The following is a 57671-nucleotide window of genomic DNA, read 5'->3' on the forward strand; positions in this document are numbered from 1 at the left end:
CCCGCTCCCACAGTCGACTGCGTTCCCTCAAAGGTACTCGGTCAAATGGTGGGAGCTGAGCTTGCTCGCGATGGCGTAGTGTCAGTCGACATCAATGTTGAATGTATCGCCGTCTTCGCGAGCAAGCTCAGCTCCCACAGGGATTGCATTCATTCAGTGATGAACAAGGAGCTTTCATGCGAATCGGACTAGTCGGCTACGGCAAGGGTGGGCGGTTCTTTCATGCGCCGCTGATCAGCAGCCTGCCGGGGGCTACGTTCGTCGGCGTGGTGACCCGGTCCGCCGAGCGCCGCCAACAATTGGCCAGCGATCACCCGCAGGCCCAGGCCTTCGACACCCTCGAACAATTGGTAGCGGCCGGTGTCGATGCGGTGGTGGTGTCCACGCCTTTGGACGGTCGCCCGGCCATAGTGATGCAGGCCATCGAACTCGGCGTGGCGGTGGTCAGCGACAAACCGTTCGCCCCTGACGCCGCGCAGGCCGAGGCGATGGTGTTGGCCGCCGAACGTCGCAACGTGCCCTTGAGCGTGTACCAGAACCGTCGCTGGGATTCGGATTTCCTGACCCTGCGCAAACTATTGGCCTCCGGGGCGCTCGGGCAAGTCATTCGTTTCGAGTCGAGTGTCGAACGTTATTCGCCAACCTCGGTAGGCAAAGGCAGCGGTGGTGGGTTCCTGCGCGATTTGGGCAGCCACTTGGTGGACCAGGCACTGCAACTGTTCGGGCCGGTGGTGCGGGTCTACGCCGAGCTGGACTACCGACAGCCGGACCAGGTGTTCGACAACGGTTTCTTCATGTCCTTGACCCATGCCAGCGGCGTAATCTCCCACTTGAGCGGCAATTGCGTGCAAAACGCACCGCGCCCGCGCTTTCGGGTCAACGGCACCCAGGGCTGCTACACCGTCGACGGCTTGGACGGGCAGGAGGCTCAGGCATTGGCCGGGTTGAGCCCGGCAACCGAGGGCGAGCGCTGGGGGGCTGAAGAGCATCGGCGCTGGGGCTGGTTCGAACACGGCACCGAGCGCGAGCGAGTGACCTCGGAGCGTGGCTGCTGGCTGACGTTCTACCAACACTTGCAAACCGCGTTGCAGGGCACTGGCCCGCTGCCGGTGGAGGCCCGTGATGCGCTGGCGACCACCCGCATCCTCGACGCTGCCAGGCAGAGTGCCGGGCAGGGCGAAGTGGTGCGGTTGTCCACGCCGGTGGGTCATGGAATAAAAAACGAATAAAATTCTAAAATCAGTTGATATGGAAAATATTTTCCAATAAAGTCGATTCCAGGTTACCGACAACCCTGTTTGTCTTCCGCCAAGCCAGCCTTGAACGGATGACAGACGAAACAAAAACAAGAAACACAGCTAGGTACCGTCGATGAAAACCTTCAGCCGCTCTGCGTTTCACCTGCCACGTCTACTGCGCTTGTCCGCAGTCTTTCCCCTGTTCGAATTCCTGTGTATCCAGCGCAACGGCGCCGTGGTCTGTTGCATGCCCGGCGCGCCCATCGTGCGCTTGCCCCGTACCTGATCCGCTACGCCTTATCCATAAAACCAACAAAAAAGTGGAGAAAGACCGTTCATGAAGACCAAGACCCGTATCGCCTCGCTGGCTCTGTCGTTGATGCTCACCAGCGGCGCTGCCCTGGCGGACCTGAAGATCGGCGTCAGCATGTCCCAGTTCGATGACACCTGGTTGACCTACCTGCGCGAATCCATGGACAAGAAAGCCAAGTCCCTGCCGGACGGCGTCACCCTGCAGTTCGAGGACGCCCGCAGCGATGTGGTCAAGCAGTTGAGCCAGGTGGAAAGCTTCATCAGCCAGAAGGTCGATGCGCTCATCGTCAACCCGGTGGACACCGCCGCGACCCAGCGCATCACCAAGGCCGCCGTGGCGGCCGGCATCCCGCTGGTGTACGTCAACCGCCGCCCGGACGAACCGAAGTTACCGGAAGGCGTGGTCACCGTGGCCTCCGACGACCTGGAAGCCGGTCGCATGCAGATGCAATACCTGGCTGAAAAAATGGGCGGCAAGGGCGACATCGTGATCCTCTTGGGTGACTTGGCCAACAACTCCACCGCCAACCGCACCAAGGGCGTCAAGGAAGTGCTGGCCAAGTACCCGGGCATCAAGATCGAACAGGAACAGACCGGCACCTGGTTGCGCGACAAGGGCATGACCCTGGTCAACGACTGGCTGACCCAGGGACGCGAGTTCCAGGCGGTGGTGGCCAACAACGACGAGATGGCCATTGGCGCCGCCATGGCCCTCAAGCAAGCGGGCACCGAGAAGGGCAGCGTATTGATTGCCGGGGTCGATGGCACGCCGGATGGCTTGAACGCCATCAAGAAAGGCGAAATGGCGGTCTCGGTGTTCCAGGACGCCAAGGGCCAGGCCGATGGTTCGATCGACACGGCGGTGAAAATGGTCAAGAAGCAGCCGGTCGAGCAGGCTGTCTGGGTGCCGTACCGCCTGATCACGCCGGAAAACGTCGATCAGTTCAAGTGACGTTCAACCCGGTCCCACCACAACAATAAGCAGGCAAGGTTGCAACGCCGACCTTGCCGAGGGAGTACCTGATCATGTTCGCTTCAGCGACTGCTTCGAGCGCCCCGGCCATGACTTTCCAGCCGGATGTATCACTTGATGAGCCGTACCTGCTGGAAGTCGTCAATGTCAGCAAGGGCTTTCCCGGTGTGGTGGCCCTGTCCGATGTTCAATTGCGGGTACGCCCCGGTTCCGTGCTGGCCCTGATGGGCGAGAACGGTGCGGGCAAATCGACCTTGATGAAGATCATCGCCGGCATCTACCAGCCCGACGCCGGTGAACTGCGCCTGCGCGGCAAGCCGGTGACGTTCGACACGCCGCTGGCGGCGTTGCAGGCCGGCATCGCGATGATCCATCAGGAACTGAACCTGATGCCCCACATGAGCATCGCCGAAAACATCTGGATCGGCCGCGAGCAGCTCAACGGCCTGCACATGGTCGACCATGGCGAGATGCACCGTTGCACGGCCCGGCTGCTGGAACGCCTGCGCATCAAGCTCGATCCCGAGGAGCAGGTGGGCAACCTGAGCATCGCCGAGCGGCAGATGGTGGAGATTGCCAAGGCCGTTTCGTATGACTCCGACATCCTGATCATGGACGAGCCGACCTCGGCCATCACCGAGACCGAAGTCGCCCACCTGTTCTCGATCATTGCCGACCTCAAGTCCCAGGGTAAGGGCATCATCTACATCACCCACAAGATGAACGAAGTGTTCGCCATCGCCGATGAAGTGGCGGTGTTTCGCGACGGCGCCTACATCGGCCTGCAACGGGCCGACAGCATGGATGGCGACAGCCTGATTTCGATGATGGTCGGGCGCGAACTGAGCCAGTTGTTCCCGGTACGGGAGCAACCCATCGGTGAGTTGGTGCTGTCGGTGCGCGACCTGAGCCTGGACGGCATTTTCAAAGGCGTGTCCTTCGACCTGCATGCCGGGGAAATCCTGGGCATCGCCGGGTTGATGGGCTCGGGCCGGACCAACGTGGCCGAGGCGATTTTCGGCGTGACCCCGAGCACTGGCGGCGAGATCCGGCTGGACGGCCAACCCGTGCGCATCAGCGACCCACACATGGCCATCGAGAAGGGCTTCGCGCTGTTGACCGAGGACCGCAAGCTCAGCGGCCTGTTCCCGTGCTTGTCGGTGCTGGAGAACATGGAGATGGCGGTGCTGCCCCATTACGTCGGCAACGGTTTCATCCAGCAGAAAGCCCTGCGCGCCTTGTGTGAGGACATGTGCAAGAAGCTGCGGGTCAAGACCCCGTCGCTGGAACAGTGCATCGACACCTTGTCCGGCGGCAACCAGCAGAAAGCGCTGCTGGCGCGCTGGCTGATGACCAACCCGCGCATCCTGATTCTCGACGAGCCGACCCGCGGCATCGATGTGGGCGCCAAGGCCGAGATCTATCGGCTGATTTCCTACCTCGCCAGCGAAGGCATGGCGGTGATCATGATTTCCTCGGAACTGCCGGAAGTATTGGGCATGAGCGACCGGGTCATGGTGATGCACGAAGGTGACCTGATGGGCACCCTCGACCGCAGCGAAGCGACCCAGGAACGAGTGATGCAACTGGCTTCGGGCCTGTCCTGATTGCCTGCTGGTAGAGAAGTGACATCAAGCAATATTCCCGTGGCGAGGGAGCTTGCTCCCGCTGGGGCGCGAAGCGGCCCTGTTCAAGAGCAACGGCGGCGCCCAGCGGCGACGAGCACCCTGGACAAAGAATAAAAAGGTGAATGGCTATGAACGCAGTACTGGAAAACAAACCCGCGGCCGCACCGGCCAGGTCCCGGCGGCGCCTGCCGACGGAGCTGAGCATCTTCCTGGTGCTGATCGGCATCGGCCTGGTGTTCGAAATGTTCGGCTGGATCATGCGTGACCAGAGTTTCCTGATGAACTCCCAGCGCCTGGTGTTGATGATCCTGCAAGTGTCGATCATCGGCCTGCTGGCCATCGGCGTGACCCAGGTGATCATCACCACCGGTATCGACTTGTCGTCCGGCTCGGTGCTGGCGCTGTCGGCGATGATCGCCGCCAGCCTGGCCCAGACCTCGGACTTCGCCCGGGCGGTGTTTCCCTCGCTGACGGATTTGCCGGTGTGGATACCGGTGGTGGCGGGGCTCGGGGTGGGGCTGCTGGCCGGGGCGATCAACGGCAGCATCATTGCCATTACCGGCATCCCGCCATTCATCGCCACCCTCGGCATGATGGTCTCGGCCCGTGGCCTGGCGCGCTACTACACCGAAGGCCAGCCGGTGAGCATGTTGTCCGATTCCTACACCGCCATTGGCCATGGCGCCATGCCGGTGATCATTTTCCTGGTGGTGGCGGTGATCTTCCATATCGCCCTGCGCTACACCAAGTATGGCAAGTACACCTACGCCATTGGCGGCAACATGCAGGCGGCGCGGACCTCGGGCATCAACGTCAAGCGCCACCTGGTGATCGTGTACAGCATTGCCGGGTTGCTGGCGGGCTTGGCCGGCGTGGTGGCTTCGGCGCGAGCGGCGACCGGGCAGGCGGGCATGGGCATGTCCTACGAACTGGACGCGATTGCGGCGGCGGTGATCGGCGGCACCAGCCTGGCGGGCGGGGTGGGGCGCATCACCGGGACCGTGATCGGGGCGCTGATCCTGGGGGTGATGGCCAGCGGCTTTACCTTCGTCGGTGTCGATGCCTATATCCAGGACATCATCAAGGGCTTGATCATCGTCGTGGCAGTGGTCATCGACCAATACCGCAACAAGCGCAAACTCAAGCGTTGATCCCCTGAGGTTGCGACAAAGCGCCACGCCTGACCCGCGTGGCGTTGCCATTTGTCTTCTTAATACAGCTATTGCAGCGAATTTCTTGTTATAAACGCACTCCGATGACTGCCAAAAGCCTGTCAGAGAACATTTGAGGGGGTTGTCGGACATTTTCCCTATGTTTTCAGTTGCTGAGGCCTCGACTCGGCCTTAGACTGCCGCCCCTCGTAAATTGAGTGCCGGGTGGCGCTTGGAATAGACGGCGCCTTTCCCGATGAGCGTGGCAGCTGCGCTGCGGGACGCTCCATAATTCGCCTTAATGCACGTTTTTTTATAGAGAAATCAATGACAAAGGAAAAGTTGCTGGCCATGCCGGCGGATGACTACATGAATGCCGAGCAGCTGGCTTTCTTCACCAAGCTGTTGCAGAACATGAAGGTCGAAACCCACGAGCGCATCGAACAGAACCGAATCGCCATTGAAAGCCTGGACACCCCGGCCGACCCGGCGGACGCTGCTTCCGTAGAAGAAGAGCGTACCTGGCTGGTCAACGCCATCGATCGCGACCAGCGCATGCTGCCTCAACTGGAGCAGGCCCTGGACCGCATCAACGACGACAGCTTCGGCTGGTGCGACGACAGCGGCGAGCCGATCGGCCTCAAGCGCCTGCTGATCAGCCCGACCACCAAGTACTGCATCGAAGCCCAGGAACGTCACGAACAGATCGACAAGCACCAGCGTCAGGCCTGATTCGCGTTTTCCGAAAAAAGATCGCGACCTTTTGACGAAGGCCGCGATCTTTTGCTTTCGCCCGTGCCTGTTCGTCTACTTCCGTTGACCTGCTGCAAGAACACGACTAATGGACCATGGATAATGGCTCGGTAGTGGCGTTTAATGCGGTCATAACAACGAGAGTGTGGGTGACGAACATGGCGACAGACGGAACGCTGGCGGGTGCGGTGCCGGCCTCGGTACCTGCGACAAAAAGCGCGGCGCGCTGGCTGACGCCGACCTTGCAGAGCCTCGCCCTGGCCTTGCTGCTGTGCGGCATGGCCCTGGGCGGCTGGTCGCTGTACTTGGGCCTGCCGCTGGTCATGCTCATCGTCTGGTTGCCGCGCCTGCGTTCGCGCGTGGCCGCGGCGCCCGCAGCCACGACCGACGCATTGGCCGAGCTGACCCGCGACCTGTCCTACACCACCAGCCATAACGCCCTGTCGGCGGCCGGCGTCGCCTATTCGGTCAAGCAACTGGCCGGCAAGGTCCAGTCCCAACTCGATGCGGCGGCGCAGATCGTCAGCAATGCCGAATCGATGATCGCCACCGAACAGGCCACTTCGCAACTCAGCCAGCAGGCCTTGGGCGCTGCCAGCGAGGCCCATCGCAGCAGCGTGGCCGGGCGCAGCGAGCTGGTGGAGTCCATCAGCCGCATGCACCAGCTCAGCCAGCGCGCGAATGACAGCCGTGAGTTGATCGAAGCCTTGAGCGTACGCAGCGATGAAATCCAGCGAGTCAGCCTGGTGATCCAATCGATTGCCAGCCAGACCAACCTGCTGGCGCTGAACGCGGCCATCGAGGCCGCCCGGGCCGGTGAGCATGGCCGTGGGTTCGCGGTGGTGGCCGATGAGGTCCGTGGCCTGGCCGGGCGCACCGCCGCGGCGACCGGCGAAGTCGGGGTGATGGTGGCCGACATCCAGCAGCGCACGACCCAGGTGGTGGAGCAGATCCGTCAATTGGCCGCTGACCTGGACAGCGGCGTGCAGCAGGTGGAGCACACCGGCCAACACCTGGAAAACATTGCCAGGCTTGCAGAAGGGGTCGAAACCCAGGTCAGCGCCATCGCCCAAGGCACCGACACCAACCGCGAACAACTCGACAGCCTGTTCCACGCCATCGAGCAGATGCGCAGCGACCTGTCCATCAGCGACCAGCAGACCCAGCGCCTGGCCGAGGCGGCGGTGCAGATGGAAGGCCAGGCCGAAACCATCAGCGAACGCCTGGCCGAGGTGGGGCTCGACGATTATCACCAACGGGTCTACGACCTGGCGCGGGAAGGGGCGAGCCAGATCGCCACGCAGTTCGAGGCCGACATCGACCAGGGCCGTGTCAGCCTGGAGGACTTGTTCGACCGTAACTACCAGCCGATCCCCAATACCCAACCGGCCAAATTCCAGACCCGTTTCGACCGCTACACCGACCAGGTCCTGCCGGGGATCCAGGAACCGTTGCTGGCCCGCCACGAGGGGCTGGTGTTTGCGATTGCCTGCACCCAGCAGGGCTACGTGCCGACCCACAACAAGGTGTTCAGCCAGCCACTGACCGGCGATCCCCAGGTGGACACGCTGAATAATCGCACCAAGCGCAAATTCTCCGATCGCACCGGGATTCGTTGCGGCAGCCACCAGCAACCCGTATTGCTCCAGACTTACACCCGGGACACGGGGGAGTTGATGCACGATCTTTCCGTGCCGATCATGCTCAAGGGCCGTCATTGGGGAGGCTTGCGGTTGGGCTACAAACCCGAGAAGCCGCGTTAGGCCTCAGCGCAAGGCACCTGGCCTGCACTGCAACCCTGTGGCGAGAGAGCTTGCTCCCGCTGGGCTTGTGTAGGAGCTGCCGAAGGCTGCGATCTTTTGAGCTTTCGCTTGGGATTCAAGTGTCTGGGGAAAGATCGCAGCCTCGTTGCACTCGACAGCTCCTACGCAGCTCCTACGGGGCGCAGTCGAGCGGGAGCAAGCTCCCTCGCCACAAGAGCTGCCTTGCACGCAGTCAAAGGTCCTGGCTGCTATAGCTGTCTTGTCCCTGGCCAAAGGTCTGGCTGCTATTTACCGTCGTGCAGCCGCACATTCAGTTGATCCACCAGCACTGCCTCTTCGCCGTCGGCCAGCAGCCATTCGCGCAGCAGGTCTTTTTGCTGGTCCGACCAGAAGTCGGCCTCCACCAGCTTGATCTCCGGAGCCAATGGGTGTGCGACGATGAAATCGTCGATGGCGTTGCCGTCCGAGGGCAGGCCGAGTTGGTCGAACAGAGTGCTGAGTTCGTGGGAAGGTTGTTCCATGGAAGTCTCCTTTGGGTGGGGGCGCCGTCATGGCGCCTCGGGGCTTACCTTTATCTGAGGCAAGCGGTCATCAGGAGTTCGATTGGAATCAGGCTTTCAAGGCCCCTTCATCCACGGCGGCCTTCAACGCCCTGGCTGCTTCCCTGGCCGCCTCGGCCGCGAGCTGCGAAGTCTTGAACCAGCGATCCTTTTCCACCTGGTGGCAACTGACGGTGGTCAACGGTGGCTTGGCACGCATCACGATGACGGCCTGGAACTCGCCTTCGACTTCTCTGGCTTCGCCCCGGATAAAAAACTCGCCAATATCAAATTCCGTCACGTCGCGCCTTCTCCTCGAAACCATTATGGGTGCGCGATCCGCCGATTTGCGACGGTCTTCGCTGGGCGGGCAGTATGGCAGCAGTTGCCCGTCGGCGGCTGAGTTAAGTCATGGACGGGCACATATGCGTTTCAGGCGCTGTTTTCGAGGCGCCTGGCCAGGTAGCAGGCCTCGTTATGGTCGGTGCGGAATCCTCTTACACGTCCAGTCGATGTTTCTTCAATGTGAAAAAAACACTTGCCGGCCAAGACGACCCGATAACGCGGTTGAATCAACGAAATTGGCAGGCAATCGGCTCCGTCAGGGCTGTTGGCTGGTTCGACGATACATGGGGCGGCAGGGAGTGCTTGGGTGGTGAAAGTGGCCATTGTGAATTCCTTTTCATGGTTTACCGACGAATTGCCGGGTACTTCGAGTAGTCTCCACGCCTTCGGCTGCTCTAGAATCGGCAGCATCGTGTGGACGGTTGCGCCTATCTAAAGCAATTTTTTTTGGGCTCGATGTCAGAAAAATGCTTTTTTAAGTGAGAAATTTCCCTAAAGTTAGTAGTCCCATCTTTTCCGATGCTCAGAGTGGCGTTTTCCTTCAGCCTCTGGCGACCCCCCGGGAAAGACGGCGAGAGCGGCAACCTTTAGTCTGCTCTCGGCCCGGGACAGGGGCGCGCCGTTCATTTCGAATTTCAGTGACAGGTCCATTACGACACTACAGTCGGTACGGGTTCTCGTGGTCCGTCCTTTGCGCAGGGCGGGTCTTTTTCAAAAATGGGGATGTTTCCTTGGCAGTAAGTAATCTCGACATGCATGCGTTATTTGTACTTGGTGACCTGCGGGCAAAACTGGTCAAACAATTCCAGTCACGTTTCGTCTACATCACCGAGCAGACCGCCGAAGGTATTTATGTCGCCGAAATCGACACCGAGTCGGCCCTGGTGGTCGATGACAAGCCCAGGCTCGAGCTCAAGGTCGGCGATCATTTTCGTGCAGCGGTATTGCCCAGCCGCGAAGGTGGCAAGTTTGAAATCCGCTTTCGCGAAATCAAGCTGACGGTCTATGGCCTTGGCGATTACGCCTTCGTCACGACCCCTGGTGGTCATGCCATCCTGTTCAAGGAAGGCCACAGCGTGGTGACCGTGTTTGCGGCCAACGAGCAATTGCAGGAAGGCTTGACCAAGACCTTGAAGGCGGTGACCGCCAAGGCCGCCAAGTGGCGCAAGGGCGAGCTGGTGACTTTCAAGGCCAGTGAGTGACCGTTTCTGGGCCTGTGCGCCCAAACCGCTGACAGTTTCGCAAGAACTCGCTGGAACCTCGGCTACAGTCAATTGACTGAACTATTCAGGGGCTTGCGTTCGGTTACGCAGGGCCGTTCAGCTATTGCGGTATCTGGCGTGAGGTGCAAAGCATGAAACGAGTTCGACAGTGGCTGGCTGCCTGGGCCACCTTCGCTGTGTTGGTTTCACCCCTTTCGGTGTCAGCCGCCACAGCGCCCATCCACTTTGCTGACTTGAACTGGGAAAGTGGCAGCCTGATCACCGATATCCTGCGAGTCATCGTTGAGAAGGGCTATGGATTGCAGACCGATACATTGCCCGGCACCACCATTACCCTGGAAACCGCCCTGGCCAATAACGACATACAGGTGATCGGCGAAGAATGGGCCGGCCGCAGCCCCGTGTGGGTCAAGGCCGAGGCCGAAGGCAAGGTGGTCGCCTTGGGCGATACGGTCAAAGGCGCGACCGAAGGCTGGTGGGTGCCCGAGTACGTCATCAAGGGCGACCCGGCCAAGGGCATCAAGCCCCTGGCGCCGGACCTGCGCAGCGTCGAAGACCTGGCGCGCTACAAGCACGTGTTCAAGGACCCGGAGAGCCCCGACAAGGGCCGTTTCCTCAACAGCCCCATCGGCTGGACCTCCGAGGTGGTCAACAAACAGAAGCTCAAGGCGTATGGCTTGTCTGACAGCTACGTGAATTTTCGCAGCGGCTCGGGGGCGGCGCTGGATGCGGAAATCAGCTCGACGATCCGCCGGGGCAAACCGATCCTGTTCTACTACTGGTCGCCCACGCCGCTGCTCGGGCGCTTCAAGCTGGTGCAGCTGCAAGAACCGCCGTTCGATGCCGAGGCCTGGAAGACCCTGACCGACGCCGATAACCCCAACCCGAAACCGACCCGCTCCCTGGCCTCGAAGCTGTCGATCGGTGTCTCGGTGCCATTCCAGAAGCAATACCCGGAGATTGCCGAGTTCTTCAGCAAGGTCGACTTGCCCATCGAGCCGTTGAACAAGACCCTGGCCGACATGAGCGAGAAACGCACGCCACCCCGTGAAGCCGCCGAGGCGTTCCTCAAGGCCCACCCTGAGGTCTGGCAGGCCTGGTTGCCCAAGGAGGTCGCCGACAAGGTCTCCGCCGGTCTTTAGGGGGCGCGCGTGCCAGCGGGTTGAACGCTTGATCCTGGGCAATAAATCATTCACTGGAAACTGGCAACCTAGCGCCCGTCCAGCGAAATGCCAAATTCGAGCTAGGATGATTGTTCAACCTTTTTCAGGAGGCTGGCGAATGACGCTTTTATTGGCTCGGTCGCTGGTCGCAGTGTTTGCGACCATCAGCTTGATTCATTTGTATTGGGCCCTGGGTGGGCGGTGGGCGGCCCTGGCGGTGGTGCCCCAGGTGCCGGTGAGGCAGGGGGAGGCGCTGCGACCGGCGTTCGACCCTTCGGGCTGGCTGACGTTGCTGGTCGCCCTGGCGCTGCTGATGATTGCGCTGCTGGTGTGCCTGCGGGTCGGTCTGCTGGCCCAGCCGGTCACCCATCGGGCGTTGCAGTGGCTGATCAGTGCGATCGCCTTGCTGATGTTCGCCCGGGCCATTGGCGAGTCGAACCTGGTGGGCTTCTTCAAGGAGGTCAAGGGTTCGACATTCGCCAGGCTCGACACCTGGGTCTATTCGCCGTTGTGCGTGGTGCTCGGGGCCGGGTTGCTGACGGTGGCGTGGGCTTGAACGGCAGTGCAAGGGTGGGAGGGACTTACACAAGACGACCCGCTTTTGTGGCGAGGGAGCTTGCTCCCGCTGGAGGGCGCAGCCCTCCCAAAAGCTGAACACAAACAGCCTGACACTCCGAGGTGACAGGTCTCGGGGCTGCTGCGCAGCCCAGCGGGAGCAAGCTCCCTCGCCGCAAGGGTGTTCGCCTCAAGGTAGCGGTCAGCCGTCCTGTCCGGTTCGGCGACTGCTCACTTCCGCCGGCACATCATCCCCAGCCATGCGTTTGCGGAACAACGCTGCCCGAGCCAGCAGCAGGGTGGTCACCGGTACGGTGATGGACAGCAGGATCGGGATCAGCCAGGCATGCAACACCGGCCCGGACTTGAGCGCCGAAAAATACACGATCGAGGCCAGCGCCACGCACCAGGCCCCCAACGTGGAGGCCAGGGCCGGCGGGTGCATGCGCTGGAAATAATCCTTCAAGCGCACCAGGCCGATCGCCCCGGCCAGGGCGAAGAGGCTGCTGAGGACCAGCAGGATCGCCACCGGGATTTCGACCCACATCGACAGTTCGCCGTTCATTCGATCACCTCGCCACGCAGCAGGAACTTGGCCAGGGCGAACGAGCCGACAAAGCCGAACAGGGCGATCAGCAGCGCCGCCTCGAAATAGGTGTCACTGGCATAGCGGATGCCCAGCACCAGCATCATCAGCATCGCCACGATGTACAGGTAGTCCAGGGCCAGTACCCGATCCTGGGCCGAAGGGCCCTTGAACAGCCGCCACAGGGTCAACACCATCGCCAGGGAGAACAGGAACAGGCTCAACAGGATCGCATTGGACAGCAACGGGCTCATTCGAAAATCTCCATCAACGGGCGCTCGTAGGTGGCCTTGAAATGCGCGATGAATGACGCCTCGTCGGCCAGGTCGAACACGTGCATCAACAGGATGCTGCGATCCAGGGCCAGTTCCGACCAGACGGTCCCGGGAATCACCGTGGTGATCATCGACAGCGCGGCCAGGCCGTTGGCATCGCGCAGGTCCAGCGGCACCTTGATGAACCGCGAGCGAGGTGGCCGGCGGCCGGCGTTCAGTACACCCCAGGCCACCACCAGGTTGGACACCAGCACGTCGCGGCCCACCAGCAGGAACAAGCGCACCACCACCCACGGCCGGCGGATACGGATGGGCCGCGGTCGCAACGGGCGCATCATCAACGGGGCCAGGAACCCCAGTGCAGCACCCAGCAGCAGATGGCCGGCGCTGAGGGACACGTTCAACACCAGCCACAACAAGCACAGCGCCAGGGACAACCACGGGGCGGGAAACAGGCGCTTCATGGCTGCACCTCCCGCAACGTGGCGCGGGTTTCGGGGTTGGGCACGGCGCGGGTGGCAAGTACCGACATCACGTAATGTTCCGGGTTGTTCAGCGCATCGGCGGCGGATTGGGTATAGCGCAGCAACGGCTCGGCCTTTAAGGTCAGGGCGATGCCCAGGCCCAGCAGCACGACGATCGGCAGGCACTCGAACGGCCGCAGCAACGGCGAGGGTCGCTCCTGCGGCGTCCAGAAGCGCTGGATGCCCAGGCGCGAGAAGGCGATCAACGAGGCCAGCCCCGACAGGATCAACAACGCCAACAAGCCCCAGGCCCGGTTCGACACCGGCGCCCCGGCGCTGGCCTCGAGCCCCAGGGGGTTGAGCAGGGCACTGAGCAGGCTCAGCTTGCCGATGAACCCCGACAGCGGTGGCATGCCGATGATCAACAGCGCACAGAAGATAAAGCTCAAGCCAAGGAAGGCCATGGTCCAGGGAATCACCTGCCCGACCACGGCTTTTTGCTCGTCATCGAGGTTGATGCCCTTGGGTGGCTGCAAGGATTCCAGCGGTCGCGGCAACGTGTCGAAGTCGTCGTCCAGGGACAGTTCATTGGCCGAGCGCGAACGCTCGATCAGTTCGGCCAGCAAGAACAGCGCACAGAGCGCCAGGGTCGAACTCACCAGATAGAACAGCGCCGCACCCACCAGGTTCGGTTGGGCGAAGCCGATGGCCGACAACAGGATCCCGGCCGAGACCAGGATGCTCAGGCTCGCCATGCGTTCCAGGCGCTGGGCGGCGAGAATGGCGATGGCGGCGCAGACGATGGTCGCCATGCCGCCGTAGACCAGCCAGTCGGCGCCGAAATACGCCGAGGCGCCGGCCTGGCCGGAGAACAGCAGCGTCCACAGGCGCAGGAGCGTGTAGACGCCGACCTTGGTCATGATCGCAAACAGCGCCGCCACCGGTGCGCTGGCGGCGCTATAGGCCGGCACCAGCCAGAAGTTCAGCGGCCACATGCCGGCCTTGGCCAGGAACGCCACCGCGAGAATGCCAGCCCCGGCGTGCAGCAAGCCGCGGTCGGCCTCCGGCACCAGCGGGATTTTCAGGGCCAGGTCGGCCATGTTCAACGTGCCGGTGACGCCATAGATCAGCGCCGCGCCGATCAGGAACAACGACGAGGCCAGCAGGTTGATGGAGATGTAATGCAGGCCCGCCGACACTCGCGCCCGGCCCGAACCGTGCAGCATCAGGCCGTAGGAAGCCGCCAGCAGCACTTCGAAGAACACGAACAGGTTGAACAGGTCCGCCGTCAGGAAGGCACCGTAGAGGCCCATCAACTGGATCTGGAACAACGCGTGGAAACTGGCACCGGCGCGGTCCCAGCGGGCCGTGGCGAAGAGCAGGGCGCTGACGCCGATGATGCCGGTCAGTACCAGCATCAGCGCCGACAGGCGATCGACCACCAGGACGATGCCGAACGGCGCCTGCCAATTGCCGGGCAGGTACACGCCAATGGAGGCGGGCAAGGCCTGGTCCTGGGTCCAGTAGAGCAACAGCACGGCGATGCCCAGGCCCAGCAGGCTGGAAAACAGGTTGATCCGGGCCTTGAGCGGGCGGTGTTTCTCGCCCAGCATCAGCATCACCGCGGCGGTCAGCAGCGGCAGCAGGATGGGGGCGGCGATCAGATGGGGCGTCACGATCATTCCTTGGGCTCCCGACCGTCCACATGGTCGGTACCGGTCAGGCCCCGGGACGCCAGCAGCACCACCAGGAACAGCGCGGTCATGGCGAAGCTGATCACGATGGCGGTCAGCACCAGGGCCTGGGGCAGCGGGTCGGTGTAGTGCAGCAGGTCCTGGGGCACGCCGTCCTTGATGATCGGCTCCTTGCCGATGAACAGGCTGCCCATGCTGAAGATGAACAGGTTGACGCCATAGGACAGCAGGCACAGGCCCATGACCACCTGGAAGGTCCGAGGCCGCAGCACCAGCCAGACGCCGGAGGCGGCCAGTACGCCGATTGCGATTGCGATGACTTCTTCCATCAGACGGTGGCTCCTTTGGCGGGGGCGATGGGTTTGGCTTGCAGGCCCGGCTTATGGGCCCGCACCGACTGGTGAGCCAGGGCGGTGAGGATCAACAGGGTGGAACCGACCACCACGGCGTACACGCCAATGTCGAAGAACAGCGCGCTGGCCAGGTGAATGTCACCCAGCAACGGCAATTCGAAATGCCAGGTATGGGTGGTCAGGAACGGATAACCCACGGCCATCGCCCCCAGGCCGGTGGCGGTGGCGAACAACAGCCCGGTGCCCATCCAGCGCAGCGGTCGCAGGCTCATTTGCGCCTCGACCCACTGGGTGCCGGCGACCATGTATTGCAGGATGAACGCCACCGACATCACCAGCCCGGCCACGAAGCCGCCACCGGGTTGGTTGTGGCCGCGCATGAACAGGTAGAACGACACCACCAGGGCGATCGGCAGCAGCAGGCGCACCAGCACCGACGGCACCATCATGAAGCCCAAGGCGGTATCGCTGGCATGGCGCGGGTTGACCAGGTCGGTGACCACGTCCGGTGCCAGCAGGCGCTGCTGCGCCGGTAGCTGCATGCTTTCCTTCGGTGGTCGGAAACGCCGCAACAGGGCGAACACCGCCAGGGCTACCGCCACCAGCACGGTGATTTCCCCCAAGGTGTCGAAGCCACGGAAGTCCACCAGCATCACGTTCACCACGTTGCTGCCGCCGCCTTCGGGCAGGGCGCGGCTTAGGTAGAACGAAGAAATGTCGTTGGGCGTCTGCCGCGTCAGCATCGCATAGGACAACAGCGCCATGCCGCCGCCCACCGCGATGGACAGCAGCAAGTCCCGCAGGCGCCGGATGCGCGCGCGCCGCTCGCTGTTGGGCAGTGGCGATACGTCCTCGATCCGCCGGGGCAGCCAGCGCAAGCCCAGCAGGATCAGCACGGTGGTCACCACTTCCACCACCAGTTGCGTCAAGGCCAGGTCGGGTGCGGAAAACCAGACGAAGGTCACGCAGGTCATCAGGCCGCAGACGCTGACCATGGTCAGGGCCGCGAGCCGGTGATACTTGGCCTGCCAGGCCGCGCCCAGGGCACAGATGATTGCCAGCAGCCACAAGGTGACGAAGACGATGGAGCCGGGGATCTTCGGTCGGTCGCCCCAGACCAGCGTGCTGTGCAGCATCGGGATCAACCCGGCGAGCACGGCAGCCAGGACCAGCCAGAACAACTGCGCTTGCAGGCGTCGGGTGCTGATCCGTCGTTCCAGGCGCCGGCCCTGGCGCATCATCAGCACCAGGCAGCGCTCGAACAGGCGCTTGCCGCTGAGTCGGCCAATGAACGGCGGGTGCTTGATGTGGCCTTGCCGGAACTGATTGCGCAACAACAGGTACAGGACGATGCCGCCGGACATCGCCACCAGGCTCATGATCATCGGCGCGTTCAGGCCGTGCCAGATCGCCAGGCTGTACTCGGGCAGCGTGCCGCCCACCACCGGCAACGCGGCGGCCGCGAGCAGCGAGCCGACCACCTGGGCCGGAAAAATCCCCACCAACAGGCAGGTGAACACCAGCAACTCCACCGGCGCGCGCATCCAGCGCGGTGGTTCGTGGGGGGTATGGGGCAGGTCGGTGGCGGTGGGGCCGAAGAACACATCCACGGTGAAGCGCAGGGAGTAGGCGACGCTGAAGGTCCCGGCGATGGTGGCGATGATCGGCAACGCCAGCTCGACCCAGGCCGTGGCGGAAATGAACACCGTCTCGGCGAAGAACATCTCCTTGGACAGGAAACCATTGAGCAGCGGCACCCCGGCCATCGCTGCGCTGGCGACCATGGCCAGGGTGGCGGTGAACGGAATCAGCCGCACCAGGCCGCTGAGCTTGCGAATGTCCCGGGTGCCGCTTTCGTGGTCGATGATCCCGGCAGCCATGAACAGCGACGCCTTGAACGTGGCATGGTTGAGGATATGGAACACCGCCGCCACGGCCGCCAGCGGACTGTTCAGGCCCAGCAGCAGGGTGATCAGCCCGAGGTGGCTGATGGTGGAGTAAGCCAGCAAACCCTTGAGGTCGTTCTGGAACATGGCGCAGTAGGCGCCCAGCAGCAAGGTACAGGCCCCCGCGCCGCTGACGATGTAGAACCATTCTTCACTGCCCGACAGCGACGGCCATAACCGCGCCAGCAGGAACACCCCGGCCTTGACCATGGTCGCCGAGTGCAGGTACGCCGACACCGGCGTGGGGGCGGCCATGGCGTGGGGGAGCCAGAAGTGGAAAGGGAATTGCGCGCTTTTGCTCAGGGCACCGATCAGGATCAACGGCAGCAGGATGGGGTAGAGGGCATGGGCACGGATCAGGTCGCCGGCGGCCAGGACCTTGTCCAGCTCATAGCTGCCCACCACATGGCCGAGCAGCATCACCCCCGCCAACAGGCAAAGCCCGCCGGCCCCGGTCACCATCAACGCCATATAGGCACCGCGCCGCGCGTCGGCGCGGTGGTGCCAGTAGCCGATCAACAGGAACGAGAACAGGCTGGTCAGCTCCCAGAAGAACACCATCTGGATCAGGTTGCCGGAGATCACCAGCCCGAGCATGGCGCCCATGAACGCCAGGAAGAAGGCGAAGAAGCGCGGCACCGGATCGTCTGGCGACATGTAATAGCGGGCGTACAGCGACACCAGCGTGCCGATGCCCAGCACCAGCAACGAAAACAGCCAGGCGAACCCGTCCAGGCGCAGCACGAAATCCAGGCCCAGGCTGGGCAACCAGGCATAGTGCTCGCGGATTACGCCGCCGTCGGCGATCTGCGGGTACAGCAAGGCCACCTGAACGGTACCGGCCAGGGCGACGAGGCCGGCCAGCAAGGATTCGGCGTTACGGGCGTTATGCGGCAGCAGCGCCGCGACACAGCTGCCGATGAAGGGCAAAAGCAATAGAACTATCAGTGACATAGGCTTCTATTCGGCGGGAGGTTGTGAGGGATCATACGTGGCGTATTCCCGATCACCAACCGTGAGGGTGTCGCAGAATCCTACAAGGTAGGCAGGGTTTTCCGACTTTGCAGGGTTTCAGATGACCTCGGACGAAGCGTCAACGCCGGAATGGCCGCTGCCGAGGCGGCTTTTTTTTCGGTGGCGAATGGATTGCTGGCCGGCCTCAACCTTCCCGTTCAAGCGATTCATCGGCTGCAATGGCATCTTTGCTGCGGGTCTTCAGCTCACTGACAATCACCGCCGCCACGATCAGCGCCGCGCCGAACAAGGCAATCGCTGGCAACCGCTCACCGGCCAGGCGCCCGGCGATGCCGGCCCACACCGGTTCGCCGGCATAGATCAGCGTGGCGCGGGTCGGCGAGACGCTTTTCTGCGCCCAGTTCATCGCCACCTGGATCGCGGCGCTGGCAGCCCCCAGGCCCACGGCACTGACCAGCAGCAACAGGGAAAAATCCGGGATCGCTTCCTGGGTCGGCACCACCATCAGGAACGCCAGCACCGCCGTGCTCGCCAGTTGCACCACGGTCACCCGGCGCACATCGACCTGGCCGGCATAGGCGCTGATCAGGATGATCTCGGCGGCAATCGCGATGGCGCTGATCAACGTGGCGATTTCACCGGGGCTGAAATTCAATGAAGCGCCCGCCGGCCCCGACACCAGCATCAAGCCGGTGAACGCCAGCATGATGCCGATGCTGGGCATCAGCCCAGGGCGACGGCCCAGCACCAGCCATTGCAGCAAGGGCACGAAGGGCACGTAAAGCGCGGTGATGAACGCCGACTGGCTGCTGGGAATGGTTTGCAGGCCGACGGTCTGCAAACCGTAGCCGAGCATGATTGCCACGCCGATGAAGCACCCGGCCTTGAGTTCGAACAGCGTCAGGTCGCGCAGGTGCCGCCAGGAAAACAGTGCGACGAACGCGGCGGCGGCCGCGAAGCGCAGGCCGACGAAAAACATCGGCCCGCTGACCGTCATGGCGTGCTGTACCAGCAAGAACGTCCCACCCCAGATCATGGTGATCAGTACCAGCACGCATTCGGCCTTGCTGAACCGGGAGAAACGGGGGGAAGCTTGAGGAGAGTTCACCGATGCCATGACCTTGCGCGCCACTTGAGGGGGACGCACAATGCGCCCGAAGGTGGGCAGTATAATGCGCAACCCAGCCATATGAGCAATATAGTGCACAAAGAATCCGGCCAGCGGGCCTCCGTCCTGCAACACGTCAGCCAGAACGTCCGTCGTCTGCGCCATGCCGCCGAGCTCAGCCAGACGGCGCTGGCCGAGCTGTCGGGGGTCAGCCGGCGCATGCTGGTGGCCATCGAGGCTGGCGAAAAGAACGTCAGCCTGACGACGCTTGATCGGGTCGCCGAAGCCCTGGACGTGGCCTTCAGCGACTTGATCCAGGCCCCCGAGGCGCGAGATCCGAGCCGCATCAATGAACTGGCCTGGGCCGGCACCATCCCCGGCAGCAAGGCCGTATTGCTGGCCAAGGCCACCGCCAGCCGTGAAGTCGAGCTTTGGGAATGGCGCCTGGAGCCCGGCGAGCATTACCCTTCAGAGCCTGACGCCGACGGTTGGAGTGAGCAGCTTTATGTCTTCGAGGGTTGCCTGACCCTGCTGTTGGGCAGCGAGGAGCGCCGCATTGGCGCCGGTGAGTTTTTCATGTTCGCCAGCAACCAGCCCCATGCCTATCGCAACGATGGCCCGGTGGCGGCGAGATTCGTACGCAACGTGGTGATTTGATTCCTGGGGAGAGCGGTATGGACACAGCGCTGGAACGACAGGGGAGTGGCCTCATCCGCGAAGCCGACATCCTGATTATCGGTGGCGGCCTGAGCGGTGCCATGCTGGCCGCGCAATTGCTGCGCCTGCCGGGCCGGCGCGAGGTGCTGATCGTCGAGCCGCGCAGCGAGCTGGGCCGGGGCGAGGCCTACAGTGCCGTGGAGCTGGGGCACACCTTGAACGGCAACGCGGCGCGGATGAGCGTCGATCCGGACAACGCCGACGACCTGACCCAATGGCTTACCGCATTCATCGAGGCCGGCGGCTGGCCCGAATCGGATCAGCAGCACGTGCCGATCAGCGAGTTGTTCCCGCCCCGGGGAATCTTTGGCCTGTATGTGCAGCAACGCCTGGCCGAGGCCCGCGAGTTGGGCGCACAAAACGATTCGACCGCCGAGCATGTGCGCGGGGAGGCTGTGGACCTGCGGCTTGCCGACGATGCCGTGATGGTTACGCTCGCCGACGGCCAAGTCTTGCGGGGCGGTTTCGCGGTGCTGGCCACCGGCATGTTCCCGGCGGCGCGCACCCCGCAAACCGAATCCAGCGGCTTGAATGCCGCAGCCCTGGATCCCTGGGATGTGGCCGCGATGCGCCAGCTCGATCCCCAGGCCACGGTGCTGATCATCGGCTCGGGACTGACCATGGTCGACGCTGTGGTGTCCCTGGAACAGGCCGGGCACCGTGGCCCCATCGAAGTGTTTTCCCGCCATGGGCTGTTGCCCCACGTGCGCCGCCAGCCGCCGGCCTGGGTGGATTTCCTCGCCGAAGACCACAGCCTGCGTTCGCCACGCCAGTTGATGCGCGCCCTGCGTGAGCAATGTCGCCAGGCTCAGGCTCAAGGCATCGATTGGCAAGCGCCGCTGGACACCGTGCGTGCGCATATCGGGCGCTTGTGGAACCAGGCCAGCGATGTGCAGCGCCGGCAGTTCGTGCGGCATGTGCGGCCGTGGTGGGAGAGTCATCACCATCGCTCGCCACCGTTGAGCGCGGAGCTGGTGGCGCGTTTGCATGGGGAAGGGCGGTTGCGGATCCAGGCGGCGTCGTTCAAAGGGTTGGCGTCGTCTCCCGAGGGCACAGTGGGTATTCGCATCCGTCGCCGGGGCGAGGCAGGACTGGAAGTGGTGCAGGGCGCCGCGCTGATCAACTCCAGTGGCATTGAATATGACTGGCGTCGGGTTGCACGGCCGTTGCCGCAACAGTTGCTGGCCCGGGGGCTGATTCAACCGGGGCCGCTGGCCTTGGGCATCGCCGCCCGTGCCGATGGTGCGGTGCTGGATGCTCGAGGCGAACCCGCCCAGCGGTTGTTCGCCATGGGCCCGCCGCTGCGGGGGATGTGGTGGGAAAGTACTGCCGTGACTGATGTGGCGAGTCAGGCCAAGGCGTTGGCGGGGCGGTTGGTTGAGTTGCAAGTCTTGGTTTCTGGCTGAACATGGTCCTCCGTGGCGAGGGAGTTTGTTCCCGCTGGGATGGGCCACTCGATTAACAATTCAGGGCAACCTTCTGATGGCTTGAACGCATGATCCGCTCCCGTACCGTCGTACGGGAGCGATCATTCTTCAGCAGCCTACCCCTCATTAGCTTTAAAACGGTGCCTCTTTAGGTCTTGGTAGCACTACGTTACCTATGACGTTGGTGTAACTAATAACTATCAGTTTATAGGCAGAAATATTTATCTTTATTTCTATATAGTCTCTGAATATTCCGCTTGCGGAGTTCAGTTCTGCCGAAAAAACATAGTCTCGGCCTAGTTGTAAAGCGCTGGCGCTTTCAGTATAGACGCTATAGACCCTAGGTGTGGTGGGATTGCTGTTTCTTGAAGTTTTTGACCAAGCGGCAGCGTCATTATAAGTAGGGGTGATGTAGAATCCTGGACCATTTTCCAAACCATTGGCAGTGCCCAAATATTGCTTATCTAACCCTCTCATCAGACTTTCGCTGTGTTCCGCTTTGGAACCATGAAAACCGATCAAATCATAGTTGCTGATACTCCCGGGGCGCCCCTGATCTTGCGATGTGAGAAACATGCTAGGGGTCGATGTCCAGCGCCTTAAAGGCTCGAGGAGAGGCTTATTGGCTCTTTCTTGCAGCGACGCCATGCTTGCTTCTGGTGTCTCGAAGGAAACACCGTCTATTTTCTTAACAGGCACAACCCCAGCGTTTGGAACAGGCATTGTGGCTTTGGACAATTGAGGTGCCTCTTCCTGAGGAGCAGTTATTACTGAAACAAAGGATGGTCTTGGCGGGGCAACTGGTGGAATACCCAATGTTGATCCGGGTCGAGACGGCACGACAGGTGAAGTAGCCAATGTTGCTAAGGGCCGAGAAGGAACAGGGGGGGACCGCTCCATTAACCCTTCGACATCAACTCGGGCGAGTGGATTATTGGATACCATCCGATAGCGATTGAGCCCGTCTACGCTTTCTGCCGGATCCGGATTAACCCACCGCTGCAACCAACTCGCGTAATACCTGAACCCATAATAGTAAAGCCCCGTCGCATCCCGCTCTTTCCCCGAATAACGCACGGTCTTGTAACTGGCCTCCACCTCACTGCGCCCGGCAAACCAGGCCGTACTGCCATAGGGATGGTAGGTTTCCCGGCTGATAACCCCGGCCTCGCCATCCAGCTCCAGGCTGCTGGAACCCAGATGGTCGGTCAGGCTGTAGCGGTATTGATCGTTGCTCATACCGGCAGGCGGTGTGGTTTCCCAGTGCAGCACCTGCATGGCGCTGCGTCCGGCCTGTACGCAGATCACTTGCAACACTTCGCCCGTACCTTGGCGAGTGCGAATCTCCAGGCCTGGCAAATAGCGAACTTCCGAGATCAGCGAACGGGCATTGGTTTGGGTGGAGCAGACCTTGCGTCGTCGCATTCCGTCGCTGCCGTAGAAGTACAGTTCGCGGTCATCATCATCGCTTTCACGTTCCACCGGGCGCACCTCGTGCAATTGATTACGCAAATCCCAGCGCAATGTTTGCCCCTGTTGCAGTGCCAATAGGTTGCCGTTGCCGTCGAACGCGGCGGCAATCTCCTCTTCAGTCGGTGGTCGGTCATCCAGGTCAGGCAGGCAACGATTGCTGTAACGAGCGGCTGTCAGTTTGCGGCTGTGACTTTGTGGACCGACATGAATCAGTTCCAACAAGTTGCCACCCGCGTCGTAGTGGTAAGTTTGCTGATAGTTGGCGACTGCGCCCGGCTCGTCGAAGCGGTTGAAGCCCGGACCTCGACTGGCACTTCCGGCCTCCCAGCCGGTTGCCTTGGTCAACTGATAGAGGCTGTCATAGTCATAGCGGTTGATCGGCTCCACCCGTTGGTTGGCGAAGTAACGAATTGGCAAGGCAGCATCTTCGATACTCAGCACATTGCCCACCGGGTCGTAGGCATAGCGAAGATCCTGCAGAGGGGCATCGGCATCGCGCGCGGCGTGCAGCCGCAGAAGGCGTCCGTCCTCGGCACGGTAAGTCAGGGTGCTGACCACACCGTTACCGGCAGTTTCCTGTTCGACCTGGCTATAGGCGTTGTAGGCGATTTCACTGACCAGCGTCCGAGGCGTTGCCTGACCGCTCAATTGCAAATGGCTCGCGAACAACAGGCCATCGACGGTGTAGTCGAACAGTTGCCGATTGCCCTTGGCATCCACCTGCTCCAGCACATCGCCCAGCGGGTTGAAACGCGCCGCACTGGTTGCCGCCTGGGCCACCGGCTCCAGCAATGCATCGCGCTCAGGTAGCGCCTGCGGCCAATCCGGTGCTTCCAGCGCATGCAAAAAGCGTTGGGTCTGTTCAAGTATTCCACCGGTTAAAGCGTACTCGTCCAGAGTCTGGCTGCCCGCCGGATCATCGTGTCGGATCACTTGCCCGCATTGGTTGTGAGCGGCGAAATCGGCCCCGGCACCCGCGTATTCATAACGTTCGCTGCATCGCGCGGCTTCGCCTTTACCCTGTTCGTAAATGGCCAGTGGGCGCAGCAGATCGTCGTATTCGACCCGTCGTTCAGTCTCCCGGCTGTCCCACGTTTCCACTAACTGATCTGCATCGCCGAACAAGCTGATCCGCTCACCGGCATCGACACTCACCGAGCCCAGTACCTTGCCTGACAGCGAGTAGCGGTTGTTCAGGTTCGCCGGTGTTGCCGCATCTTCTGTCTTGAGCGCCCATAGTCTGGGGTCCCATTGTTTAACCAGGCGTCCCATCGCGTCATAAGCGCTGCGGTTGATTCGCTCTTCGGGGGCTGTCGTCTCGACGGCACGGTAGTAGGTGACTGAACGCACATCGAGGCCACGCGGGTCTGCCACCGTCAGGGTCGGTGTGTGAGTGTGAATGCCCTGCGTCAGAACCGTCATGGTTGACACTCTCTATATCGATAGCACCTAGGACTTGGCAGTGTATTGGACGTGCACGATGATATCGGTCAGGGACCGTAGCGCATCCTGCTGTCGGTCCGGCCGCGGAAACACCAGGGCCCAGCGTGACACCGCGCCGGTACCCTCGAACGGCAGGTAGCGCTCATCGTCGAAGTTCAACGCGAACATCCCGTCATCGCTGAGTCCGCTGGACAGCGCGATCTGCTGGCTGGCGCGCAGGTTTTCCCGCACCACCCCATCGACGGTCGCACTCAGTTGCACCTTGTTGTAAGTCTGCGTCAGCTCGGCTCGGATATCTTCATAGGGGCCCACGAGCAACGGCAGGGACACGCCGATGCGCTTGATACGGCGTAGGTAGTGCCCGGGATAATCGTCGTCGAACATCACCTGGGTCAGTTCGAAAGCAACGCTGCCGTCTTGCTCCAGACGGTCCTGCAGTGCCTCCCAGGACAGATTGATGGTCGATTCCGGATCCTTGTCCTTGAGCTCGCGTAGCGAAACGGTCTTGGTAATTTCCAGCTTGCGTTCGTGACGCTTGAGGTACTCGCTCTCCATTCTCAGCAGATTGACTTTCAACGACTCACCGGCGCCCAAGCCTCGATAGCTGTCGTTCCAACCACCGGTGTGAATGAAGGTGGTGACGAAGTCGGCGATCTCGTATTGCCAACTGGCCTGGGTGGCCAGGCACAGAGACAAGGTAGCGTCGTACATCTGGTAATAGAACGTCGCAAACTGGCCGATCAGCCATTGATACAACTGGGGGGTAGTGAAGCGTTTGGACAGGAAGGCATAGCTGACCCGGGCCTGTTCCAACGCTGCTTCGGCCTGCAGCAGTTGCAGTCGGGTGGCCTCCTGCTGCTCGTCCATTACCTTGAGCTGCGCATCTATCTGGGCAATTTCCAGTACCGCCTGATCACGGGCCTGCATCCATTCCTGGTGGCGGCGACGGTAGCCTTCGGCACGGTCCAACGCTTCGCCGGTGGCATGGCTCAGGGCCGCGACACCGCGAGCGATATGAGCGACAGCCTCAGGAACGCCGTTGCTCTCAATTCCGCTGACACCGCCACCGCCCTCTCCACCATTCGCCGTGCCGGCTACTATCCCCGCGCTCGCCGAAGTACCGCTAGGCACCAGCTTGAGTCCCGCGGCAATAGTGTCAGAGAACGCAGCCCCTCCCTCAAGGATACGTCCTTGCAGATGCTCCATGCCGGCCAGGATTTCCCCGGAACTGACCACTTCTTCGCTCAATCCTTTGTAGAAAATCCGGCGGCCTTCCACAACCTTTTTACTGGCTTCCAGAGCCTCGCGGCTCTCTGTTTCAATCTTCTGTGCCTGCTTTTGCAAAACAATGGCATGTTCGGCGAATTCCCAGGCTTGCTGGTGCTGCAACTCCAGGAACTCCGCCTGTTCCTTGCGCTCGATCAATGACAGTAAGGTCTGGCCAAACTGGATCAGGCTGTCCACTGCGCTGCTGGCGCTGCGGTGCATGATCGAGAAACGATAATGTGGGGTGTCTGCGGCGATCAGGCGGCCAACACCGCCACTGCCGCCGCCCTGGCCGAAGGCAGCGAGCAGGGCTCGCGGGTCGAGCGGGGCAGCGAACAACGGCAGCAGCAAAGGCTTGCCGTCCAGGGTGCGGTTGTTACGCAAGTTGTGCAGTCGGCTCTCGGCGGTATCCCAGAGTTCCACCAGCTTGAAGTTCATTGGTACACGCAGGAATTCGCTGTCCACGCTCAGCACGTTTGGATCCGGGGCGAAGGTGCGCAACTCCAGCGGTGGTTCGTTGAACAAGACCAGAGACACGCCATCGTTGGCCTCTGCGCTTTCGCGTCGCTCCTGGTCCTGGGCCACCAATCGTCGCTCATAGTCGCGCAGGCCCTGACTCGAACTGGCGGCCAGGGTTTGCAGGGTGATCGGTGTCCAAGGGTCTATCAGGTTGATATCCGGGCGGGGGCCCAGCAGATCCAGCACCCGTACGTACCAGAGTTTCGCTTCGGCCAGGCTGTCGGGCGTCAGTTGCCGGTAGGCGCTGTCGCCCCGGTCGAGCAGATTCTTCAGATAAAAGCTGTAGATGGCCTTGCGATAATGGATCGGGTTGCTGCTGGCGATGCCATCCGGGTCTTGGGGCGCCCGGGAGGCATAATCGAGATCACGACTCTCGTTCTCCACCAACGGGCGCACATTCCAATAGGCCGGGCGGCCGCTGCTATCAGGTTTGCGGCTGGTATCGAAAATGAAACTCAACCAGTACTCGCTGCCGTCGAACTGCTGCTCGAGGTTCATGCGATGGGCCACCATGAACGGCAGGTGCAGGAACAACTCCCAGAAATACAGGCCGTTGGCACCATTGAAATCCATCTTGTTATTGGTTGTCGGTGGCATCAATGGCGGTTCTTCCTGTTGCTGGGTTTCCCAGGACAACAAGTTTTCCAGCGCGATATTGGCCTTTTCCACCAGGGTACGGGCGAACAGGGTGTTCATGCGGATCGGTCGGCGAGCGACCGTGGTCGAACCGTCGCTGAACGCGATGTCGGACCCCGTGAAATCTATGAATTCGGCGATGCCCAGTGTGGGGCTATCACGCGTGCCCATGCCAGGGGCTTTCAACGTATCGCCGCTTGTGGTCTCCAGTTTCAACTCGACGGTTAAGTGTTTGTTGCCACCACCGAGCAAGGGGCCATTAGCTGCGCCATCACGAATGTAGACACCGTGGTTGAATGGAATCACTTTAGAGTTTTCAGGCCATTCCACCGGCCAGTCGGGAAGTAAGGTTTCCGGATTTATTTTTATCTTGACACTTAGATTGTTGGGCGCTGGCAGATTCATAGAATAGTTGGTGTTCGCCAACCAAACGGATCCAGCTACCAGATTGGCAGGTGTGGGAGTGCTGATTGACTTTGGGCGTGCAAGTTGGTGCTGAAAGTACGACCTCGTCAATTCAGAATAGAGGGTTCGCTGCTGGAGCATTGCATGGTCTGGTGCATTGTCATCTGGGTTTGTCACCTGCAATCGATACAAACCTGACTCTTCAAAAAGTTTTTCAATGGCTCTTGTTCGAACATATTTTCCAGCGAGAGACATTATCTTGGCGCCGTTCTCGATAGCCGGAATTGTTACACCTCCGCCGCTTTTGTTATCGCATAAAAAGTCAATGCCTGACTCGGGAATGGGCAAAACAATGATTCCGGAATTAAATATATATGACTTGTTTTTGTTGAAGTACCAAGGGCCAAAAATACTCATGATGGATGATCCGTCCAGCAATACCTGAAATTCGTCAGCTACAACCCTTTCAGTGATAATCAGGGTTAGCCGAAATCTTTCTGTCTGTGTACCAATATCCATACACTGAATAACAATCAGGCGAAACTCCTCTCCCGTCAAATCAGATGTTATTTGCGAAGTGATCTCAACTTCCGACGTTGTGCGGTCATATGTAACATTGGCGCTGGTAACATCAGCAATAATGTTTTGCAGGTTTTCATGATTCCAATGAGGTTCTGTCCGGAGCGGCGATGAGTTCTTCACTTCTTTCAAGGAGATCTGAAATGCCGGTAGTTTGAATTGAAATTTATTCTTGTTCTCATGAGCAAATATTCGTGCCACTTTTAATACGTGTGGTTTTTTACGGCCTGGGTCCGATTGATTCAAACTGACTTTGCCGGCAATCGGAAACAGAAGTTCGCGATTGAAGTTCTTGTCAATATTGGCCGTCTTGAGGAAGGCGTATGTATCTTTACTGCCATCAATTTCAGTACTAGGCGTATACCCTGCGTACATCGCAATGAACAAGGCGTCGGGCGTCGTTGAAGTGTCCTGGATAGCAATGGTCTCCAACACCCCGTTCAAATCTTCGCCCAGCGGAAAGTTATCCGCCTCGCTGGTGGCAGTGATGTAACAAAGCGGGGCACTCCAGGAATTGTCATATTTCTTATAGGAAACGTTCAGGTGCAACTCGGTACGGTTGAACGTGATGGTCTCTATTTCGGGTGGGGCGTTACCAACGGGAGGCTTCTTGTTGAATTCCGTTCTTTCGGCCAGGTGCAGCACATCGACCCAAACCACGAACAAGCGATTATTGAAAAACACCGGGCGGATGGTTTTCTCTACCGTAGCCTCGGAAATTCCCAAGTCTGCGCTTGTCCAGTCTGACCAAGCCCCCGGTTGCGGGTAGTCGTGTTTGGGCCCGTTGGTGCCACTCACGTAACTGCGTTGCGACATGTCCACCGAGCGCCAGTAATACCGGTTCTCCGCTCGTGATTTGCCGATGAAGTAATAGGTGCCGTTGGCGAAGTCGTCATCGGTGATATAGCCATTGACGATGGTCAGGTTGGCCACTTCCTCGAAGCTGGCCAGGTAGTGCTTGACCGCCTCCTGGGTCGTGTCGAGGTGGATCTTGTTCTGGTTGATATCATTTTCCAGTTGGCGGAAATACCCGGACTTCTTCATTCGCAAGCTGGGATCGATATAGATCGAAGGGTAATAGGCTAACTGCTGGTTTGCTGCCCAGAGCGGGTATTGGCATTGCTGGTCGCGCCATTCGGCGATCTGGTGGTCAGCCAGGGTTTTGGTCTCGTAGCCAGGCTCCATGCCCATGAGCACGCCGTTGATGTATTGCTGCAGGCTGGCAATGGCCGAGGCGACGTAGCTGGTCTCCACTTCCTGGCTGACTTGGACATCCAGCAGTAGAAGCTCGTACAGGTCGTTGGCGGTTTTCAGTTTGTCGCTGAGGCCTAATTGCTGCAAAACAGGGTCGTTGGGCACAACCTGATCCAAGTAGTAAGCCACTTGAATATCTCGCAACGCTTCATTTAGTTGTTTTTCGATGGACGTCGTCATTAGGAATACCTCCTGATCAGCGACTTGCAGCCATCATGGCTTCGCCCAAAGGGAGCCAACTGGTGCTGCTACTGTAGGAACTCACCCCCGCGCACAGCAGTACGGAGGCGGCACCAAGCCCCGTGGTCTGGCACACCTGTTGGCAGCGGTACACCCACTCCATCTGAAGCCACTGGGTCGCACGACCATCCGGCAAGGTATCGCATAAGGTTTTCACTTCGCCGGGCTGCCAGCCCAGTAGTTGGGCCAACGCTGTGTTGGCTGAATCGTTGATTGTCGCCGGTCGATCTTTGGCTTTCTGAGCCTTGCCGGGAGAGTTTGCGAGGGCTAGATAAGCAAGCCACTCGGCTTCCGATTTGCCCAGGGTGTCGAGCAAGAGGCCGTAGCGTTCAAGGTAGTAGAGGCTGGCGAGAGTGAGGTGCGATGCGTTGTCCGCAAGGCCCAGCCAGGCCGGTTCACGGAGGAATGTTCGCAACGTGCGTTCACTGATGCCCAGGTGCCGTGCGACGACGACACGGCGCAGTAGAGACTGAAAACGCTCGGTCAGGCTGGTGCTCAGGCCCTGGCTCGGCATTTCGAGCACCGCGGACAGCAAGCCATGAGTCGTGTCATTGCCCCATCGGATAACACTCTCCGCCAGGGCCATGGGCAAGCCCAGGGTATCTTGCAGCAGGCCTTCAAGCAGCTGCAATTGTCGTGCGTAGCCATTGACCAGGCACTCGCCGAGCTTCGCCTGAATGCTTGTCTTGACGTCATTTGATAAATGCAGAGGCTGGAGTACTTGCGCCAGAGTACGGTCGATCATCTGGGCCGTTGTGTCCTCCAAAGTCTCTGGGTAGGGATAGCCACCGGTCACCAGCCCCTGATCGTCGAGCAATCGGGTTCTGAGTAAGGCGCGCCAGGCGATGTCCGCGTTCTGGTCGTCTTTTACCGGAAGGCTCAACCGATCCAGCTCCGATGGGCTGACGAGCGCTGGCGTCAACTCGGCCGCCAATCGATTCAAACGTTCCGACAACGTTTGTAGCGGGAGAAACTCATACGGGTCTCGGCCCAGCAGGCGCCGCACATCACCGACCTTGCGTTTAGTGTCCCTGAGCCAGGTAACAGCCCAGTCCATGTGCATCAATATATCGGCGATATCCGGCGCGCCGCCGCCCAAGCGGAACCGGCCCGTGGCGATATTCTTCCGATAGGCCTCGCCCCCCAGCAAATCCAGCAAGGCACAGTAATCCTCAATCGACAGATCGAACATCCGCGCGATACGGGCCTGGCGGTAAAGGGAGGAGACGGTCTCCAACGAACGCGTCAAAGGACCGACATGGGCAATCGTGATATTCGCCAGTTGCAGCAGAGAACCTTCAGTCAATTGAACGCCAAGGCCGGCGCAGAGCTGATAGGCGGTTTTCTGATCGGCGGGGTCTGCGCTGGTAAGATCGAATGCTTGCTGGTCCAGTACGAACGGCGTATCGAACAGGCTCGGGCTGTTGAATACCTGGTCGAACAGTGGGGTCCGTTCTCCCGTGGCGTAGGGGGATAGGTGATGGAAAAACGCCGCGAACTCTTCAGCGGTGATCTGATAGTGGCTGCTGAAATAGCGAAATAGGCCCAGAACACGCATGACATCGCCATTGAGCGCCATTTCCAGGTTGTTTTCACCGCAGCCGCGAATGGCACTGACCACCAGGGTATCCAGTTCGGCGAAGGGGATGTTCATCCAGAGTTGCAGGCGAATCATGCGTTGCAGGCGGTCGAAACGGTTCAGCGACGTCTTGGTGATGGACCATTCGCTGCGCCCGTCCTCAAAGGTTTCCTTGAGCCCCATGGAGTTATCGAACCTGTCGAAGTCCGGGTTTTCGGCGGACGCATCGAACCTGTCGGAGCCCACGCCATTCACATAACAGGCCCCGTAATGTGACGCGTGCGGATAGGGAGGATTGAACTGCCCGCCGTTTACCAAAGGGTTGAGGGACGGGCAATTGGCCGATAGCCGAGGACGCTGGCTGCGCTGGGAAAGTAGGGCCTCGACCTGCTCGGCATTCAAACCGGTTCTGGCCATGAACGTGGTCAGGTTCGACAGGGGCGCCGTGTTCTGCGTCATCACTTCCATGCCGTAGTAGGTACGAAAGAATTCCTGCTCTGGCCCGGTCAACACGTAAGCTTCATCGAGTGCCAGGGTGAAGCGCTGTTTTTCAAGAAGTTGGGTACTGCTATCAACACCTAACGTCGCCACGAGCATATCGAAGGTCACTTGATAACCGGGACTTACTTGCAGCGAGGCACCTGCATTATCAGCCGGTAGATATTGAATATGCGTGCATGCTGGTTGACCCTTGGCCGGGGAGTAACGGTTGATCGCATAATTTGTATTTTCTGTGACCCGGCGAACGCCAAAGCTCAATACGATGTCTTTGTCGGCCCCGCCAGATTTGCTGAAAGCAAGCGTCACCTGAGTGCTCATGGACCCTCCCGAAGTCGCAATTTCATGCGCTTCGGGTTCTGCACGCTTGATCACCTCTTGCTGGGGCAACAGGTAACTGGTCGAGCGGGCTTCAAATAGATTCAGGTTGGAAATGCTTGGTCCCTGCCAGCCTTCGACCAGTTGCGAGTGCGAAATGTAAAAAGTGCTGAACGGCGTAGATCGAGTCAACGCGCCATATTGCTCGACGCTCAGCCCAGCTAACAGCTGTTGCGCGACCGTGGGGTGTTGCTGCCCTCGGCCGTAATTGTTGCCGCCCGTGACGGGCAGTTGTGGACTGATTAAATAGTTGATCTCACCCAGCATCAGTTTTTTCTGGGACAACCCCAACTGGCACTGGTGATGAGCATGGGTGTACGGAAAACTGAAGGGGTAATACTTCGCGGCAAACAAACGGTGAAGCGGCGTCCCTGCGGAAGGCGTACCGGACAGATAACGCTCGATCCCCTGACTCAGGACCGTGTTGGCAATATCCAGCATCGGCAGGGGCTTGAAGGTCGCTTGCTGGTCGATCAACAAGGTCTTGATATCGGGCCGGCGAACATCCAAACGAATCTTCTTCGACGCGTCGCCCGTGTTCTCCTCCTCCAATGACGTCGTTGCCAGGCGATAGAGGGCACTCAGGTAAGCCACCGGAGAATCCACCGCCGCCAGTGCACCGACTTTGCAGAACTCGTCCCAACGCTCCTTGAACAAGTTGGGATAGCTGGGGCCGATATCCACCAGGGCGCGAACCCCTGTGCGTTTGGACGCGGGACGAGCGCTGTCGGAAGTCACCTGTTTTTCGCGGTACAAACGGGCAATTTGTACCGCGTAGCACAAGGCATTGTCATAGGCCAGTTCGCCATCGGCATCACTGAACTTGGCCAGGCGTTGGCAAAAAAGTCCCTTGGGTTGCCGGACGATATCAAACACCGATTGGATATCGAGGCGTTCCATCGCCGTGACGAAATCGACTTTCTCTTCCTTCGTCCCATCCGCAGGTGCCTCGGCGGCCTCAACGAGATGGCTCAATAACGGATTGGACTCACTCATCGCTCAGCTCTCTGTCGAACAAGGTGTCATTCTCGTCTTCGCCAATCCCATACCAACCTAGATACCGCTGCCGCCGCCAATACCCCATGGCCGTGACCGTCAAGGTCGGTCTACCCAGCGGGTCATAGAACTGCTGGTCGCAATGGCCGAATCGGCGAAACGATTCATCGTTGATGTAGCGATAGCCGTCGGCGAAATACGGTCGGTAGATGCGCACCGCCAGACCTTTGTTGTTGTACTCGACCCGTTCGCTGACCCGCCACCGCTCGGCGGCCGGCGCGCTCACCGGTTGGTCGTCGTCCAGCACCAGGCTGCCGTCCTCCGCGATCTGATAGGCCGTACCTGGCTCGACCTTCTGTTTGCTCTGTAGACTCCGGCCAAAGCCATCCCAGCACTGCACGGCGATACGGATCTTGCGTTCGGGATTGTCCGGCGGTTGCGGATAGCGGTCGGCTTGCAAGACGGCGGCGTGTACCGGCTCACGGCGCTGCACCCAACTGAAGGCATCGCGAAAACAGGCGCTGGCCGCGCCTTGCAGGGCGGCGTCGGGGTCGGCAATGGCTGCGGTCGGCAAACGGATAATCGGCTGGTACTCGTCTATTGGGTCGAAACCGACCTCGATGCCGCGCTCGGTGCCATGGAAGCTGCTGGCCGACAGCTCGCCAAAACCGTCATAGCGGGCCTCCTGAATGTTCTGGTTCGGATCGACGATGCGCCGGGGTAGCAGGAACCGGTAGTCGACTTCGGCCACGCGGGTGGTGCACCCGTCAGCCGTGGTGACGCTGAGTGGCAGGCAGTAATAGGGATCGAAAACAATGTCCGTCGGCCCCTGGCTTTCAGTGGGCCGGGCGCTGATCGGTCGGTAGAACCCCTCCGGTCCGGCATAGGTCATGAACCCCTTGCGCGTCGACCACAACACCCGGTCCGGTTCCGCCGGCAACACGGCGGCCATGGGGCGATAACCGAGCCCGGGGAGTTTGTCCGCCAGCTCCTCGGGGCTGAGCACTGACGCATACGACTGTAGTGCCGTCTCATCCAGCTCGGCGGATTCAAGGTAGTCGGCCAAGGCCTCGAAGCTGGCCTGTCCCGCCGGCAAGGTCTGGCCGGCGTGTTGATAGCGCTGTTCGGACAAGTGGGCCAGCCCTCGCTGGAATTCTCCTCCGGGCGGGGCATTGAGACGGTCGAACAGCGCCTCATGGGAAATGTCTTGCGGCCGCAGCACCGTCTTCGACAGCACCAACACGTTGTTCCGGGACAGGTAGGGCAAGCCCAGGCGAACGGCTTGCTGATCGTCCAGGTGAATGAACTGGGCGCGGTGTTCATTCAGGTAGTAGAAACGCTGCGCGTCATCGTGGGCGGCACGCCACCAGGTTTGTTCATGGGCGTCGTCGAACGGTGGCGTGTCGTCGATAGTTTTGCGTCGGGCATAGTCGACCGTCACTTCGTGGGTGAGCGCGCCATAACGATCCCAGGCCAGGTTGATGTGGTGCTGGCACAGCGGGTCGTCCGGCTGGCGCTCGTAGGTGTAGACGATGGACTCCAGTTCCAGCGGTTGCATCCGACAGTACGGCTGGTAGTCGTCCCGCCCTTGCCACAGGCGTACGGCATAGCGCGATTGCTGCACCGAATAGGGCCGGGCCTGCAACGGGTCGGCGGCGTCTAGGCCGAATACCTCGACCCGCAGCAACACGCCGGCCAGGGCGTAGGCCATGTCGTGGCGGGTTTCGTCATTGGCGTTGCCGATGATCTCGTCCGGTGCGTCACCTTGGGGTGCCAGTAGCAAGGCCAGGCCCAGGGGCTGGGCCGCGCTGTCCGAACGGTCATAGTCCAGCCCCGGGAGGTCGGGCGTGCGCCCGGTATGGAACCAGCTTTTGCGCAGCACCGGCGCGGTAAAGCCGACCGGGCGCTGTTCGTCGCCGGTGGTTTCGCTGTCGATTTGCAGCACCAGGCCAAAGCCGCGGAATTCGCGTTCCTGCCCGTCGTAAAAACCCTGTCGGTATTCAAAGCACTGGGTCAACTGATTGCCGGTGATTTCATCCAGTTGGATCTGCCGGACGGACACGGGCATCGGAAACGGTACATAGCTGGCGACTGCCAGGTTCGCCGCCAGCAGTGCCTGTTTTTCATCGAGCCATTCCTGGGCTGAGCTGCGGTAGAACACTTCGCCTGCCGCGCCCATATTGTTGTTCGTGCGGTGCAGCAGATAGGGCTTGGCCTGGACAAAGTCGCAGCGCCAGTGCCGGGGCTTCATGTGCGGTACGGTCAGCACCAGGCTGGAACAGCCGAGGCCTTGCAAATCGGCGGCGCTGACCTGGCACAGACGGTCATAACGCACGCCCGGGGGCCAGGGCAGGATCCGTGGGGTGGTCTCGAACCCCATGCCGGTGCGGTTCATGAAGATTTCGACGTGTTCGCTGGTGAGGTAGATCAGGTCAGCGGCGCCGGAACCGTCCAGATCGGCAAGCAGTACCCGCGAGGCATCGAAGGACTTGTAGGTGTAAGGCAGGTTCCCGAGCCGGAAGCCTGGGTCGAAACGACCGTGGCCGCGGTTGGGCCAGCAGACGATTTCGTTGTGGCGAATGCGCACCAGATGCTGTTGGCCCGTGCCCAACACATCACTGAACGCCACCAATTCGGTCTGCGCCTGGCTCAACAGGGGCAGGCGATCGTCGGGGGCCGTTTCGACGAAATGCGCGACGTCCTTGCCCGCCGCGAAGCCTTCATTTCGACGATTGGCGTACAACCGCACACTGCGTGGGCCGATCAAGGCCAGGTCGGACAATCCACCGCCCATCAGGTCGGCCAGTTGGCTTTGTGGATGGAAGAACTCCACGGGGAAGGCACCAAAGGTGACGAACTTCGACCAGTGGCGATCCGGGTTGAGGGTGAAAAAGCCACTCACGCCGGGTTGCGCCATGATCCAATCCAGCCGGCCATCACCGGTGAGGTCCATCAACGACTGGCGCACCGGTTTGCGGCTGTCCATGACCGGGATGGCGTCCAAGCGTTTCCACGCGTCGTAGCTCACCTCATCCGGTGCTTGGGGCGCCTGGGCGCGCAGCGGCTCGCGGTAGTACCAAGCCTTGTCGCTGCGATAGAGCACACCGGGAATACCCTCGCCATACAGGTCGACCAATTGGTATTGCTGGCCGTCGTTGAGGCCAGGCATGGCATCGAATTCCTGGTACCCGGCATCTTCGGTGGAAAACGCCGCGTAGCTGAACGCCACCGGTGGGCGCGACTCGATGTGCCCTTGTTCGTCGTAGCCTTGTTGATGCGCGGCAGACAGCAGGTTATAGCCCAGTTCGGTGGTGTGGTACTCCAGCAGCAAGCGTTGCACCAGCCGTGGTTCGCTGCCCAGTTCAGCGAAATGGTGGAACATCAACACTTGCCGGCACAGACGCAGGTTGCCCAGCAGGAAACCATAGCCGTAGGTGGCGAAAGCATCGCTGCGTACCGGCCACGTATCCGTTGGTTCGTAGGCGGGGATGTCCGTCAACCCGGTGTCGCGTTCGCCATAATCGAAGATCAGGTCGAAGTGCCACTGGGCTCGTTCGAGTTGGGGCGGCGCCCAATGATAAAGGTGCGCGTTCGCTTCGGCATTGCCATAGCGCACACGGCTCAGGTAACACTGGGCGCGAAAGTCCCGCGGCGTATCGGCGGGCATGCCCGCATGATCTTCGCCCGCGTATTCATAGAGAATGTGTTCGCCATGGGCGTTCAGGCTTTCTTCCAGCAGCCACTCGCCGACACGCAGGGCGTCTTCGAGGTCGGTGCTGCGTGACGAAGCGTTGAAACCATACAGATGCAGGCTGCCATCGGCCCCGTGAATCAACCAGAACCCTGGGTAGTCATCCGCTGACCGCCAGTGTTCGATACGTTCGAAAGCACCCTCGATACGCGGAAAATAACGCGCGACCTGATAGACCGTGCCCAGGTCCAGACCTTGATACGTGTCGACAGGCCGGCGAATGATCTCGGCGTCATCATCGCGCTCTGGCATCCACACCGTGCCGTCGGGGCCCAACATGACATCGTCGTCGGTGTAGGCCGGTACTCCCTTGCTGATCCGCCGTGCGACGCAGCCCAGCGACAGCACCCAGCCGATTCCGAACAGGCTGTTGCCCACGCTGCTGCCGTAACCGAGCCGCAGGGCAGGGGCGAAACCGCGTCCTGGAGAAATCGGCAGCGGCAAGTCGAAGGACGCCTTGCCGGTGGAACCCACTTCGCCCCAGCCGCTGCCGATGCTCTGGATGGCTCCGCCGCCTTTTGGCAACGAAGGAGGGGTGATGCTCAAGCGTTCCGGTTGATCCATCGCCAGGCTCTGTGCGGGTGTGCAGGGAGCTAATTTGGCGCGAATCTGAGGGGGTATCTACTGTCAGAGCTGACAGTTCTCTAGTCGTTAATGAAATAAGAAAATGGTGGGAGGGGGCATATCTCACCACAGACTTACTCTCTACCCTTGGGGAACATGCTTTTGTGGCGAGGGAGCTTGCTCCCGCTGGGTTGCGGTAGGAGCTGCCGAAGGCTGCGATCTTTTGATCTTTTGCTTGAGATTCAAGTGTCTTGGGAAAGATCGCAGCCTCGTTTCACTCGACAGCTCCTACACAGCTCCTACACAGCCAGCGGGAGCAAGCTCCCTCGCCACAAAAGTGTTCACTGAGGTGAGCGGTTACAGCTCGCTGACCTTGACCCAGCGCTGCTCCCGCGCCGCCATCCGAATCGCTGCCGCCAGCCGTTCCACTTCCCAGGCCTCGTCGAAGTCCGTGCCGCTGCCGCCTTCGCCAGCGAGGGCCATGATCAGTTCCTGCACCTCCAACGTCTTCAATTCGTTGTACCCCAACTGGTGCCCGGCGGCGGGGCTGAATGCGGCATAGCCGGGCAGGTCCGGGCCGGCCAGCAGGCGTTGGAAACCTGGCTGGCCGGCGCGACACAGGCGCAGTTCATTGAGCCGTTCCTGATCGAAGGCCAATGTGCCGAGGGTGCCGCTGATCTCGAAACTCAGATGATTCTTGTAGCCATGCTTGAGCCAACTGCTGCTCACCGTGCCCCGGGCGCCATTGGCGAAGCGCAGCAGCCCGTGGACGTGGTCGTCCACCGCGATGGCCCGTTGTTCGGCATTGCCGGCGCTGGCAGGGCGTTGGTGATGCACGGTCTGGCTGTCGGCGCACACGGCCTCGACATCGCCCAACAAGTGCCGGGCCATGGCCAGCAAGTGGCTGCCCAGGTCGGCCAGTGCGCCACCGGCGTGGCTCGCTTCGCAACGCCATGACCACGGCGAAGCGGGATCGGCCATGAAGTCTTCGCTGAACTCACCCTGGAAGCTGATGATCTGCCCCAGTTCGCCGCGTTGGATCATGTCCCGCGCCAGTTGGATGATCGGGTTGTGCTGGTAGTTGTAGCCGACCCGCGTCACCACCCCAGCGGCCTTGGCCGCCTGGCGCATCTGCTCGGCCTGCTCCAGGGAAACCGCCAGGGGCTTTTCACAATAGACCGGCTTGCCCGCCGCCAACGCCGCCATGGCCATGGGGAAGTGCAGGTGGTTGGGGGTGGTGATGGCGATCAGGTTGACCTTGGGGTCGTCGATCAGCTGTTGCCAGTCACTGTGGGCCGTCTCGAACCCCCAGCTTTGGGCGCACTGCCGGGCACGCTGCGGATCGGCGTCGGCCAGGGCCGCGAGTGTCAGGTTCAGGGGGAGGTCGAACACCGCCTTGGCATTGTGGAACGCCAAGGCATGGGCACGGCCCATGAAGCCGGTGCCAATCAGACCGATGCCGAGTTCACGCATGAGAAAGAGCCCTTTGAATTGTTATTTTCAGAAGGGCTCTTTATGGAATAAATATTCTCAAATTGCAAATGTTGGAATAAATATTCATTTACGCGATCGCAGAGGACCCCTTGTGGGAGCGAGCTTGCTCGCGATGGCGGCGTGTCAGTGAAAAAGATCTTGGCTGACACACCGCCATCGCGAGCAAGTTCGCTCCCACAGGGTTTCTCACAGGTCTTCCATGGCGCTCGCTATCAGGACAGGAACCCACCATCCACATTCAACGCCACACCCGTGGTGTAGCTCGATGCATCGCTGGCCAGGTACAGCACCGCGCCGGCCATTTCGCTCGGGTCGGCCACGCGCTTGAGGGGGATCTGGGCCAGGGCGGTTTTCAGGATGGCGTCGTTCTTGACCAGCGCCGAGGCGAACTTGGTGTCGGTCAGGCCCGGCAGCAGGGCGTTGCAGCGGATGCCGAACTGCGCGCATTCCTTGGCGAAGACCTTGGTCATGTTGATCACCGCGGCCTTGGTCACCGAATAGATGCCCTGGAAGATCCCCGGCGAGATGCCGTTGATCGACGCCACGTTGATGATGCTGCCGCCGCCGTTTTCGCGCATCAGCTTGCCGGCTTCCACCGACATGAAGAAATAGCCGCGGATGTTCACGTCCACGGTTTTCTGGAACGCACCCAGGTCGGTGTCCAGGACGTTGCAGAATTGCGGGTTGGTGGCGGCGTTGTTCACCAGGATGTCCAGGCGCCCGAACTGTTCGCGGATACCGGCGAACACCTGGCTGATCTGCTCCATTTCCCCGATGTGGCAGGCGATGGCGGTGGCCTTGCCGCCGGCGGCGATGATCGCGTCGGCCACGTGTTGGCAACCGTCGAGCTTGCGGCTGGACACGATCACATGGGCGCCTTGCTGGGCCAGCAGTTTGGCGATGGCTTCGCCGATGCCGCGGCTGGCGCCGGAAACGAAGGCGATTTTACCGTCGAGGTCGAACAACTGGGTCTTGGACATGCTGTTTCCTTGTGATGGGGCGCTCAGAGCGTGGATTTACCGATGACCTGCAGGCTCATCTGCTCCAGCAGTTTGTTCATCTGAACGAACTGCGCGAAGCGTTTGTCCTGGGTCTGGCCGTGGAAGAAGCGGTAGTAGATCTGCTGGACGATCCCGGCCAGGCGGAACAGGCCGTAGGTGTAGTAGAAGTCGAAGTTGTCGATGCGGATCCCGGCGCGCTCGGCGTAGTAATCGACGAATTCGCGGCGGGTCAGCATGCCGGGGGCGTGGCTCGGCTGGCGGCGCATCAGTTGCACCGGCGCCGGGTCGTCCGCCTCGATCCAGTAGGCGAGGCTGTTGCCCAGGTCCATCAATGGATCGCCGATCGTGGTCAATTCCCAGTCCAGCACACCGATGATCTGCATCGGGTTCTCTGGGTCGAGGATGACATTGTCGAAGCGGTAGTCGTTGTGGACGATGCTCGACGTCGGATGGTCAGCGGGCATCTTGTCGTTGAGCCAGGCCTTGACTGCCTCCCATTTCGGCGCATCGGGGGTCAGGGCTTTTTCGTAGCGGTCGCTCCAGCCACGGATCTGCCGGGCCACGTAGCCTTCGGGCTTGCCCAGGTCGGCCAGGCCGCAAGCGGTGTAGTCGACGCGGTGCAGTTCGACGAGCCGGTCGATGAAGCTCTTGCACAACGCTTCGGTGCGGGCGGCGTCGAAACCCAGCTCCGGCGGCAGGTCGGAGCGCAGGATGATGCCCTTGACCCGTTCCATCACGTAGAACTCGGCGCCCATCACCGACTCGTCAGTGCAATGCACATAGGCTTTGGGGCAGTACGGGAACGCTTCGCGCAGTTGGTTGAGGATGCGGAACTCACGGCCCATGTCGTGGGCGGACTTGGCCTTGTGGCCGAACGGCGGCCGACGCAGGACGAATTCCTGGTCGGGGTATTCCAGCAGGTAGGTCAGGTTCGACGCGCCACCGGGAAACTGGCTGATCCGTGGCAGGCCGGTCAGGCCGGGAATGTGGGCCTTGAGGTACGGGTCGATCAGGTTGGCATCGAGTTCTTCACCGTCGCGCACGCGGGTGGACTGATCAGTAAACGCCATGCTTATCCCTTCTGCTTATTTTGGAGGCCATCGATCATTGGCTAATCTAATGGCGCGTGGGAGGCGTCACAAGCACGCCAGGGTCTTATAGGTTAGCGTGTTGCCGGATAATCAGCGGGCTTGATGCATGGCGGCGTGCGCGTCGGAAGCGGGCGGGCTATGGTTCGGGGAGTCGCTGTCAAAGGAGCCACCGCGATGGGATGCCCGCAAGTCTGTAGCACCGCGACCCTGCAATGCAGCTTCGGCGCAGCCCCGGCGGTGCTCAATGTGCTGCCGGTCAATCGCTTGCTGACCGGCGGGATGCCGGCGGCGAACATCATGGATCACATCCCGCTGGTGAACATCACCACCTTCGGCATGTGCATGAGCCTGGCGAACCCCACCGTGGCCGCCGCCACCGCGGCGGCCCTGGGCGTGCTGACTCCCATGCCCTGCATCCCGGCCACTGCGGCGCCATGGATCCCCGGCGGCGCACCGACCCTGTTGCTGGGCAACATGCCGGCCATCGACGCCAACAGCACCTTGATGTGCTCCTGGGCCGGGGTGATCAAGATCGTCGTGCCGGGGCAGGTGCAGATGTTGATTCCCTGACGGCGACGCCTGTGAACAACCACTAATTCCCTGTGGGAGCGAGCTTGCTCGCGATAGCGGTAGATCAGTTTGCGGTGATTGACTGTTCCGACGTCATCGCGAGCAAGCTCGCTCCCACAAGGGGAAGTGTGCTGATCGCTCAATCTCGATCCATCACCGGGACGACTCGGCCTCAAGCATTGGCGTGGGTCAGCCCGGTCAAGGTGTCGGCGATGGCCTTCGTGCGTTGTGCCGTGCCTTCGGTGGTACGGCTGGAGTCTTCCAGGGCATCGAGCATCTCCCGCAGGGCGCTCACGGCAACGGACTGGTCTTCGATCTGTTGGGCGACGCCTTGGATCTCCGTCGAGAGCAGGCCGATGTCCATGCCGATTTCCGCGGCATTCTGGCGGGTGATTTCCGCAAGCTTGCGGACCTCATCGGCCACCACCGCAAAGCCTCTGCCCATCTCACCGGCCCGCGCTGCTTCGATGGCGGCGTTGAGGGCCAACAGGTTGGTCTGGCCGGCGATTTGCTGGATGACCTGTACGATCGACTGGATACGCAAGCTCGAGCTGGCGAGCGCACGGGCACCGACCACCGCTTCACCCGCTTGCGTGGCAAGCTGCTCGACGGTGGTGCCGGCCTGCTCGGCGACGCTGTTTTGCCGGTCGATCGTGCCCGTCAGGTCATCCATCGACAGGTGCAGTTCGCCGGAGTAATGCTTGATTTGCGTCGCCATCGACGCTTGTTGTTGGCTGGCCTGCGCCAATACCTGGCCCAGGTCCGTCAGGCCGTCGAACACCGGCAGGATCGTCTGGTCCAGGCCGCGAGTGTCCAAGGCGCTGCTGAAGTCATTCATCTTGAACGCCATGATCTGCTTGACCACGACATGATTCAGGCCCGCCAGCTTCTTGATCTGGCGGCGCAGGAAAAAGGCCTTGAACTCGCCATAGTGGGTGATGAAGTGATCGACGTACTCATCGACAAAACCGGCGCCCTTGGTGACCCTGAAGAAGAAAATCGCCGTGAGTGTCTGGTTAAGGTTCAAACCGAGGATTTCACCAAACGTCGAGAAGCCGGCCAGAGGCACGTCCCCGAAAATACCGGCCATGCTGCCCAGGTCGCTGCTGTTGTTGAGCCGGCGCAGGATGCAATCGTTGAGAATGGCGGCCACCGGCCGGCCACCTTTGCCCTTGAGAAATTTCTCGTAGTCGAGCCGGGTCGCCTCGCGCAGGGGCGTGCGCTTGACCATCACCAGCTCTTCGCCGGGCGCCACGTCGCAGAACAACTGGATGATCTGCTGCTGATGGTCGATGCGGGCAATGGAACGGACGAACAGCTCATCACCCACGCGGATGGCGAATGAATAATCGGCCAGCTTCTTTTCCAGCGCCTGGGCACTGCACTCGAAGGCCTCGCACAGCGCCTGGACCATGCTCTTGATATTTCCACGGCTGTCGATGACTTGGTCGATGGTGCGGTCTTCGACCGACGCGGTGAGCACGCTGAACGTCAGCCCGGCAGGTTGGAAGTTCTGGCTCTTGAACACTCCGAAGCGCACATCCGCCGCGGTTTTCAGAAAGACAATCTGCGCATGGTTCTGGTAACTGCGCTGCCCATCACTGATCAGGGTCTTCTTGAAATCCGCCTTGCCACCGGCTGAGCCGCCAACGAACAGGCAGGGGAAACGGCCTGATTCATAGAGCGCTTCCATAAAGAACGATTCGGAAGCCGAAAGACCATCAAACACCACGTAGGCCAAGGTATCGCGATGGTCAATGGGCGTACTCACCTGCGCCTGCTTGATGTTATTCACCAATCGGGCGATTCGCTCACGCATGGCCAGGCGCTTGCCGCCACCGCGAATGTCCTCGCACTCCAGCGGCACCATCACCACCTCGGCCGACGCAATCACACTGGCGTCAAACAGCTGCAGCACCACCCGGTCCCAGGTCTCGCCGGTCTGGCAGTACAGCGTGTTCGCACCGTTGCACAGCTCACCGGACGTCGTGCACAGGCTGATGGCGCTTTGTGGAAAGCGCTGCTTGACCTTGGCGGCGACCCGGTCGATGTCCAGGTGAGGGGAGACAAACCCGGCGATCAATACCGGTGTGATGCGTACGTTGGCCAGCGCCGGGTCCAGTTCGCTCAACGTGCAGGCCAGGCTGACCGCCCCTTGTGTGCGGGCTCGGGCTTTGTTGAAGAGGTTCGATAGGTTCATGGCGGGACTCGGTTGAGCGCGACGTGACGCGTACGAGGTATGCGTGCGGAGTCCTTTCCCTGTAGCGATCACGGCTGGGGACTTGTATGGGCGTGAGCTTGTGCTATTTGCGGGGGCGGTCCATAGGGGCTTTTGGTTGGGATTTACTCCGTCTGTTGGACGGCGACTTTCGTATTGGTCCCGGGAAACCTGCGGAAAAAATCAGCGTTTGCTCGCTGGACGACAAAGCCCCACCCGCTATGCTATCGACGATGGCCTCTTGCCATTTGCCATGCCCACCACAACCCATCCCCGGCGCGAGACGAGAACCTGCTCGTCACCGCCCTTTGCAGAGACGATTCATGAACAAACACAAAGCCGTGTCAGGAGTTGCCTGGGGTGTTCTGTTGGGTTGCATCGGACACGCCAACGCTTTTCAACTCTCGCCGGATGGCACGTTGGCTGAACGGGAGATGGCCAAGAAATACGGGGTTTCCTATAAGGCGACGGTGCCTTTCGCCAGTTTCGCGCTGCATAACTTTTCCGATCCTGCCCACGAGGCGTTGACGCAGAAGATCTATGGGTGTGACGGGGATTGGCAGGATTGCAGTAACCCCAACCTGGAGAACGCCGGTGCTTATGTCATTGCCGGGGTTCGCTGGAACGATGATCCGGTGTTCATGCCGGGCGCGGACGATGCCAAGACCAAGGGCTGCGATGGACGTTACTCGGTTGGTTTCATCTCGCAGACGCGGTGCTGGGTCAATCTCTTCGAGAAAGCCGAGGACATAAGCGCTTCCGATCCGATGGCGTTCATGGGGGCGGGGAACTACATCTCCCGTTCGCATTTTGGCGACCTGCAATTCTTGCATGCAATGGCGTCCCAAGAGGGCGACGCGCCAGAGAAGACCAAGCGCGAAATCATGATGTGGGCCGAGTTCGCCTGGGGGGTTGCCGATGGTACCTACCCCCTCAATACCTATTTGAAAGACATCCAGATCGAAGGCTGGGAACAGCATTTCAATAACGGACAAACCGTGCAGGATCTTTTTGCGGTGGGGCGTCCATGGTTGCGGGCGAATGTGAATCAGGTGGCGTTTGGCAGTTTGCTTCATCTTGTCCAGGACAGCTTTGCCGGTGGACATGCGCAGCGGCGCGAAGAGGTGTTGGGTGACAAATGCATGGGCGGTGCCGAGGCTGTGTTGGGGCGGATCGAGGAGTTTCATTCCTACGCTCGGCAGGATCATGCCAAGCACAAGGACGATGACGCCAGCTCAGTCGCCAGGCTCATGTTGATGGCCCATGAGCCGGATGTTGTGGATGCCGGTAAGAAGCTGCGAGGGTTTATCGCCGATCGCAAGAAATGGGCGGATGTCAGGCCTTATCTGGATGAGTGTGTTTTTGCCCTGGCCAATGAAACGACTCCGGCGTCGGCGGGTGACAGGTACAAGCTGGAAGCCAACCGCTGAATATTTGACGAAAAACTGTGGGAAAAAACCGTGGGAGCGAGCTTGCTCGCGAAGACGTCGGCACATCCAGCATCAGTGTCAACTGATCCACCGCCATCGCGAGCAAGCTCGCTCCCACAGGAGGCTGTGCCAGTCGAGAAAGCGAGGTTCACCCCCGATCCAAGGTGGGAGCGAGCTTGCTCGCGAAGACGTCGGCACATCCAGCATCAGTGCCACCTGATCCACCGCTATCGCGAGCAAGCTCGCTCCCACAGGGGGGCTGTGTCAGTTGAGGAATCCAGGTTCATCACCGAGCCGGCGTGCGACCTGGCCTCAGCCCAAATCCCCAGCCCCATGCCGCTCCGGCACCTGGCTCGCCTCATCCCCCCACGTGCGGTTGACCCGCTGTCCGCGCAGGACGGCGGGGCGCTTGGCAATGTCTTCTGCCCAGCGCTGCACATGGGTGTATTCGTGGGCACTCAGGAATTCGGCGGCGCCGTATACGTTGTTGCGCACCAGTTGGCCATACCAGGGCCAGACCGCGATGTCGGCGATGGTGTAGTCGTTGCCTGCCAGGTATTGGCTTTCGCCGAGGCGGCGGTCCAGGACGTCGAGTTGACGCTTGGCTTCCATGGTGAAGCGATTGATCGGGTATTCGAGTTTCTCCGGCGCATACGCGTAGAAATGCCCGAAGCCACCGCCCAGGTACGGGGCAGCGCCCATCTGCCAGAACAGCCAGTTCAGTGTTTCGGTGCGGCCCGCCGGATCGGTGGGCAGGAAGGCGCCGAATTTTTCCGCCAGGTAAAGCAGAATCGAGCCGGATTCGAAGACCCGAATGGCGGGTTCCACGCCGCGGTCCAGCAGGGCCGGGATCTTGGAGTTGGGGTTGATCTCGACGAAGCCGCTGGAGAACTGGTCGCCCTCGTTGATGCGGATCAGCCAGGCATCGTATTCCGCGCCCGTATGACCCAGCGTCAGCAGTTCCTCCAGCAGGATGGTCACCTTCACGCCGTTGGGCGTGGCCAGGGAATAAAGCTGCAGCGGGTGCTTGCCAACCGGCAAGGTTTTGTCATGGGTCGGCCCGGCGACAGGGCGGTTGATGCTGGCGAACTGGCCGCCAGACGGGGCGTCGTTTTTCCAGACCTTGGGCGGAACGTAGGACGCTTTACTCATCGGGACATACCTCATCGTTGCTTGCGGTGTGATCCCCCAGAGTCTACCGCTGTTCGTTCATGATTCGTGCGACTTCACCGGAAGCCTTGAGTTCTTCGAACGCGCGTTGGGCCTTGGCAACGACTTCATCCGGTGTGCTCAGGCTGAAGGCCAGGTGGACCCTGTGGGGTTGTTCGTCGAGGATGTAGACCTCTTCCAGCGAAGCGAAATCCATTTGGGCATCCTGGCTCATCAGGCGCGCGGTGTTCTCCGGCATCGGCAGCAATTGGATCTGGCGATTGAGCAGTTTCTGAAAGTTGTCGTGGTTGTTGGCCGAGATGACCAGCCGGGTGAACCCACGCTGCTGCAGGTAAATCTGCTTGGCGTCGTTTCGCACCACGCCGATGCTGTACTGCTTGGCCTCCTCGAGGCTGCTGACGGTGATGTCGCGGTTATCACGCAGTTTATAGAGCCGGCTCGCCACCCGATGTATTTCACCCACCCATTTGAACAATGTCTCGCGAGCCGGGGTGCGGTCCAGCGGGAAGATCAGTACGTTGGGCTCGTGCAGCGCTTTTTCGTAGGCCCGGGCCCACGGGTACAGTGACAGACTGTAGTCGGTGAGCTGCGCGCTTCTGAGTGTCTCCTCGGCAATGCGAATGCCCGGCCCGACGACCTTGTCGTCACGCTGATAGGCGTACAGTGAGTCTTCGGTAACGACTTCGATTGTGTCGGCGTGGCTTGCCAGGCTGATCGAGGCGAGTAGCAAGCATGAGCAGAGTGTCAGGCGAATGTGCATATGCAGACCTCATGGCGCGCGGTGGTCGTTACAGGGCAACGCGGTCGCGTCCCTGGTGTTTGGCCCGGTACAGCGCCTGGTCGGCGCGTTGCAGCACTTGATCGAAATGATCCATGGTCTCCGGGTCCAGCTCGGCAACGCCGATGCTCACGGTGACGAAAGGCGAGACCTTGGAGCCGCTGTGGGGCAGCTCACGTTCCGCCAGGCTGGTGCGAAAGCGCTGAGCCGCTTGGCAGGCCTGTGCGGCGTTGATATTGGGCAGGACCACGACGAACTCTTCGCCGCCTACGCGAGCGGTCAGTTCGCCAGAGCGGCCGAACACGCTGCGCAGGGTTTCTGCGATTTCTTTCAGGCACAGATCGCCCTGCATGTGGCCGTAGGTGTCGTTGTAGATCTTGAAGAAATCGACGTCGCACATGAGCACGGCCAGCGGGGTGTTGTGGCGGATTGCCCGACGAAACTCGATTTCCTTCAATTCGTCGAAGTAGCGACGATTGGCCAGGCCCGTCAAGGCATCGTGACGGGACAGCGCTTCGAGCGACTGGTTGGCGGCCTTCAGTTCCGCGGTGCGTGCCTCCACCAGTTCAGCCATTTGATCGCGGCTGGCGGCCAGGGCCAGTTCGTCCGAACGCTGGCGTTCGAGGTGGGCGCCCAGATTGTCCTGGAGTTCATTGACCTGGAATTCGAGCAGGCTCAGTTCGTCCTGGCGATTCACCGCCCGTTGCAGCTTGAGGTGATGTTTGAGGGTATGCGGCGCGAGTCCGCCCAGGTGACGGGCGATATGCACCACATGCACGGTCACCAGGCGATTGAACATGGTCATGACCAACCCGGCCAGCAGCAGGGACTGGATGAGCTGGGTAATGACGATACTGCGTGCTTCGCTCCAGAGGCGCTCCCACAGCAGGTTATTGTCGCCTTCGATGGTCAGCTCACCGACTTTCTCATGGGCCCCGGCGTAGGGCTCGGCGATGAGCTGGCGATGCAGCACCGGCACCACGCCCGATTGACCGACGGCGTATCGATTGAGTTCGATGACTTCCGGCGCTTGCCCGGGGCGCAGGATGTTCAACACCACGCGCCCCACGGGGGCTGCCGCGGCGACGCTGGTGATTTGCTGGTCGAGGGATTCGCGGTCCAGTTCCCAAATGGCGTAGGCCAAGGTGTTCTGGAACACCTGATCGATCAGGGCCAGCTCCGAATTCATTTCCGCCAGGTTGTTTTCCCAGGCCAGCCAGGTGCGCCAGGTGACCATCGCCAGGGTAAAGAACAGGCAGAACAACAGCGTTGCCAGTACCAGGCGCCGTCCCAGGGAGCTGAACGCCTTGGTCGGTGGTGGCTGGGACGATGCCGTGCGGAAAGGGTCCCCCATGTCATAACCATTTGCGCAGGATGGCGTCGTAGACCCCATTGCGACGGATGGTCTCAAGGCCGGCGCGGAATTTTTCCACCGTTTCGGCCGGCGTCTTGCGGCTGAACGCCATGCTCAGGCCGTCCGGGCTGCTCAGTTCGGGAAGCGCCAGCGAGCGGATCAGCACCTTGTCCGGGTCTTCGCCATTCTGGCGAGTCAGGTACAGCGCGTTGAGCTCGTTGGAAATCCACAGCTCCACGTGATCGACCTTGAGCTTGCGGTAGTTGTGTTCGTACTTGGTGCTCGACTGCAATTCCTCGCCGATGCGGAAACCCTTCGAGACCAGGTATTGCTCGCCCACGTCCTGATTGACCGTGGCGATCTGGTGACCATGGGCGTCGGCCAGCGAGTCGAGTTTTACCGGTCGATCCGCCAGCGAGTAGATGTACCACTGCGTCGGGCCAATGGTGCCCACCCACTGGAAAAGCGATTCGCGAGCAGGCGTGCGGACGATCGAATAGATCAACACATTGCTTTCGTTGAGCGCCAGCTCGTAGGCCCGGGCCCAGGGCATGGGCTGGATAGGCGCGTCCATGCCGACTTCGTTGAGCACGGCCTGGACCACTTCGGTGCTCATGCCGGTCACGCGTCCGTTCTGCGTCATGTTGTAGGGCGGCAGTTCCTCCGTCACGATGCGCAGGGAGGGCCCTGCCGCGCAAGCGCTTGCAGCGAGGAACATCAGGACGCCCCACATCAGCAGGCGATTCAGCGGCAACCCCATTGATCATTACCCTATGCAACTGGCAGAGCCCGGCGAAGCCTGGGGCTATTATTGATAGGGTTATCGGCTGGGCTGGCGCCTGCTTGAATCCGGCCTGTCGAAACCGACAGCCCAGCCGACGGATCAACCGTTCAACAATGTCATCGTCTGCGCCTGGTATCGGTCGCCCGCCACCACACCTTCGCCTGCGAAAATCCCATCCAGATGGGCCAGTTCGTCTGCGCTCAACACCACTGAAGCCGCCGCCACATTGCTTTCCAGGTACTTGCGCTGCTTGGTGCCCGGGATCGGAATGACGTGGTCACCCTGGGCCAATACCCAACCCAGGGCCAGTTGCGAGGCGCTGATGCCCTTGTCCGCGGCCAAGGCCTTGACCCGTTCGACCAGCGCCAGGTTGCGCTTGAAGTTGTCGGCCTGGAAGCGCGGGTTGAAGCGGCGGTAGTCATCGGCGGCAAAATCCTCCGGTGATTTCAGCTCGCCGGTCAGAAAGCCCCGGCCCAAGGGACTGTAGGCGACGAACGCAATGCCCAGGCGCCTGCAGGTATCGAGCACGCCATTGTGTTCAGGCTCGCGGGACCACAACGAGTATTCGCTTTGCACCGCCGCCAGTGGATGCACGGCGTGGGCCCGTTGGATGGTCTCGGCGCTGGCCTCCGAGATGCCGATATGGCGGACCTTGCCGGCCTTGACCAGCTCGGCCATGGCGCCGATGGTTTCCTCGACGGGCACTTCAGGGTCGATGCGGTGCTGGTAGTAGAGGTCGAGGTAGTCGGTGGCGAGGCGCTTGAGGCTGCCGTCGACCGATTGCCGGACGTATTCGGGGCGGCCGTTGACGCCGCGGGCATGGGGATCGCTGCTGCGTACCAGGCCGAACTTGCTCGCCAGGTACAGGCTTTCACGCTTGCCTCGCAAGGCGCGTCCGAGCAGCTCTTCATTGGTATACGGCCCGTACATGTCGGCGGTGTCGAACAGTGTCACGCCCAATTCCAGGGCGCGGTGGAGCGTGGCAATCGCTTCTCCCTCGTCCACGCCCGTGGTGTAGAAGTCCGACATGCCCATGCAGCCCAGGCCGATGGAGGAAACGTAAGGGCCGCGATGGCCGAGTTGGCGGGTCTTCATGCTGATAGCTCCTGGAAATGAACGACCTGTGCAGTCTCCAGCAAGGGCTTTCCTGGATAAATCCACGATTATTGGTTTAACTATTCGGGATATCTAAATAATGAGGCGTGACGGTGGACCGATTACAGGCCATGCAAGTGTTCCGGCGTATCGTCGAGCTGGGTGGTTTTGGCAAGGCGGCCGATGACCTTGGCTTGCCCCGGGCCACGGTCAGCCTGTTGATCCAGCAGTTGGAAGCCCATCTGGGCGTGCAACTGTTGCAGCGCACCACCCGGCAGGTGCGCGCAACGCTCGATGGCCAAGCGTATTACCAACGCAGCGGCCAGTTGCTGGACGACCTCGATGACCTGGAAAGTTCGCTGTCGGTGCAACGGAGCCAGCCGCGCGGCACCTTGAAGGTGGACATGCCCATTGCCTTTGGTTGCACCTGGATCCTGCCGCGCCTGCCGGATTTCTACCGGCGCTACCCGGCGTTGCAACTGGACATGGGTTTTCATGATCACCAGGTCCATCTGCAGCGCGAGGGTGTGGATTGTGCGATCCGCGCCGGCACTATCCTTGATCAAGGGTTGGTCGCGCGCCCCATCGTGCGGCTGCATCAGCTGACCTGCGCCAGCCCCGACTACCTCGCTCGCGCCGGCACGCCTCGCCGGTTGGAGGATTTGCCGGCGCACCAGGCCATCGGCTTTGCCTCTGGCAATGGACGGTTCTTCCCGTTCGAATTCGAAGTGGCGGGGCGGGGGCGCGAAATGCAATTGCCGAGTGAGTTGACCGTCAATAACGCCGACGCTTATGTAACGGCCTGTGAAGCGGGATTCGGCTTGATCCAGGTGCCGCGTTACCACGTGCAACGGCAGTTGGCCGAGGGCGGCCTGGTCGAAGTATTGAGCGAGTACGGCGTGCCGACGTGGCCGATCTCAGCGGTGTACCCGCCGCACCGACAGCTGTCACCCAGGGTTCGGGTGTTTATCGATTGGGTGGTTGAGTTGTTGCAGGGGGAGGCGGATGCGCAGGGCGAGTTGATGATGAGGGCTTAAAACCGCTCGTCAGTGCTGTCAACTCTGACAGTAGTGACTCGAAAACACTTTCCCTATACCTGTAGTCCCATCCTTTCCTTCAGGAGCAGCGGATATGACTACGCAAAAAGCAGCAAAAGCGGCGGGTGATCTTGACCCAAGCTTTGATGACGAGGGAAAAGTAGTGTTCACTCTTGCCCAAGGCAGTTTTTTAGGAACATCAAAGTTACTCAGCGACGGAAAAATATTATCGGCTGGCGCCAATGCCGATGACGTCGTTTTGGTGCGACATTTGAGTAATGGCGATATGGATGATTCTTTTGGTGACCATGGAATCACACGTCTCAATATTTTTCCTGGCGTCCAGGTAGGGCAGGTCGGATTAACCGTCCAACCCAATGATCACGCGTTTATATTTGGCAATGTCGGGGAACAATTTGAAGAGATACTTTATCTTCTCAAAATCTTGCCTGACGGAAAACTGGATACCACCTTTGGCAAGGAAGGGCGCGTGATTATTGATTTGCCGATTGGCGAAGATATTGCTCATCTTCTAGCGATCCAGCCCGACGGAAAAATCGTCCTCGTCGCAAGGGTTGTGAGGGGGTATGAGAACTATGATGAAGTTCTCCTTCGACTTGACAGCAAAGGGGAACTTGACCCGACTTTCGGTGAAACCGGCATGGTGTTTGTCGGGAAGGTTTACTTCTCATCACTGATCATACTCCCGGATGGTCGCCTGCTTTTCGCCGGGGCAAAAAATGGGGCCTTGTTGTTTGCACGCTACCTGAGTGATGGACGACCAGATCGTTCGTTTGGTGAGGAAGGCGTTGTTACGATTGAAGTAAAAAACAGCCAACTCGCGCAAATTTTTGCCGCCGAGCGGCAGCAGGATGGAAAAATCGTGGCCGTGGGTTTTGCGGATATTGAGTCAAAGGGGTTCCATACGCTGACAACGCGAATCAATCCTGACGGAAGTCTGGACGAGACTTTTAATCACGGAGCACCTGCTGTTATTAGTTTTCATGGTTACGAAGCTCAGAATCACGCTGTGGCCATTCAACAGGACAATAAAATTATTGCAGCGGGAGGCTCCTTGGGGACCGCAGCAACCTCCAATTTCACGTTGATGCGGTTCCTCCCCAATGGCGCGCCAGATCCCGAGTTTGGATTGCACGGTCGAGTCATGACGGACCTGGGCGGTTTGGATACGGCAAGGCGTATCTCTTTGCAAACCGACGGCAAGATAGTGGTGTCCGGGTGGGTTTTGGGCTTGCCCAGAACAGGCGTGGGGATAGTGCGTTATCTCAGCCAATGAGACAGCTCCTGTGATCACCCGTTGACCCACCGCTCGACACGAAAGAAAGACCTGTGGGAGCGAGCTTGCTCGCGATGACGGCGACCCAGCCGACATTGATGCTAACTGACCTGACCCTATCGCGAGCAAGCTCGCTCCCACAGGGTTACTTGCTCAGCCAAACATACTGTCTCTTCTAGCCAGGACTCGCCGCAATCAACGCAAGGTGTAGCCGCTGTCCACCACCCAGTCCTGACCATACACGCCCCGTGCACCCTGGCCCAATTGGAACAGGATGACATCTGCCACGGCTCCGGGTTCGAGGAATTGCCCACCCAGCAATCGTTGCTTGACCGTGCTCGCCACCGAGCCCAGAGCCTCTGCATCGAGGCCCAGGGTGCCCCAGATCGGCGTGGCGGTAGGCCCCGGCGAAACCATGTTGAGGCGAACGCCAAGGGGGGCCAGTTCAACGGCCAGGGTGCGCATCTGCGCGCGCAAGGCCGCTTTCGATGCAATGTACGCGGCCAACCCCGGGAAGGTGACCTGTTCGAGGAACGTGCCAATGAACACCACGGACGCCGCGGCTGCCAGGTGCTCGCGCAGGCTGCTCAGGGTATTGAGGGCGCCCGCGCCATTGACGGCCCATTGCCTGTCGAAAGCGGCCAGGTCCAGGCCGTCGGCCAGTTGCGCGATTCCCGCATTGGGTATCAGGCAATCCACCGGGCCGATGGAGGCGGCCAGTTGTGCCAGCCTGGCCTGGTCGGTCGCCTGTGTCACGTCGCCGGGCAGCCAGGACAGCCTGTCGCCAAACCGCTCGACCAGTTCGCCGAGGCCACCGATCTGTCGCGACATCGCGATCACGTTGGAGCCGTGCTCCAGCAAACGTTGGGTGACGGCCAGGCCAATACCCGAACTGGCACCGGTGACTACGCTAAGACCAGGCTTGAATTCATTACTCATGTGGCTTTCTTCCTAGGTTCGCCAAAAGGGGCAGAAGACCTGATCAGAAAGTGTGCCAATTAATAATGCCTTGCCAGTCAATGGGTTGGTGTTTGTTGGGTTATTTTGACTCGGATGCGTCGTGGTCATAAAGACCTGATTCTTGGTCTTTATGACCAATTCCATATTCGTCGTTGTGCACAGCCATCAAGCCTTGACCCAACGCTGGCGGCTCCAGCCGCTCAACGTATCGACCGCCAGAACCAGCAACAGCATCGCCAGAATCACCGTGCTGCCCTGGGCCTCCTGGAACAGGCTGAGGCTGACATAGAGCATTTGTCCAAGCCCTCCGGCACCGACAAAACCGAGCACGCTGGCCATGCGGATGTTGTTTTCCCAGCGATACAGGACGTAGGCCAGCAGTTGCGGCAGCAGGTTGGGCAGTGTCCCGTAGCAGAACGCCAGTACGGCGTTGCCGCCTTGCAAACGGATGGCGTCGGCCGGTTCGGAGGGGGTATTTTCCAACGCCTCGGCAAACAGGCGCCCGAGTACGCCGGTGGTGTGCAGGGCGAGCGCCAGGGTGCCGGCATTGGGCCCGAGCCCAGCGGCCAGGACCATCAGTGCGGCCCAGACCAGCTCCGGAACCGCGCGCAAGGCGTTGAGCATCAGGCGCGAGGCACTCTGCAAAGGCCAGCCGAAGCGTCCGGCCGCAGGCAAGGCCAACAGCAGGCCGAGTACTGCCGCGAGCAGGGTGCCGAGGGCGGACATGGCCAGGGTTTCCAGGGCGCCGTGACCGATGGCTTTCAGATGGCCCGGGCTCAGGTCCGGGCTGAGAAAGCGCTGCGCATAAGCCCCCATCCGCTGCAGATTGCCGCCGTCGCCGAGCTCGCCCAGGTCGATGCCCAGGTAGGCGAACGAGGCGATGACTGCCGCGCCGATGCACAGGACCATGACCACGTTGAGCAGGCGATTCATGCCAGCCTCCAGCGCAGCAGGCGGCTGAGTTGATCGGCGAGCAGCACCAGTGCCAGGAACGTCAGCAGCAGGCTGGCGACTTCACCGCCAGCGAACATTCGCAGCGACAGGTCCATCTGCTGACCCAGCCCTCCGGCACCGACGAAGCCCATCACCACCGAGGCGCGGATCGCGCATTCCCAGCGGTACACCGTATACGACAACAGTTCCGCCGCGACATTGGGCAGGATCCCATAGCCGAAGGCCGCCAGCCGGCTGCTGCCGGACTGCAAGAGCGCGTGGGCCGGGCGCTGGTCGACCGATTCGTAGATTTCCGCGTAGACCTTGCCCAGCATGCCGCTGTAGGTAATGGCAATCGCCAGCACACCGGCCGTTGGGCCGAGGCCGACGGCGCGCACGAAGAGCAAGGCCCAGACGATTTCCGGCACGCTGCGCAAGAAGATCAACAAGCCGCGTACCGGCCAGCGCAGCAGTTGGCCCCAATACCCCGGATGGCCGGCGCGGGAGGCTGCCGACAGCGACAGGGCGCGGCTGGCCAGAAGGCTCGCCGGCACCGCCAACAGCAACGCCAAGGCCATGCCAGCCGTGGCGATCGCCAGCGTCTGCAAGGTGGCCTGCCACAGCAGTTCAACGAATTCGTCGCCATGGGCGGGCGGCCAGAATGCCGCTACGAACCGGCCCATTTCGCTCTGGCTGCCGCTCTTGAGCAGCACGCCGAGGTCCAGTTCGCTGAATTGGATGCCCGGCCACAGCAACACGAGGGCCAGCAGACTGAGCAGCAGGCGAGGGCGGGTGGCGGGGTCTCGGGTATCGCGGGTCAGCATCGGGGAATCTGCACGCTCAAGGACGCGTGGGGCGTTGTTGGTGAAGACTGCAGTTGTTCGTTGGCGTAGAGCGTGTCGAGCAACGGACGGTCGACCGCCTCGGTTGGCAGGTCGAACAGGATCTGCCCGTCCCGCAGGCCAATGACCCGGGAAAAGTGCGCCAAGGCCAGTTCCACCGCATGCAGGCTGGCGACCAGGGTGACGTTGTGTTCCCGGGCGTGGCGGCAAAGCACCGAAAGCGTGTGCTCGGCCAATACCGGGTCCATGGCCGAAACCGGTTCGTCGGCCAGCAACACCTCCGGCGCCTGGTACAACACCCGGGCAATACCCACGCGTTGCAGTTGTCCGCCGGACAGCTGCTGGCATTGCGCGAACAGTTTGTCGCCCAGGTCCAACTGGGCCAATGCCGCCCTGGCGCCTGGAATATCCAGCGGGTGCAACAGGTTCAACAGGCTTTTACCGATGCCCCACTGGCCGAGCTTTCCGGCCAGGACCGCTGTCACCACACGCTGGCGCGGCGGCAGGGGCGGCGATTGGTGAATCAGGCCGATGCGCGCGCGCAGGCGTTGACGCTGGCGGGCGGACAGTTGCCAGGCGCGTTCGCCAAGCAACTGCAGCTCCCCACTGCCCGGGCGCAGTGCGGTGGCCAGCAGGTTGAGCAGGCTCGACTTGCCGGCGCCGGACGGGCCGATGATGGCGACCTGTTCGTTCGCGCCGATGTGCAAGTCCACACCCCGCAGCGCCTGGACGCCGTTGGCATGGGTAACGCTGACCTGGGTCAGTCGCAGGGTCATTTGAGCAGTTCGGCGGCGCGTGCGGCTTCCTCGATGCCCTTGTAGTTCTCAGGCTTGGTTTCGATGAAGCGGCTGGCGGCTTGCAGGTCGAGGATTTCCTTGTCCTTCGGGTTGGCCGGGTCGAGGGCCAGGAAGGCGGCCTTGATCTTGGCCGCCAACGCGGGGTCGAGGGTTCCGCGCACTGTCCAGTTGTAGTCGAAGTAGGCTGGGGTAGTGGCGAAGACCTTGACCTTGTTCGTGTCGACCTTGCCGGCCGCCACCAGTTTTTCCCAGACGCTGGCGTTCAGTACCCCGGCGTCCACTTTGCCGGCCTGGACCCAGGCGACGGTGGCGTCGTGGGCACCCGAGTAGCCGACGCGGCTGAAGTAGCTCTCTGGCTTGATGCCGTCCTGAAGCATGAAATAGCGCGGCATGAGACTGCCCGATGTCGACGATACCGAACCGAACGCGAAGGTCTTGCCCTTGAGGTCGGCGAGGGACTTGACGGTCGGGTCGGCGGTGATGAATTTGCTGGTGAACTGGGCGTCCTGTTCGCGCTGGACCAGCGGGATGGCGTTGCCGGTTTTCAGGCGCGCCTGGACGAAGGTGAAACCCCCCAGCCATGCCATGTCGATCCGGTCGGTGGCCAGTGCCTCGACCACGGCCGGGTAGTCGCTCACGGGGACGAACTCGACCTTCATGCCGGTTTGCTGCTCCAGGTAAGCCCCCAGCGGCTTGAACTTGCGCAGCAATTCGGTGGGAGCCTCATCGGGAATCGCGCTGACTTTCAGGGTGTCGGCGGCCTGCGCCAGCCAGCTGCAAAACGACAGGGCAACACCAGCGGCCAATGCCAGGGAAGGCTTGAGCATGGAAGATCTCCGGTAGAGAAAGGCAAGGAATGTCGAAGCATCACGCCCACATGGATGGCGGTACGCCGTTCTGTGAGGGTAGACGAAGGAGAGGGATGTTAACCGTTTCTGGTTGTGAACTCACCCAATCCCCTGTGGGAGCGAGCTTGCTCGCGATAGCGGAGGATCAGTGACAAGATTCGTGACTGACACGCCGCTATCGCGAGCAAGCTCGCTCCCACACTGGGCTGTGGCGGTCGGGAGAACCGAGGCCTCGATCGTAAGGCCCCGGCGAACACGAGGTCAGAACCGCTTGTGGGGGGCTTGCCTGGCGTATCTCAATAGACTTGGGGCACGATGAGCTCCGGTGGCGTCGGGCTGCGGGAGTAGTCTTCCTGGCGTACCCGCTGCGGCAGTTCGATGGTCGGCAGCTCCACCTCTTCATAGGGCATTTGCCCAAGCAGGTGATGGATGCAGTTGAGCCGGGCTTTTTTCTTGTCGTCGGCCTGCACCACCCACCAGGGAGCCTCGGCGATGTGGGTGCGTTCGAGCATGATTTCCTTGGCCTTGGTATAGGCCTCCCAGCGCCGGCGGGACTCCAGGTCCATGGGGCTGAGCTTCCATTGCTTGAGCGGGTCATGGATGCGGCTGAGGAAGCGCAGGTGCTGTTCCTGGTCGGAAATGGAGAACCAGTACTTGATCAACTGGATGCCGGAGCGGGCGAGCATCCGCTCGAATTCCGGCACGGTACGGAAGAACTCTTCGTACTGTTCGTCGGTGCAGAACCCCATGACTTGCTCGACCCCGGCGCGGTTGTACCAACTGCGGTCGAACAGCACGATTTCACCCGCCGCCGGCAGGTGCGAAACGTAGCGCTGGAAGTACCATTGAGTCCGTTCACGGTCGTTGGGGGCGGGCAGGGCGGCGACGCGACACACCCGGGGATTGAGCCGCTGGGTAATGCGCTTGATCACGCCACCCTTGCCGGCGGCGTCACGCCCTTCGAACAGGATCACGACCTTGTGCCCGGTCTTGACCACCCAACTTTGCAGCTTCACCAGTTCGCCCTGAAGGCGGAACAGTTCGCTGAAATACAGGCGTCGGATTTCTTTCTCGTTGCTATCCGGGGCATGTTCATCGAACAAGGCGTTCAGGTCATGCCCGTCTTCGGAGAGCTCCAGCTCCAGTTCTTCGTCGCTGTGATCGAGCAATTCGCGGTGGATGCGCTGTACCAAGGTGTCCTGG

The 57671-nt window shown here is 60.9% G+C and carries 45 protein-coding genes and 1 pseudogene (1 of these 46 running past the window's edge); 16 read left to right on the forward strand and 30 right to left on the reverse strand.

Features of this window, described 5'->3' with window-relative positions:
- Positions 1-176 precede the first annotated feature (176 nt).
- The 7 genes from IB266_RS21395 to IB266_RS21425 all read left to right on the forward strand — a co-directional run bounded on the left by IB266_RS21395 (position 177) and on the right by IB266_RS21425 (position 7818).
- On the forward strand, positions 177-1229 hold the full coding sequence (locus tag IB266_RS21395; RefSeq protein WP_192262333.1) for a Gfo/Idh/MocA family oxidoreductase: 1053 nt from the start codon (positions 177-179) through the stop codon (positions 1227-1229).
- Between the two features lie 142 nt (positions 1230-1371).
- Positions 1372-1524: a hypothetical protein gene (locus IB266_RS21400; protein WP_192262334.1), complete on the forward strand. Its 153-nt coding sequence runs from the start codon at positions 1372-1374 to the stop codon at positions 1522-1524.
- 51 nt (positions 1525-1575) lie between these two features.
- On the forward strand, positions 1576-2502 hold the full coding sequence (locus IB266_RS21405) for a sugar ABC transporter substrate-binding protein (protein ID WP_192262335.1): 927 nt from the start codon (positions 1576-1578) through the stop codon (positions 2500-2502).
- Positions 2503-2576: 74 nt separating this feature from the next.
- Positions 2577-4130, forward strand: coding sequence for a sugar ABC transporter ATP-binding protein (locus tag IB266_RS21410; protein WP_060741740.1), 1554 nt, complete (start codon positions 2577-2579; stop codon positions 4128-4130).
- Positions 4131-4279: 149 nt separating this feature from the next.
- On the forward strand, positions 4280-5302 hold the full coding sequence (locus IB266_RS21415) for an ABC transporter permease (protein ID WP_192262336.1): 1023 nt from the start codon (positions 4280-4282) through the stop codon (positions 5300-5302).
- Between the two features lie 327 nt (positions 5303-5629).
- Positions 5630-6034 carry a TraR/DksA family transcriptional regulator gene (locus tag IB266_RS21420; protein WP_003202859.1) on the forward strand — a complete coding sequence of 135 codons (405 nt, stop codon included), beginning with the start codon at positions 5630-5632 and terminating at the stop codon, positions 6032-6034.
- Between the two features lie 179 nt (positions 6035-6213).
- Entirely contained in the window at positions 6214-7818 is a 1605-nt protein-coding gene (locus tag IB266_RS21425; protein WP_192262337.1) for a methyl-accepting chemotaxis protein, read from the forward strand.
- Positions 7819-8102: 284 nt separating this feature from the next.
- On the opposite strand, the gene IB266_RS21430 is transcribed toward IB266_RS21425, so the two are convergent.
- From IB266_RS21430 to IB266_RS21440, 3 genes are all read right to left on the reverse strand, one after another.
- Entirely contained in the window at positions 8103-8339 is a 237-nt protein-coding gene (locus IB266_RS21430) for a DUF2789 family protein (protein ID WP_060741743.1), read from the reverse strand.
- A gap of 88 nt (positions 8340-8427) precedes the next feature.
- Positions 8428-8658, reverse strand: coding sequence for a hypothetical protein (locus IB266_RS21435; RefSeq protein ID WP_060741744.1), 231 nt, complete (start codon positions 8656-8658; stop codon positions 8428-8430).
- Positions 8659-8789: 131 nt separating this feature from the next.
- A complete protein-coding gene (locus tag IB266_RS21440; protein ID WP_092252615.1) occupies positions 8790-9026 on the reverse strand; it encodes a hypothetical protein in 237 nt (78 codons plus the stop codon).
- A 428-nt stretch (positions 9027-9454) separates the two neighbouring features.
- Between IB266_RS21440 and IB266_RS21445 the strand changes: the two genes are divergently transcribed.
- The 3 genes from IB266_RS21445 to IB266_RS21455 all read left to right on the forward strand — a co-directional run bounded on the left by IB266_RS21445 (position 9455) and on the right by IB266_RS21455 (position 11644).
- Complete coding sequence (locus tag IB266_RS21445; RefSeq protein ID WP_060741745.1) at positions 9455-9904, forward strand: hypothetical protein; 450 nt, start codon at positions 9455-9457, stop codon at positions 9902-9904.
- Between the two features lie 152 nt (positions 9905-10056).
- Entirely contained in the window at positions 10057-11067 is a 1011-nt protein-coding gene (locus IB266_RS21450; protein ID WP_192262338.1) for an ABC transporter substrate-binding protein, read from the forward strand.
- Positions 11068-11206: 139 nt separating this feature from the next.
- Positions 11207-11644: a DUF3995 domain-containing protein gene (locus IB266_RS21455; RefSeq protein ID WP_072404887.1), complete on the forward strand. Its 438-nt coding sequence runs from the start codon at positions 11207-11209 to the stop codon at positions 11642-11644.
- Positions 11645-11845: 201 nt separating this feature from the next.
- Here the strand turns inward: IB266_RS21455 and IB266_RS21460 are convergent, their stop codons facing one another.
- The 7 genes from IB266_RS21460 to IB266_RS21490 all read right to left on the reverse strand — a co-directional run bounded on the left by IB266_RS21460 (position 11846) and on the right by IB266_RS21490 (position 19125).
- A complete protein-coding gene (locus tag IB266_RS21460; protein ID WP_060741748.1) occupies positions 11846-12208 on the reverse strand; it encodes a Na+/H+ antiporter subunit G in 363 nt (120 codons plus the stop codon).
- The gene (locus IB266_RS21465; protein ID WP_003202841.1) at positions 12205-12483 is read right to left on the reverse strand and encodes a K+/H+ antiporter subunit F; all 279 of its coding nucleotides are present in this window, start codon (positions 12481-12483) and stop codon (positions 12205-12207) included. The genes IB266_RS21460 and IB266_RS21465 overlap by 4 nt, the downstream gene beginning before the upstream one ends.
- Positions 12480-12968 carry a Na+/H+ antiporter subunit E gene (locus IB266_RS21470; protein ID WP_103309514.1) on the reverse strand — a complete coding sequence of 163 codons (489 nt, stop codon included), beginning with the start codon at positions 12966-12968 and terminating at the stop codon, positions 12480-12482. Before IB266_RS21470 ends, IB266_RS21465 begins: the two co-directional genes overlap by 4 nt.
- Complete coding sequence (locus IB266_RS21475) at positions 12965-14650, reverse strand: monovalent cation/H+ antiporter subunit D (protein WP_192262339.1); 1686 nt, start codon at positions 14648-14650, stop codon at positions 12965-12967. Before IB266_RS21475 ends, IB266_RS21470 begins: the two co-directional genes overlap by 4 nt.
- Complete coding sequence (locus IB266_RS21480; protein ID WP_003202835.1) at positions 14647-14991, reverse strand: Na+/H+ antiporter subunit C; 345 nt, start codon at positions 14989-14991, stop codon at positions 14647-14649. Before IB266_RS21480 ends, IB266_RS21475 begins: the two co-directional genes overlap by 4 nt.
- Positions 14991-17915: a monovalent cation/H+ antiporter subunit A gene (locus IB266_RS21485; RefSeq protein WP_192262340.1), complete on the reverse strand. Its 2925-nt coding sequence runs from the start codon at positions 17913-17915 to the stop codon at positions 14991-14993. The genes IB266_RS21480 and IB266_RS21485 overlap by 1 nt, the downstream gene beginning before the upstream one ends.
- A 205-nt stretch (positions 17916-18120) precedes the next feature.
- Positions 18121-19125: a DMT family transporter gene (locus tag IB266_RS21490; protein ID WP_177431720.1), complete on the reverse strand. Its 1005-nt coding sequence runs from the start codon at positions 19123-19125 to the stop codon at positions 18121-18123.
- Between the two features lie 12 nt (positions 19126-19137).
- Between IB266_RS21490 and IB266_RS21495 the strand changes: the two genes are divergently transcribed.
- The gene (locus IB266_RS21495) at positions 19138-19701 is read left to right on the forward strand and encodes a helix-turn-helix domain-containing protein (RefSeq protein ID WP_060741753.1); all 564 of its coding nucleotides are present in this window, start codon (positions 19138-19140) and stop codon (positions 19699-19701) included.
- Between the two features lie 17 nt (positions 19702-19718).
- Positions 19719-21167, forward strand: coding sequence for an FAD/NAD(P)-binding protein (locus tag IB266_RS21500; RefSeq protein ID WP_192262341.1), 1449 nt, complete (start codon positions 19719-19721; stop codon positions 21165-21167).
- Between the two features lie 153 nt (positions 21168-21320).
- Here IB266_RS21500 and IB266_RS21505 read toward each other — a convergent pair whose 3' ends face one another.
- From IB266_RS21505 to IB266_RS21535, 7 genes are all read right to left on the reverse strand, one after another.
- Positions 21321-24083, reverse strand: coding sequence for an RHS repeat domain-containing protein (locus IB266_RS21505; RefSeq protein WP_225613615.1), 2763 nt, complete (start codon positions 24081-24083; stop codon positions 21321-21323).
- Positions 24084-24110: 27 nt separating this feature from the next.
- Positions 24111-28943, reverse strand: a complete 4833-nt coding sequence (locus IB266_RS21510) for a neuraminidase-like domain-containing protein (protein WP_192262342.1) — start codon at positions 28941-28943, stop codon at positions 24111-24113.
- A 16-nt stretch (positions 28944-28959) separates the two neighbouring features.
- Positions 28960-32454 (reverse strand): Tc toxin subunit A, encoded by a 3495-nt coding sequence (locus tag IB266_RS21515; protein ID WP_192262343.1) that lies wholly within the window; start codon positions 32452-32454, stop codon positions 28960-28962.
- Positions 32447-36769, reverse strand: coding sequence for a SpvB/TcaC N-terminal domain-containing protein (locus IB266_RS21520; RefSeq protein ID WP_192262344.1), 4323 nt, complete (start codon positions 36767-36769; stop codon positions 32447-32449). Before IB266_RS21520 ends, IB266_RS21515 begins: the two co-directional genes overlap by 8 nt.
- Before the next feature lie 357 nt (positions 36770-37126).
- Complete coding sequence (locus IB266_RS21525) at positions 37127-38242, reverse strand: Gfo/Idh/MocA family protein (RefSeq protein ID WP_192262345.1); 1116 nt, start codon at positions 38240-38242, stop codon at positions 37127-37129.
- A 233-nt stretch (positions 38243-38475) separates the two neighbouring features.
- Positions 38476-39243 carry an SDR family oxidoreductase gene (locus IB266_RS21530; RefSeq protein ID WP_003180553.1) on the reverse strand — a complete coding sequence of 256 codons (768 nt, stop codon included), beginning with the start codon at positions 39241-39243 and terminating at the stop codon, positions 38476-38478.
- Positions 39244-39266: 23 nt separating this feature from the next.
- Positions 39267-40334, reverse strand: coding sequence for a phosphotransferase family protein (locus tag IB266_RS21535; RefSeq protein ID WP_192262346.1), 1068 nt, complete (start codon positions 40332-40334; stop codon positions 39267-39269).
- A 195-nt stretch (positions 40335-40529) separates the two neighbouring features.
- On the opposite strand from IB266_RS21535, the gene IB266_RS21540 reads away from it, so the two are divergent.
- On the forward strand, positions 40530-40925 hold the full coding sequence (locus tag IB266_RS21540) for a DUF4280 domain-containing protein (RefSeq protein WP_092204865.1): 396 nt from the start codon (positions 40530-40532) through the stop codon (positions 40923-40925).
- Between the two features lie 172 nt (positions 40926-41097).
- Here IB266_RS21540 and IB266_RS31235 read toward each other — a convergent pair whose 3' ends face one another.
- Both IB266_RS31235 and IB266_RS31240 read right to left on the reverse strand, forming a co-directional pair.
- Complete coding sequence (locus IB266_RS31235) at positions 41098-42015, reverse strand: methyl-accepting chemotaxis protein (RefSeq protein ID WP_412548319.1); 918 nt, start codon at positions 42013-42015, stop codon at positions 41098-41100.
- 3 nt (positions 42016-42018) lie between these two features.
- Positions 42019-43125 (reverse strand): annotated as a pseudogene (locus IB266_RS31240) (FIST signal transduction protein); the annotation flags it as partial.
- Between the two features lie 341 nt (positions 43126-43466).
- Between IB266_RS31240 and IB266_RS21550 the strand changes: the two are divergent.
- Positions 43467-44573, forward strand: a complete 1107-nt coding sequence (locus IB266_RS21550; protein WP_192262348.1) for a hypothetical protein — start codon at positions 43467-43469, stop codon at positions 44571-44573.
- Positions 44574-44885: 312 nt separating this feature from the next.
- Here the strand turns inward: IB266_RS21550 and yghU are convergent, their stop codons facing one another.
- From yghU to IB266_RS21575, 5 genes are all read right to left on the reverse strand, one after another.
- Positions 44886-45725, reverse strand: coding sequence for a glutathione-dependent disulfide-bond oxidoreductase (gene yghU, locus IB266_RS21555; protein WP_192262349.1), 840 nt, complete (start codon positions 45723-45725; stop codon positions 44886-44888).
- Between the two features lie 43 nt (positions 45726-45768).
- Complete coding sequence (locus IB266_RS21560; RefSeq protein ID WP_192262350.1) at positions 45769-46503, reverse strand: substrate-binding periplasmic protein; 735 nt, start codon at positions 46501-46503, stop codon at positions 45769-45771.
- 28 nt (positions 46504-46531) lie between these two features.
- Entirely contained in the window at positions 46532-47875 is a 1344-nt protein-coding gene (locus tag IB266_RS21565) for a diguanylate cyclase (RefSeq protein ID WP_192262351.1), read from the reverse strand.
- Position 47876: 1 nt separating this feature from the next.
- Positions 47877-48635: a substrate-binding periplasmic protein gene (locus tag IB266_RS21570; RefSeq protein WP_192262352.1), complete on the reverse strand. Its 759-nt coding sequence runs from the start codon at positions 48633-48635 to the stop codon at positions 47877-47879.
- Between the two features lie 123 nt (positions 48636-48758).
- Positions 48759-49754 carry an aldo/keto reductase gene (locus tag IB266_RS21575; protein WP_192262353.1) on the reverse strand — a complete coding sequence of 332 codons (996 nt, stop codon included), beginning with the start codon at positions 49752-49754 and terminating at the stop codon, positions 48759-48761.
- Positions 49755-49867: 113 nt separating this feature from the next.
- Here IB266_RS21575 and IB266_RS21580 point away from each other — a divergent pair, with 113 nt between their 5' ends.
- Entirely contained in the window at positions 49868-50791 is a 924-nt protein-coding gene (locus tag IB266_RS21580) for a LysR family transcriptional regulator (RefSeq protein ID WP_192262354.1), read from the forward strand.
- A 94-nt stretch (positions 50792-50885) separates the two neighbouring features.
- Complete coding sequence (locus IB266_RS21585; protein WP_192262355.1) at positions 50886-52088, forward strand: hypothetical protein; 1203 nt, start codon at positions 50886-50888, stop codon at positions 52086-52088.
- Between the two features lie 195 nt (positions 52089-52283).
- On the opposite strand, the gene IB266_RS21590 is transcribed toward IB266_RS21585, so the two are convergent.
- From IB266_RS21590 to ppk2, 6 genes are all read right to left on the reverse strand, one after another.
- Positions 52284-53027, reverse strand: a complete 744-nt coding sequence (locus IB266_RS21590; RefSeq protein WP_192262356.1) for an SDR family NAD(P)-dependent oxidoreductase — start codon at positions 53025-53027, stop codon at positions 52284-52286.
- A 186-nt stretch (positions 53028-53213) separates the two neighbouring features.
- On the reverse strand, positions 53214-53981 hold the full coding sequence (gene phnE, locus IB266_RS21595; RefSeq protein ID WP_192262357.1) for a phosphonate ABC transporter, permease protein PhnE: 768 nt from the start codon (positions 53979-53981) through the stop codon (positions 53214-53216).
- Entirely contained in the window at positions 53978-54805 is an 828-nt protein-coding gene (locus tag IB266_RS21600) for a PhnE/PtxC family ABC transporter permease (protein WP_192262358.1), read from the reverse strand. Before IB266_RS21600 ends, phnE begins: the two co-directional genes overlap by 4 nt.
- Positions 54799-55599, reverse strand: coding sequence for a phosphonate ABC transporter ATP-binding protein (locus IB266_RS21605; protein WP_192262359.1), 801 nt, complete (start codon positions 55597-55599; stop codon positions 54799-54801). Before IB266_RS21605 ends, IB266_RS21600 begins: the two co-directional genes overlap by 7 nt.
- Positions 55596-56447 carry a putative selenate ABC transporter substrate-binding protein gene (locus IB266_RS21610; RefSeq protein WP_092204319.1) on the reverse strand — a complete coding sequence of 284 codons (852 nt, stop codon included), beginning with the start codon at positions 56445-56447 and terminating at the stop codon, positions 55596-55598. The genes IB266_RS21605 and IB266_RS21610 overlap by 4 nt, the downstream gene beginning before the upstream one ends.
- Positions 56448-56764: 317 nt before the next feature.
- Positions 56765-57671, reverse strand: the 3' portion of a protein-coding gene (gene ppk2 / locus IB266_RS21615; RefSeq protein ID WP_192262360.1) for a polyphosphate kinase 2. 11 nt of this gene lie beyond the right edge of the window; the window shows 907 of its 918 coding nt (coding positions 12-918); its start codon lies off the right edge, out of view; the stop codon is at positions 56765-56767.

Origin of the sequence: Pseudomonas sp. Pdm06 (assembly GCF_014851795.1) — a bacterium.
Taxonomy (GTDB): Bacteria; Pseudomonadota; Gammaproteobacteria; order Pseudomonadales; family Pseudomonadaceae; genus Aquipseudomonas; species Aquipseudomonas fluorescens_AA.

Excerpts from the sequence above, each read along its gene's own strand:
- IB266_RS21395 (WP_192262333.1), top strand. The coding sequence starts at position 177 with ATGCGAATCGGACTAGTCGGCTACGGCAAGGGTGGGCGGTTCTTTCAT.
- IB266_RS21400 (WP_192262334.1), top strand. The coding sequence starts at position 1,372 with ATGAAAACCTTCAGCCGCTCTGCGTTTCACCTGCCACGTCTACTGCGC.
- IB266_RS21405 (WP_192262335.1), top strand. The coding sequence starts at position 1,576 with ATGAAGACCAAGACCCGTATCGCCTCGCTGGCTCTGTCGTTGATGCTC.
- IB266_RS21410 (WP_060741740.1), top strand. The coding sequence starts at position 2,577 with ATGTTCGCTTCAGCGACTGCTTCGAGCGCCCCGGCCATGACTTTCCAG.
- IB266_RS21415 (WP_192262336.1), top strand. The coding sequence starts at position 4,280 with ATGAACGCAGTACTGGAAAACAAACCCGCGGCCGCACCGGCCAGGTCC.
- IB266_RS21420 (WP_003202859.1), top strand. The coding sequence starts at position 5,630 with ATGACAAAGGAAAAGTTGCTGGCCATGCCGGCGGATGACTACATGAAT.
- IB266_RS21425 (WP_192262337.1), top strand. The coding sequence starts at position 6,214 with ATGGCGACAGACGGAACGCTGGCGGGTGCGGTGCCGGCCTCGGTACCT.
- IB266_RS21430 (WP_060741743.1), bottom strand. The coding sequence starts at position 8,339 with ATGGAACAACCTTCCCACGAACTCAGCACTCTGTTCGACCAACTCGGC.
- IB266_RS21440 (WP_092252615.1), bottom strand. The coding sequence starts at position 9,026 with ATGGCCACTTTCACCACCCAAGCACTCCCTGCCGCCCCATGTATCGTC.
- IB266_RS21445 (WP_060741745.1), top strand. The coding sequence starts at position 9,455 with ATGCATGCGTTATTTGTACTTGGTGACCTGCGGGCAAAACTGGTCAAA.
- IB266_RS21450 (WP_192262338.1), top strand. The coding sequence starts at position 10,057 with ATGAAACGAGTTCGACAGTGGCTGGCTGCCTGGGCCACCTTCGCTGTG.
- IB266_RS21455 (WP_072404887.1), top strand. The coding sequence starts at position 11,207 with ATGACGCTTTTATTGGCTCGGTCGCTGGTCGCAGTGTTTGCGACCATC.
- IB266_RS21460 (WP_060741748.1), bottom strand. The coding sequence starts at position 12,208 with ATGAACGGCGAACTGTCGATGTGGGTCGAAATCCCGGTGGCGATCCTG.
- IB266_RS21465 (WP_003202841.1), bottom strand. The coding sequence starts at position 12,483 with ATGAGCCCGTTGCTGTCCAATGCGATCCTGTTGAGCCTGTTCCTGTTC.
- IB266_RS21470 (WP_103309514.1), bottom strand. The coding sequence starts at position 12,968 with ATGAAGCGCCTGTTTCCCGCCCCGTGGTTGTCCCTGGCGCTGTGCTTG.
- IB266_RS21475 (WP_192262339.1), bottom strand. The coding sequence starts at position 14,650 with ATGATCGTGACGCCCCATCTGATCGCCGCCCCCATCCTGCTGCCGCTG.
- IB266_RS21480 (WP_003202835.1), bottom strand. The coding sequence starts at position 14,991 with ATGGAAGAAGTCATCGCAATCGCAATCGGCGTACTGGCCGCCTCCGGC.
- IB266_RS21485 (WP_192262340.1), bottom strand. The coding sequence starts at position 17,915 with ATGTCACTGATAGTTCTATTGCTTTTGCCCTTCATCGGCAGCTGTGTC.
- IB266_RS21490 (WP_177431720.1), bottom strand. The coding sequence starts at position 19,125 with ATGGCTGGGTTGCGCATTATACTGCCCACCTTCGGGCGCATTGTGCGT.
- IB266_RS21500 (WP_192262341.1), top strand. The coding sequence starts at position 19,719 with ATGGACACAGCGCTGGAACGACAGGGGAGTGGCCTCATCCGCGAAGCC.
- IB266_RS21505 (WP_225613615.1), bottom strand. The coding sequence starts at position 24,083 with ATGACGGTTCTGACGCAGGGCATTCACACTCACACACCGACCCTGACG.
- IB266_RS21510 (WP_192262342.1), bottom strand. The coding sequence starts at position 28,943 with ATGACGACGTCCATCGAAAAACAACTAAATGAAGCGTTGCGAGATATT.
- IB266_RS21515 (WP_192262343.1), bottom strand. The coding sequence starts at position 32,454 with ATGAGTGAGTCCAATCCGTTATTGAGCCATCTCGTTGAGGCCGCCGAG.
- IB266_RS21520 (WP_192262344.1), bottom strand. The coding sequence starts at position 36,769 with ATGGATCAACCGGAACGCTTGAGCATCACCCCTCCTTCGTTGCCAAAA.
- IB266_RS21525 (WP_192262345.1), bottom strand. The coding sequence starts at position 38,242 with ATGCGTGAACTCGGCATCGGTCTGATTGGCACCGGCTTCATGGGCCGT.
- IB266_RS21530 (WP_003180553.1), bottom strand. The coding sequence starts at position 39,243 with ATGTCCAAGACCCAGTTGTTCGACCTCGACGGTAAAATCGCCTTCGTT.
- IB266_RS21535 (WP_192262346.1), bottom strand. The coding sequence starts at position 40,334 with ATGGCGTTTACTGATCAGTCCACCCGCGTGCGCGACGGTGAAGAACTC.
- IB266_RS21540 (WP_092204865.1), top strand. The coding sequence starts at position 40,530 with ATGGGATGCCCGCAAGTCTGTAGCACCGCGACCCTGCAATGCAGCTTC.
- IB266_RS31235 (WP_412548319.1), bottom strand. The coding sequence starts at position 42,015 with ATGGCCGGTATTTTCGGGGACGTGCCTCTGGCCGGCTTCTCGACGTTT.
- IB266_RS21550 (WP_192262348.1), top strand. The coding sequence starts at position 43,467 with ATGAACAAACACAAAGCCGTGTCAGGAGTTGCCTGGGGTGTTCTGTTG.
- yghU (WP_192262349.1), bottom strand. The coding sequence starts at position 45,725 with ATGAGTAAAGCGTCCTACGTTCCGCCCAAGGTCTGGAAAAACGACGCC.
- IB266_RS21560 (WP_192262350.1), bottom strand. The coding sequence starts at position 46,503 with ATGCACATTCGCCTGACACTCTGCTCATGCTTGCTACTCGCCTCGATC.
- IB266_RS21565 (WP_192262351.1), bottom strand. The coding sequence starts at position 47,875 with ATGGGGGACCCTTTCCGCACGGCATCGTCCCAGCCACCACCGACCAAG.
- IB266_RS21570 (WP_192262352.1), bottom strand. The coding sequence starts at position 48,635 with ATGGGGTTGCCGCTGAATCGCCTGCTGATGTGGGGCGTCCTGATGTTC.
- IB266_RS21575 (WP_192262353.1), bottom strand. The coding sequence starts at position 49,754 with ATGAAGACCCGCCAACTCGGCCATCGCGGCCCTTACGTTTCCTCCATC.
- IB266_RS21585 (WP_192262355.1), top strand. The coding sequence starts at position 50,886 with ATGACTACGCAAAAAGCAGCAAAAGCGGCGGGTGATCTTGACCCAAGC.
- IB266_RS21590 (WP_192262356.1), bottom strand. The coding sequence starts at position 53,027 with ATGAGTAATGAATTCAAGCCTGGTCTTAGCGTAGTCACCGGTGCCAGT.
- phnE (WP_192262357.1), bottom strand. The coding sequence starts at position 53,981 with ATGAATCGCCTGCTCAACGTGGTCATGGTCCTGTGCATCGGCGCGGCA.
- IB266_RS21600 (WP_192262358.1), bottom strand. The coding sequence starts at position 54,805 with ATGCTGACCCGCGATACCCGAGACCCCGCCACCCGCCCTCGCCTGCTG.
- IB266_RS21605 (WP_192262359.1), bottom strand. The coding sequence starts at position 55,599 with ATGACCCTGCGACTGACCCAGGTCAGCGTTACCCATGCCAACGGCGTC.
- IB266_RS21610 (WP_092204319.1), bottom strand. The coding sequence starts at position 56,447 with ATGCTCAAGCCTTCCCTGGCATTGGCCGCTGGTGTTGCCCTGTCGTTT.